The sequence below is a fragment of the Chitinophaga arvensicola genome (assembly GCF_900110835.1).
In the GTDB taxonomy this organism is placed as follows: Bacteria; Bacteroidota; Bacteroidia; order Chitinophagales; family Chitinophagaceae; genus Chitinophaga; species Chitinophaga arvensicola.
Map to the genome: position 1 here is coordinate 807403 of NZ_FOJG01000001.1, position 57671 is coordinate 865073.

Sequence of the window (57671 nt, forward strand, 5' to 3'; positions counted from 1 at the left end):
AAAAAAAATATACTCCCAGTTTATGGATCTGTATCGTAATGGACCTTTTGGGATGCGCCAGTTATGCCGTTCCGGTGTTGGGCGACGTAAGTGATCTCATCTGGGCCCCGATTTCGGCCATCATTTTCTACCGTATGTTTGGTGGCTCCATTGGTACTTTTGGTAGCGTCTTTAATTTTATGGAAGAATTATTTCCGGGAACGGATATCATCCCCACCTTTACCCTTGCGTGGATATTGAAACGGGTAATGGCGCCAAGAAGAACGATGTCTATTTAAAAGATGCACTAAAATAACAAAGGGCATTATTAATCATAACGATTAATAGTGCCCTTCTTTTTATACGTTTAAGATGGTTACAGGCCTCTCATTCTCATACCACCACCGCCTCCTCTGCCACCAGGTCCGCCGCCGGGAAATCCGCCCATACGGCCGCCTCTTTCACCTTTATTATTACCCCCGAATTTGTTCAGGAAATAAGTGAAACTCACCATAAAATATTGTTGCAATACATTGCTCTGTACATCCTGGATATAGTTGTCTGCCACGGTACGGGATACACTGATATATTGCCTTAACAGGTCGAATCCCTGTACTTTGATCATCCCTTGTTTCTTAGGAAATACATACTTGGATACGTTAGCATTCCACATGGTGGAAGTGAGGTTGTATCCCGCCTGGCGGCCACGGCTCATGGTGCAGGTAATATCGCTACCGATCATGAATCCGAGTGGCAGATTTACATTGAAATCGGTATTGAGATTATAATCGAAATACCGGGTGTTGTTAGCACCGGCGGTCGTTTGCTGGGAATAGTTGTTGGCATTGTAATTCACGCTGCCGCCCAGTGATATGTCAAATAATTCTTTGTACATGTAATTCACACTGGCGGATTGCGACAGCTGCAACGAAGTGGTATTGCTGTTTACACCATTGCTCACAATCACATCTTTGCTATAACTCACGGAGGTTCCGGTATTCAGGTTTTGGCCTGGCGTTTTAGACAACGGGATAGAATTGTGTACCGATCCGGAGATGCTGTAGTTGCCGTTTACGTTGATTGGTCTTACGGTTTGTTTACCGGTTTCAGGATCCAGCGTAGTAGCGTTAATGATTTTATTCACCGTGTAGGCGCCATTTAACCGCGCAAACATTCCCCGGAATGTGGTGTTGTTGAATGTGTTATAGTTCACGCTCATATTATTGGTGAAAGACGGCTTCAGGTCTGGATTTCCAAGTTGTATGTACAGTGGATTGCTATTATCGGGAACCGGCGCCAGCTGTTGTACAGAAGGCTGTTGGGTATTTCCGTTATAGTTGATCCGTAACCGTTTGTTTTTGGAAAATGTATAGTTAAAAGATGCCTGTGGCGAAAAGTTCATGGTGTGTTGTGTGATCAGGCTATCTCTCCCTGTGAGAAAGGAATGCGTAGTGTTATCAAGATTATTGAACAGTACATTCAATCCTATGGAGTAGTCATATTTCAGCTTGTTGGTACGTATTGCGAATCCGGCCTGCTGGTTCAGCGTGCTGTTGGTAAAAGCATTGCTCAGCGAGTCGTTCATGATATTATACTCACCTTTGGCATTATCATAATCGTACGTATACTTTGTGCTGGTGCTGTTGTATTTGGTAATACCGTAATTGGCTTCCAGGTAACGGTCTCCTCCCAAAGGCTCTGTGTACGTGAGGTTCACGCCTTCGTTGCGGCTGTCGGTGTTTACCTGGTTTTTTTGATTAAATGTAACGAGGCTATCGGCCGTAACATAATTGATGCTGGACTTTATATAATTCTGCTGGTCGTTGGTGCTGTTGTTATAGTTGAAATTCGCACTGAGTGTACGTCCTGGCTTTTTAAATCTTTTACGGAACAATAAAGATCCGCCATAGTTGGAATTGGTTCCTTGGCCATCATTATAGGTAAGCCCTCTGTTCAGCGTATCCTTGTTGGTATTCAGCGACAGGTTTTCTGTAACGCTGTAGGTATTGCCATTGGTGAGGGAATACGTGGGTGAAAAAATGAGAGAGTGAAAGGAGTCAATCGTATATTCTACGCGGGCACTAAAGCGGTTATTGCTGTTGTCTGTCTGCGAAGAAGACGTGGTATTATCGTAGTTGGTGGTAGCATTGCCTGCTTTATCCGTACTGAACGTTTGTTTCGCAGTTTTCTGCTCCATATCCGTCTTCGTATCGTTAAAGAAGTAGCTGCCGTTGAAGATCAGGTTTTTGCTGAAGTCCTGGTTAAAGTTGAAGCCGGTGTTCCAGTTGCGGGTGATACCGGTGTTATTGCCACCACCAAGACTTTGCTGCATACCACGCATGCCACCGCCGCGGCCACCACCACCTCCTCTGCCGCCGCCACCAACGGAGCTGAAGCTCATGGCATCCTGCTGGGTGTAGCCCATGTTGTTAACGTTGTTACCACCGCCGAGCAATGACATCTGCTGGTTGTCCCGGAAGCGGTTGAGGCTAAGGGAAACGCCATAGCGGTCATCGGTGCCATAGCCGGCCGTAGCGCGGCCAAACATTCCTTTTTTCTTATCTTTTTTGATGGTGATGTTGATGGTTTTTTCTGTTTGCCCGTCGTCGATTTGTGTGAACTGCGCCTGATCAGATTTTCTGTCTATCAATTGTACTTTATCAATAATATTGGCTGGAAGGTTTTTGGTGGCGAGTTTGGGATCATTACCGAAGAAAGGTTTACCATCTACCAGCACCCGGGTAACGGTTTCTCCCTGTGCAGTAATGGCGCCGTCTTTATCTACCGTAACACCTGGTAGCTTTTTTAACAGGTCTTCTACCACTGCATTTTCACGGGTTTTAAATGCATCGGCATTAAATTCAAGGGTATCTTTTTTTACAACAATGGGTGGTTTCTCATCGAGAATTTCTACTGCATTCAGGGTAACGCCTTTCTGCACCATGGCGATATTGCCGAGTGTGAGCTGCTGGTTCTCCTGGTTGATCTGCAGAGGTTTATTGACGGCTTTATAACCGAGAAAGCTGACGTAGAGGCGGTAAGCGCCGTCTGCAATACCGCTGAGTTCAAAGTTTCCTTTGTTGTCTGTCATGGTAGTACTGGCTACGGTGGAGTCTTTCGCGTGCAACAGTACCACAGTGGCAGCCGGCATGGCTTCCCGGGAGGTGGAGTCAGTTAGTTGGCCTTTAATCTTTCCTTGTTGCGCCTGGGCCTGAGCATGTATCATGCCCAAACCCAGTATCAGCAAGAGTTGTATAAGTTTCTTCATAAATGAAATTAGCAGGAAAGGGGGAAAGTTAGGTTGAAATTTACTATTGTTGTTGCCGCTTACGTAATTTCTCCATTTCATCTTTTCTGATCTCTCTCCATTTTTCCTGTGTTACCTTTTCTGCTCCGGCGGGAATACTAAGATCCGCATCTGTTACAGGTTTCAGGCTAACGCTTTTTGCAGTGAAAGCTCTTTTGCTGCCTTCGGCAGATAGGACCACGGCGTTGCTATCGGGCAATAATCCGTTTACCGGAGAGAAGCTGAAGGGCAGATCGGTGGTATACCATACCGTGTAAGTATTTTCTTTAAGCTGTATGGTGGCCTTTTTGCAGGTGTATCCGGCTATTTTCTTTGTTTTGTCGGACGACTTGTTATTAGCGGTAAAGATGAAATCTTCTTCTGTGTAATAAGTTTTCTTATCGTCGCCAAAAGTGCTGAATACCTGTTCGTACTTCTTATTGGTAAGATCTACGTATTGTGCGTTATTGCCTCTTGGTCCCATGCCCATGCCACCGGGGCCTCCGGGTCTGCGACGGTTGCTGGTATCACCGTCAGGACGTTGTCTTCCACGGCCAAAGCCGCCCCCATCCGGGCGCTCGGTGGTGATTTTGCCGATACCATCGGCAAAAGTAAATACCTGTTTGAAAGTGATGACATCCGGAATTTCGGGGGCATCATCGCCACCACGTTGAAATGCACGCATACGTTCGGGGTCTGTTTTGGCAGTCACTTCATATTCAATAACACCTGATTGCTGAGCAAATAACGGACTGGTAGCCGATAGCAGCGTGGCCGCTGCGAAAAGTAAACGGATAGTTCGGTTCATACCTGATTGATTTTGTAGTACAAATGTGAACCTTCACTTTCATTTTTTGGGTTAAAAAGCTTTATTTACTGTTATTTACTGTTAAGTACGGTAAGAAAGCGTTAATCTTCCTTATTTACTGTTAATTACTGTTAAGGGATTGCCCGCTATTCCCTAGGGAATGGATAGTTTTGTAAGGATCTTAAAAACGTTCATGCGACAAAGAATCAGAAATATCCTCATCCTCATGTCTGTCTGTATACTGGGCATATTTCTGTTCCAGGGATACTGGCTGTACAATTCCTATAAATTAAGAGAAGAACAATTCAGCAAGGAAATCAATGAATCGCTGCGCATGGCAGTGTTCAACAAACAATTTTCTGATGTGCGTCGTTATATCCGGTATTTTGGAAAGGATAAAGACTCCCTGCAAAAGCCGATGCGCGGGCTGGCGGATCAACTGGAAGAAATAGGCATGCCCAAGGGAAGACGCTTTAAATCGTATGACCGTTATCCGGGACCACCGCCGGAATCTTTTCATGGCGATTCACCCAGCAAAATATATGTGGATACCCTGGCCCGACAGATCTCTGAAATACTCATTACCAGTAACTTACATAACGATAGTACCAATCTGATAAAACTGGATTCCGTATTCCGGGTAGAACTGGCCAACCGGCAGATAGCTACCCCATATGTGATGGATACCATTCACCTCAGTTTCAGCGGCTTTGACCGGGAATCATTCAGAGACAGTATCCGCAAACGGGAGCCCCGGCAAACCGCCAAGATTCCCTTCAATCCCGGTACCAATCTCTTTGTGCAGGCTACATTCGATTCTCCCCTGCAGTTTATATTGCAGAAGATGATCTGGACCCTGCTTAGTTCCCTGGTATTACTGGTGCTTACGACCCTCAGTTTTATCTATATGCTGAGAACCATCCTTAAGCAAAAGAAGCTGTCGGAAGTAAAGAATGATTTTATCAACAATATGACGCATGAGCTGAAAACGCCTATCGCTACTGTGTCTGCAGCTGTTGAAGCGTTGCAGAATTTCAATGCGCTCAATGATCAACGCAAAACACAAACCTACCTCGATATCTCCAAGAATGAATTGCAGCGGCTATCTGACCTGGTAGAAAAAGTACTGCATATTGCTGCAGAGGAAAAGGAAGATATTGAACTGTTCCGGGAAGAAACAGATCTCAACGAAGTAGTGGATAATATTCTTTCAAATCATCAGCTGAAAGCTGGAAAGCAGTTGCAGCTGCGGTATGATAATAACCTGGCCGGCAAAACGGTATATGTTGATAAAACACACCTGGCTAATGCCATCAATAACCTGGTAGATAATGCCATCAAGTATTCGGGAGACCAGGTGCAATTATACCTGCAAACCAGCCTGGAAAATGGTATCTTAAAGATCCGCGTAAAGGATAGCGGCATCGGTATCCCGAAAGTTTACCAGGGAAGTATCTTTGATAAGTTTTTCAGGGTACCTACGGGCAACCTGCATAATGTAAAAGGATTTGGCCTGGGGCTCAGTTATGTGCAGAAAATCGTGGAAATGCATGGAGGGGCTGTTCATGTGCAGAGTGAGCCGGATAAAGGCAGTGAATTCACCATCATCATCCCTTCCGCTTAACCTTACAAAAGAGATTTATGGCAAAAGTATTACTGATAGAAGATGAAGTACAGCTTGGACAGATCGTGAAAGACAGTCTTGAAATGCGTGGCTTTGAAATGTTATATGCAGCCGATGGAAAAGAAGGGCTGCGGTTGTACCAGCAGGAGCACCCTGATGTAGTAGTGCTGGATATCATGATGCCCCATATGGACGGCTTCACGGTAACTGCAGAAATCCGCAAGCAGGATAAATTTACGCCTATCATTTTCCTGACCGCCAAATCCCAGACCGCCGATGTGGTGAAGGGGTTTGAACTGGGAGGAAACGATTACCTGAAAAAGCCGTTCAGCATGGACGAACTGATTGTCCGGATCACGGCGCTGCTGAAGCGGTTCAGCGATAATCCGGGTACCCGTGAAATAGAGGAAGGTGCGGTTACTATTGGTCAGTATGTATTTAATTATACCAAACAAACCCTGGCCCGTAACAATGCCATTGAGTTCCTCTCCCACCGGGAAGCGGCTATTTTACGGCGGCTATACGATAATAAAAATGAGGTGATGGAGCGTAAATCGGTGCTGCTGGATCTCTGGGGAGATGATAACTTTTTTAATGCCCGCAGTATGGACGTTTTTATCACAAAACTCCGCCGGTACCTGAAAGATGACTCCAGGGTACAGATTGTGAATATCCGTGGAGTGGGTTATAAACTGATCTTCTAGTGGCTGGCCATGGCCGGATCCGTCTCAAAGGTAATATACACCCGGGTTCCTTCTACGGTCTGCGTGGTTCCGGGCAGGTCTGAAATTTCAATATTAAATTGTTTGTGATACATGCTGCGGTAAAGCGCGGCTCTTTCCATGCATATTTCCATACCCCGGGAATGATGGTTATTGCTTTTCAGTCCATCATGATGATATTGCAGGGCCTGTGCCCTGCCGATGCCATTGTCGGTTACCTCGCAGGCATAAAGATTAGGGGCCAGTTGCAGCCACCGGATGTATAGCTGCCGGTTGGAGGCTTTATGCATTAATCCATGCCAGATGGCATTTTCCACAAAAGGTTGCACCAGCATACAGGGTACGTAAAGCGTCGATGCAGAGATCTGCGGATCGGTTAGCAGCGTATAATCAAATCCGTTATTGGTGCGTAATTGTTCCAGTTTAAGGTATAGCTCCAGCATGTCAGCTTCTTCCTGTAGCGGGATGAAATTCTTATCGGCCAGCATCAGTACTTTTCTTAGCAGCAGGGCAAACCGGGAAATATATTCCTGGGCCAGGGCAGTTTCTCCGGTCATCAGGGCAGTGTAGATCCCATTGAGGCAGTTGAACTGGAAATGGGGGTTCACCTGCGATTTCAGGTTCACCATTTTCAGTTCAGATAATTGTTTCCTGAGTTGTTGAAGGGAGATGTCCTGTTCATGGCTGTGGCGGAGCAATATCTCTTCCTGGCTTCTGATCAGAAGATAACGGGAACGGTAACGCATAAAAAGGAGCAAGAAAACGCCGGCACCGGCTGTAGCCAGTAACAGCGTAGTGGTGTGTATAGTGACAGGCATACCTCCTCGATTTGCTTATGAAAATATACATCATTTCCGGGAAAAAATGGGGACTGATCAAACACCATCAGTTTACGCCTAAACGCTTATCTTTGTTGTTTATGGAACAGTTAGTACAGCAAATAGCAGCCTACAAAGAAGAAATAGCGGCTTTTACGCCTGCCGGCGCAGCGGATCTGGAACAGTACCGCATAAAATTCCTGGGTACAAAAGGTATCGTGAAAGCTCTTTTCGGGGAGATGAAGCAGGTACCGAATGACCGTAAGAAAGAATTTGGGCAGATATTAAACGAATTTAAGCAACTCGCGGAATCCCGCTACGAGCAGTTCAGTGACCTGAAAGATGCTGGTGGCGCTGATGCCGGAGATATTGATTATACCTTACCGGCGGCGCCTCACCGGTTGGGCACCCGTCATCCTATCAGCCTGGTGCGGAACAAAATTATCCGCATTTTTGAGCGTCTCGGCTTTACCATTGCGGAGGGCCCGGAGATTGAAGATGACTGGCACAACTTTACCGCATTAAATCTCCCGGAAAACCATCCGGCCCGCGATATGCAGGATACCTTCTTCATCAGCAAAAATCCGGATTGGTTGCTGCGTACCCAGACTTCCTCCGCCCAGGTAAGGGTGATGGAAGAAGGGAAGCTGCCTATCCGTATTATCAGCCCGGGAAGAGTATACCGCAATGAAACCATTTCTGCCCGTGCACACTGCTTCTTCCACCAGGTAGAAGGATTGTACATAGACGAAAACGTATCATTCGCAGACCTGAAACAAACCCTGTATCACTTTGTTCAGGAGATGTTTGGTGAAAATACCGGTATCCGTTTCCGTCCGTCTTATTTCCCGTTCACGGAACCAAGCGCCGAAATGGATATTGTATGCTTCATTTGTGGTGGTACCGGCTGTAATGTATGTAAGCAAACCGGCTGGGTGGAAATACTCGGTTGTGGTATGGTGCATCCGAAAGTACTGGCCAATTGCGGCATCGATCCGGAGAAATATTCCGGTTTCGCCTTCGGTATGGGAATAGAACGTATTACCATGCTGAAATACCAGATCAAAGACCTGCGCCTGTTCTCCGAAAACGATACCCGTTTCCTGGAGCAGTTTGAAGGAGCAGTATAGATATTTTATTTATCAGGCTATTTGGTTATCACATAAATGCAGCGGAAAATCCCGCTGCATTTATGTGATAACCGGACGAAAATCCTCAAAAAGTGATGCAAACTATTGCCGTATGCGGTGCAGGTACCATGGGTGCCGGAATAGCGCAAATAGCAGCCTACAGCGGATTTACTACTTTGTTGTTTGATATACGGCAGGACGGACTGGATAGAGCAAAAGCGCAGATTGAAAAGAGCCTGACTGCCGCAGTAGAGAAAGGTAAATTAACGGCGACCGATAAAGAAAGTGTGCTGCAACGGATCCGTTTTACCGCAACTATAGAAGACTGTGTAGCAGATGTGATCATAGAAGCGATCATAGAAAAGATAGCGGCTAAAACCGATCTTTTCAACCAGCTGGCTGCCATCAATACCGCCGACACCATCTTTGCTTCCAATACTTCTTCCCTGTCTGTTTCCGAAATTGCGGCTGCTGTAACGGTTCATCCGTCGAGAGTGGTGGGGATGCACTTCTTTAACCCGGCACATCTCATGAAGCTGGTGGAAGTTGTCAGCGGAAAAGAAACGGCGCCGGAAGTGGCAGACAGCATTTATGAACTTGCCCTGAAAATGGGTAAAGTGCCGGTAAGGGTAAAAGATTCGCCAGGATTTATTGTAAACCGGGTGGCCCGGCATTATTACCTGGAAGCCATGCATATTGCCCAGCAAGGTCAGGCCGACTTCAGTACCATCGATCAGTTGCTGGAAGGCAGCGGGTTTAAAATGGGACCATTCGCCCTGATGGACCTGATCGGGAATGATATTAACCTGGCAGTTTCGCAATCCCTGTACGATGCTTTTCAGCAAGCGCCCCGCTTTAAGCCGAATGTTCTCCAGGAACAGCGGGTAAAGGACGGCAAGCTGGGACGCAAAACAGGATTGGGTTTTTACAGGTACGAACAATAACGGCTTTTAGTTATTTTTGAGCCTCTTTTTGTAAAAGAATTTTTCTCTTCATGATTTTAGTAACCGGCGGTACAGGTTTTTTGGGTAGTTATCTGATTCGGGCATTAGTGGCTGCAGGGAAACCTGTCAGGGCATTGTACCGTCAACAACCATCGCCCCGGTTGCAGGATATTTCTGATAAAATAGAATGGGTGCCAGGCGATATCCTGGATGTATGCGCCCTGGAAGACGCGATGGTGGGTGTTACGCAGGTGTATCACTGCGCTGCCGTAGTTTCTTTCCAGGAAGCGGATAAAGACCGGCTGCTGAAAATAAACGCAGAAGGCACCGCCAATGTGGTGAATATGGCGCTCGATGCCGGTGTGAACAAGCTCCTGTACGTGAGTTCCGTGGCAGCTATCGGCCGTGCAAAACCTGGTGCCGCTGTGAATGAGGAATGTGAATGGGAAGACAGCAAAAATAATTCCCGCTACAGCATCAGCAAATTCCAGGGAGAGATGGAAGTGTGGAGAGGTATCGCAGAAGGCCTGGATGCGGTGATCGTGAACCCGGCCATTATCCTGGGCGCAGGCTTCTGGAATGATGGCTCCGGAGCATTGCTCAAAAATGCCTGGAAAGAATTTCCTTACTATACCCGTGGCGTAAATGGTTTTGTAGATGTGGAAGATGTGGTGACCGTAATGATCCGGCTGATGGACAGTAACATCCAGGGAGAACGGTTTATTCTCTCTGCAGACAACTGGGAGTATCAGCGGTTATTTACCACTATGGCGCAGGCACTGGGTAAAAAGCCTCCGCATAAGGAGGCCAGACCCTGGATGGCCGAAGTGGTATGGCGACTGGAAAAGGTGAAGGGAATGGTAACGGGCAAGCATCCGCTGATCACAAGAGAAACAGCCCGCACGGCCCAGTTGAAAGTATACTACGAAAACAATAAGATATTACAGGCGTTGCCCGGCTTTCAATTCAGGCCACTGGAAGAAACGATCCGGCATATCTCTGCGGCCTATCTCAGGGAACGCGGAGTTAGTCTTACCCAGGATTAATCTGATGAACTGATTGTCCGGATTTGATTTTGGTGATGATTTTTAAAAGATTTGGGGAGATGAAAGCGGTTACTACTCGCTTTTATCTCCCCAAATTATAAAAACAAAAAGTGGGAAAATCAGTTGAATCAACAAAATCAGTTTAATCCTGCAAAAAGACAAAAAGCGCCGAAGGCGCCTCCTATCCAAACAGCAGCGCTGCAATAGCGGCCGATAATGTTTTAGAAATCTCCACCGGCACTTCCCTGCTCATCCATACCCTTGGTTTCTCACCGGGTATCACTGCCGCCACCGGTTGTCCACGGTATTGGAATTCATAGCACACATTTTCATAAGAGTTTACTTTACCGTAGCGGTTATTGGCGGTAATACGTATATCTGTATCCGTTGATCTCAGTACACCGGCCGGTTTATTTTCATTCAACTCCAGGTAATGAGGACTTTTCAGGATCATTTCCCAGCGTTTTAAGGGCTCATTTTTGGTGCCGTTGATCAGGGTGTAGCGAAGGTCTGTTGCTGGTGCCAATCCACTCAGCCAGGACGGCAGATCGCGGTTGGAGAACACAATGGCTGTTGTGTTCATGGTTTGTACCAACAGGTGTTCCTCATTGCCGTTCAGATAAAAATTAAAGGCGTTTTTAGGGTCTTTGATGAAGGTGGCTTCCGCTACCCCGTTTTTACGGGAAGTGGTGCTATAAAGGCCAAAAGAGAGGGTTTTAGCGGTAAGCCAGCCGTCCTTTACCTTCACGGTCCATTCCTGGTCGCTGGTGTATAAGGAAGATTTTGAGGCAGTGGGTTTGGTAGTGCTGCAACCCCATAGCAGCAGAAAGAGGAAAACGGCGGATAAATACTTCATGAAGCGGGTCGTTTTGAATGTACGGAGATGCCGGGAGGTGGCATAGCTACTCCCGGCATCCGGAATTATTGCCTGATGTCTTTCAGCTTTTCCCACATCTCAGGGATGCGTTTTACCCAGGCAAGTTCTTTCTTCTTCACCCGGGCATCTTCAACCGGGGTTCCAAAATATGTTTTGCCTCCTTCGAGGGATGCAGGTACGCCACTTTGTGCCAGCACAACGGCGCCTTTTCCGATGGTGAGGTCTTTGTTCACACCCACCTGTCCCCAGAGGATTACGTTGTCTTCAATTTTTGCTTTACCGGCAATACCTACCTGTGCAGCGATGAGGCAATTTCTGCCGATCACGGTACCATGACCTACATGGATCATGTTATCCAGTTTGGTACCACGGCCAATGATCGTGTCTCCGCTTACGCCTTTGTCGATGGTACAACCTGCTCCGAGTTCCACATCGCTTTCTATGATCACTCTTCCACAGCTTTCCAGCTTATCGTAATTCACTTCACGCTCAGGTCTTTTCTTGAAGTAAAAGGCATCGGCGCCAAGCACGGTACCTGCGTGGATAATCACGTTATCTCCTATCTCACAGTAGTCGTAAATGGTTACGTTAGGATGTATGAGACAGTTACGGCCAATACGCACATGATTGCCAATGAATACGTTGGGTTGGATCACAGTGCCTTCTCCTATTATTGCACTATCGCTGATGGCTTTGGTTGCCGGTTCAAACGGACGGAATCTTTTAACCAGTTTTACATAGGCACTGAATGGGTCATCCAGTACTAAAAGTGCTTTGCCTTCCGGGCAATCAACCTTTTTGTTAATGATGATGATAGTAGCTGCCGAATTCAAGCTGGCGTTATAGTATTTCTCAAAGTCAACAAAGGAAATATCTCCCGGTGTAACCTTATGTATTTCATTGATGCCAGTGGCCATCAGTTGGGTGTTGCCAACCAGCTCTGCGCCTATATATGCTGCTATTTCCGTTACTGCAACAGGTGCTTCGAACTTCATATACTCTGTATTGTTGAATAATGTTAAAGAGCAACAAAGGTAGTAAATCGACAATTGCGATGATCAATTTATGGAAGCCTGATGAAGTTGTTCAGAAAGTTTTAATCTGCTGTTATCCACAATTATTTTACTAGTGTGAATAAAATTTTTTGTAAATTTTTTCTTTTGTGATGAAATTCTTTTTAATATTGTGTAGGGAATTTTGTTTCCCTGTACTTACTAACCCATTCACATAACAAGAAAGTCTGATTGTTCCAACGGTCAGACTTTTTTTATTGCCCTTGAAACCCGCATGAATAAAGCGTTACAGCGGATCATATTTTTATAGCACCGAAATACATCTTTACATCTTCCTGTTTTACGATCCGGTTTGCCATACAACACCGCCTTTGTCTCACCCCCTCATTTTTTCATTTTTGGACGGCTGAAGCCCTGAAAAGTGAAAAAAATGTCTCGTACAGGAGTAAAAAGTTTACGCTGATGATACTGATTTCTTTTCCATCCGATCTTATTCACGTCAAAAGTAAAAATCAGCACCATCAGCGTAAGTACTCCGATCACCTGCATCACAAAAATCAACCGCCTTTATATCGCTTTGCTAAACAATTGTGAATGTGGAACTTGTCTCCATAAACGTGCATCAAAAGCCATACAGATATTGCGTATAAACGGCTTCCCTGCCGGAGTTACCACTACCTTCTGAGGCAGTACCTGCACCAACCCATCCTTCTCCGGTTCCTGTAAACGCTGCAAGCCGTCTATGATAGCATCACTCTGTGTATCCGCCTTATGCCACGTGGTTTCAAAGCGACACATCAGGTCATGAATATGCTTCCGTATCAGCAGGTCTTCTTCGTTGAGGATATGACCACGTACTACCGGAAACTCACCCTTGTTCACGAGTTCCTGGTAGGCATCCACTTTCTTCTCATTTTGAACATAAGCATACCAGTTATCGCCGATGGCAGATGCACCTAAACCAACCAGCAGGGAGGTATGTGATTCGGTATACCCCATGAAGTTGCGATGTAACCTGCCCTGCTGAAAAGCACTGTGCAAAGGTTCTCCCGGCAGCGCAAAATGATCCATCCCTATCTCAGTATAACCATTACTGTCAAACAGCAACTTGCCCAGTTCATACAATTGCCGCTTCTCTTCATCTTTCGGAAGATCCGCTTCTGTATAGCGCCGCTGACCTGTTCCCTTGATCCAGGGAACGTGTGCATAACTGTAAAAAGAGATCCTGTCGGGGCGTAACCGGACAACCTTATCGATCGTATGTTGCATACTTGTCGTTGTCTGCAATGGCAAGCCATAGATCAGGTCAAAGTTGATCGACGTAAAGCCGATCTTCCTGGCGTTCTCTACTACAGATGCTACCATTCCAAATGGTTGCAAACGGTTGATGATCTCCTGCACCCGCATATCAAAATCCTGGATGCCTAAACTGATCCTGCGGAAACCAAGTTGATACAAAGATTGCAGATGCTCCGGTGTGGTATTGCCCGGATGGCCTTCAAAACTCAGGCTGGCATCCGGCAGCAACTCTGCCGTGCGATAAATACCATGCAGTAACTCCGTTAAATGAGCTGCACTGAAGAAGGTGGGTGTACCTCCGCCGAGATGTATTTCCCGGATACGTGGACGCCCGCCAAACGCATCTACATACAGCTGCCATTCCTTGAGCAACGTTTCAATATAAGGCCCCTCTACCCCGTGGTTCACTGTGATATGCTTATTGCAACCACAATAGGTACACATGCTTTCGCAGAAAGGTAAATGAATATAAAGGCTGATACCATCTTTGCCGTTCGACTCCCGGAAAGATTTTTTTAGCAACGCTTTCCACTGATCCTGATCAAAGGAGGATTCGTCCCAGTATGGAACAGTAGGGTAACTGGTGTACCGCGGTGCGGCCACGTTATATTTACTGATGAGGCTCATGATTTTGATGGTTTATGACAACAATTTTCAACAACATGTTCACTATGTGGCGTCATGGTCGGACTGATATAAGGAATGCCCAGGTTAAGACCCCGGAGGATCAGCAATACGCCCATGATGCTGATCACCACCGGTATCAGGCTGCGCATCCGGTTGCGTACTGATAACGTAACCAGGTGACTGAACCAGGTAACACCTGCCATTGCCGGCAGCGTACCTGCCCCGAAAGCGGCCATGAACAGCATTCCCTTTACTACATCGCCGGTAGCTACTGCCCCGGCAATACCCAGGTACACTAGTCCACAGGGAAGGAGTCCGTTCAGAAACCCAATGGCGTATAACGTACGGAAGCGCTGCTGCCTTAACAGTGTACCCAGCTGTGATTTTATTTTTGAGGTAAAGGCATTTGGGAGATGACCGCCTTTTGTTAACCGGATACCGGTGTACTTAAACACAACTACCACCAATAACAGGCTACCGGTAATGATGGATAGCCATTGCTGCAAGCCTCCCAGGTACAACTGCCTGCCAAGCCACCCGAAAATCAATCCGAGTATTGCGTAGGCACTGATACGCCCTGCATTGTATAACCCTATGCCGGCCATTTTGCGGGCACCCTGCAGGTGCTGCACGGGCAGGGTCAGTGCAATAGGTCCACACATGCCTATACAGTGAAAGCTGCCCAGAAATCCAAGTATAAAGGAGGCGATCATAATGTGTATATCTTTTGTAATTTTTTAAATAACTACTGGTCAGTTGATGTTTAACAGTTGTTCCTGGTAATAGGGCTGTTCATTCATCGTCCAGGTGAGCTTCACTTTATATTGCCCTTTGATAAACAGTTGCCGGTTGATCAGCTGTTGACCAGCAGGATCGGGTTGCAATGGAAGGGCGATATCCCTGCCCGAATCCGATGGCCGGTAAAAGGTCAGTTTGCCGGTAATGTGTTTGTCGTGCAGCTCAGGAGGAAGCGTGATCAGCACACCTGCCGACTGCTGGGCAATGGCTACCGGTGCGGATAACCGGTTTACATTTTCTTTGCCATCAATTACCTGCTGGTATTTCAGTTCCTCGCCGTAGTAATCAGGCGTTACCATATCTATTTTGGTACGCATGCTCTTTGTTACCAGCGTTAAAATGCCGGCGGCAAATACTACAAATACTATAATGATCTTATGTCCCCAGTTCATGTAATTATTTTTTAGAGAGATGTAAACGCTATATCCATTCTATTGCACCGGTCCTAAAAACGTGGTGCGTAATTGGCTGATCCTTTCGTTATGTTCATAAAGCCCGATATACAAAGTTGATTTGCGCTGGTGTATGGCCGATTTGGGAAGTACAATAAAGAAAGTGCCTTCTCCCTGCCCTTCCGCCTTTACATGTACCAGGGCATTGCCGATCATGGATACTACGCCTGCTTCATCTTCCAATCGCAGTTCCAGCGGAATATCTTTAGTGGTTTTATTGACCAGCTTAATACGGTACAGGTTAGAAAGGCTATCCGTTCCTCTTTCCTGGTAAAGCATACCGGCGGTGCGCATAATGGTACCACTTACCGGCTTGCGGCTGCCGAGCATAAAGCTGATGGCGGTGAGTAATACTACCAATACTGTGGAATATACTTTCAGCCGGGGAGTGAAACGAAGTTGCTGCTGGTTGGCAATCCCGTTTTCAGAGGCATACCGGATCAAGCCCTTTGGCCGGCCGGTTTGCGCCATCATGAAGTCGCAGGCATCGATACAGGCGGTACAGTTTACGCATTCCAGCTGGGTACCGTTCCGTATGTCTATCCCCGTAGGACACACCCTCACACACTGCATACAGTCGATACAATCGCCATGTGCCCTGGATTCATCTTTACGGAACTTTCCGCGCGGTTCTCCTCTTTTATAGTCGTAGGCTACCAGTATGGAGTTTTTATCCAGCAATACCCCCTGTAAACGTCCGTAAGGACACACTATCGTGCAGATCTGCTCCCGCATAAAGGCAAATACGCCATAGAAAACCCCTGAGAAAACCAGGATAGCCATAAAGCCGCCCATATGGGCCGACAACGGCTCAGTAATAATTTTGCCCAGTGCTTTGGCCCCGATGATGTAAGCCAGGAATATGTTGGCGATCAGGAATGAAAGGGCATAGAAGGCGATATGCTTGCCCGTTTTCCGGATAATTTTATTTGTGTTCCACGGCGATTGCTGCAGTATTTTCTGTGCAGCGGCATCACCTTCTATCCAATACTCGATCCGGCGGAACAATAGTTCCATGAAAATGGTTTGTGGACACATCCAGCCGCAAAAGAGCCGCCCGAAAGCCATGGTAAATACCACGATGAAAAGAATAAACGCCAGCATGGCTAATCCGAAAATGAAGAAGTCCTGCGGCCAGAAGATCGCACCAAAAAGGATAAACTTTCCCTCCACCACATTCAGCATAAACAAGGGCCTGCCATTTATGGAAATAAACGGCAGGCTGAAAAAAACACTAAAGTATAGCAGGCTTACCCAACTGCGGATATTGTACCAGCGGCCTTTTGGCTGCTTTGCAAAAATCCAGTTGCGCTTACCTTGCCTGTCAACGGTGGCTATTGTATCTCTGAATGTGCTGTCGGTCATCATGTATAGTTTAAGCCCTATTCTTTCTCTCCCTGTGGTTCTTTGGCATTAGGCGGATTGGTTCCGTGCAGTGTTTTGATAAAACATGCTACCTGCGCCAGCTGCTTCGGTGAAAAATCTTCCTGCCATGATTTCATTCCTTTATCTGCTACGCCATACTTGATCGTTTTAAATACCTCGTTCAACTTACCACCGTGCAGCCAATAGTCGTCTGTAAGGTTAGGCCCTACTACGCCCTGTCCCTGTGGTCCGTGGCAGGGGGCACAGTTAGAGATGAACATCTTTTGTCCGGCGGCAATGTCTGCTGGGTCGGTGAGCATGGTCACATTATTTTCATCGATGTTATTGGCGGCTTTTTTCAGGTATTCCTGTTTGGCGATAGCGGCTTTCTCTTCTGCTACGGCCAGCTCTTCCAGTTGACTGGGAGCAGAGTGGGAAATTTCTGTGCGCCAGAAGTAAACGATACCAAAGCATACGGTGAATACAAATCCCCATTTCCACCAGGGTGGCGTAGGGTTATTCAGTTCGTGGATGCCGTCGTAATCGTGTCCCATGTCTTCCTCTGCCTCTGCTACAGCATCTACGGTTTTGGTATTGTTAATCTTTTCCAGCCAGGATACCTTTGGCTTGCCCGGTACCACTGCTTTTGCCGGTTTACGCTTGCGTTTAATACTTACCAGGTAGCGGAGCAGGAACAACAGGCTGATCACCACCGCCAGTTCCAGGATGATCACAGAAACCAGCAGGTAAAAAGATGTTTGTGAGAGTCGTGTGAAATAAGGACTGGCATTTGAAGTTGCCTCCTGTGCCATCGCACTGCTGCTCAGCAGTGTTAGCACGATCACACCGATGGCGAGTAATACTTTACCGGCATCTTTCTTCATCTTTTCTCTGAAAATATCCATGGCGCCGAGTACGGCGTTGCCCAGGATAGCGATAGCGAGTAACAATCCTCCTGCCACTACCAGTAATACCAGGGCAACCGGATCAGAGAGTTCTGAAGGGGCCTGCGCTCCACCATCTGCAAAGGCAGGAATACTGCATAATAAACTGCCGGCAAGTAGCTGTATAAACTGTTTATTCATTGTTTTTCTTTTATAGGGGAAGCGTATCATCATTATCTAAAGGAATACGGCTGATGTGATCCACCATTTTTTTATCGGCTTTAAATGCCCATAGCGAGGCTACCACAAAAAAAGTGAAGAGCAGCAGCAGGGAGGCCATCGGGTAAACGCTGATGCCGGCTATTGATTCCAGGTAATTAATGAACTTCATGTTGTAAGATTTAAAATTCAGCTTTATCAGCTTCCACAGCAGGTTTGGGGGCAGACTTAATATCTTTTCCCATCCTTTGCAGGTAGGCTATCAATGCAATGATTTCACGGTCAGCTTTAATAGGCAGCTTATCCTTTTGCAGTGAGGCGGTAATCTCCTGTGCCTGTTTTTCCATATCAGCAATGGCCTGCTTTTCATATCCTTCTGCATAAGGCACACCCAGCTTGCGCATCACGTTGATCATGGCAGGTGTTTTACCTTTATCTACCCTTTCCTCAAACAACCACGGATAAGCGGGCATGATAGAACCGGGCGACATAGACTGCGGATCCAGCATATGGTTAAAGTGCCAGGAATCAGGATACTTGCCACCGATACGCGCCAGATCCGGACCGGTACGTTTGGATCCCCACTGGAATGGATGGTCATATACAAACTCACCGGCTTTGGAGTACTCGCCATACCGGGCTACCTCATCGCGGAAAGGACGGATCATCTGTGAGTGGCAGGTGTAGCAACCTTCTCTCAGGTAAATATCGCGGCCATGCAGTTCAAGCGGAGTATATGGTTTCACACTGCTGATGGTAGGAATGTTACTGCGGATCAGGAACGTTGGCATCATTTCCAGCAGGCCGCCAATGGCTACCACTACCAGGCTGAATACCACCAGTTGAATAGGACGGCGTTCAATCCAGTTGTGCCAATGCGCCTTGCCATGCGTTACTATCTCTTTGGGTAATGCCGGCGCTTCTGCAGCTTCGTTGGCGATAAAGGCGCCCCTGCGGATGGTTCGGCTGAGATTCACGATCATCAGTACCAGTCCGCTGATATACAAGAGGCCTCCTACGGCACGCAGCGCATACATGGGAACGATGGTGGTCACGGTTTCAAGGAACTGGTATTTCAGTTGTCCTTCTTCGGTAAACTGTTTCCACATCATACTCTGTGTGAAAGCGGCCCAATACAGCGGGATTACATAGAAGATGATACCCAGGGTACCAATCCAGAAGTGGGTATTCGCCCATTTGCGGGAATAAAGTTGTGTACCGAAGAGGCGTGGGATCATCCAGTAAAGGATACCAAAGGTGAGGAAGCCATTCCAGCCTAATGCGCCAACGTGCACGTGTGCAATGGTCCAGTCGGTATAGTGACTGATGGCATTCACATTTTTCAGCGACAGCATAGGTCCTTCAAAGGTGGCCATACCATAGCAGGTAAGCGCTACTACGAAGAACTTCAGGATGGCGTCTTCCCTTACACGGTCCCAGGCGCCACGGAGTGTAAGCAAGCCATTCAGCATACCGCCCCAGGAAGGAGCAATCAGCATAATGCTAAAGGCGGTTCCGAGTGATTGTGCCCATTCTGGTAAAGCCGTGTACAGCAGGTGATGCGGGCCGGCCCAGATATAAATAAATATCAGTGACCAGAAGTGGATGATAGACCAACGGTAGGAATACACCGGTCTGTTGGCGGCTTTCGGTACAAAGTAGTACATCAGACCCAGGTAAGGCGTGGTGAGGAAAAATGCTACGGCATTATGTCCGTACCACCACTGCACCAGTGCATCCTGTACGCCCGCATACCAGCTGTAGCTTTTGAACAGGGATAATGGGAACTCGAAAGAATTGATGATGTGCAACATGGCTATTGCTACCCATGTGCCGATATAGAACCAGATGGCTACATATAAATGGGATTCCCTTCTGCGAAGGATGGTTCCCAGCATATTAGCGCCAAACACCACCCAGATAAGGGTAATGGCAATATCAAAAGGCCATTCCAACTCGGCATATTCTTTACCGGTAGTATAACCAAGGAATAAAGTGAGTGCGCCTCCGGCGATGATTGCCTGCCAGCCCCAGAAATGTATTTTGCTCAGCACATCGCTGAACATGCGGGCTTTACACAGCCGCTGAAGGGAGTAATAAACGCCCATAAAAATACCATTGCCCACAAATGCAAAGATGACGGCGTTGGTATGCACGGGTCTTAGTCTGCCAAAAGTGATCGGCGCAAAACCCATGTTAAGACCGGGAATCACCAGCTCCAGTGCAGCCCAGAGACCGGCCAGCATGCCTATCAGCCCCCAGAACATACAAGCGTAGGCAAACCATTTTACCGTGCGGTTGTCGTAATAAAATTTTTCGAGTGACATAGTGGTATTTAAAGGTGTTGATAAATGCGTTTATTCGTTAACGTTATCTTTCTTTTCTTCAAAGAGAATCCGGTGTGCAGGAGAAAAATCATCTTCAAACTGCCCTGTCTTTACCGACCATATAAAGGCCGCCAGAAAGCCCATGGCAACCAGTAAACTCACGCCCAATAAGATGATGATAACGCTCATGGCTGTATTATTTAATGAGAATAAATCTTGCGGTTTCCAATGCCTGTAACGCGTGTATTTCGTTGGCGCCAAAAGAAAAAACATCCCCGGTTTCCAGGATGGTGACTTCTTCATTCAACATGAATGCAATCCTGCCTTCCAGTATCAATATCATCGCATTAGCCGACGACGTATGCGGTGGAATCTGATGGCCCTGCTGCATAATGAGCAGTGTGGCATCAAAGCGTTTCGTTTTCAGTATAGGACAACTCTTCACTTTTTCATTCCCTGCTATCTGCATTACGTTCGTTCCTTTCATTCGTTGTTTGTTATGATGTAATACAATGCTTTCGTTCCGGCATGCCTCACCCGTTACGTGTAAACAGTCTCTTTTTTTGACTGTTTACACGCCCATTTCGTCCGGGTTTATTTGAGGTGCAGCTTAGATTTACAAAGGTGTGTATCGTATGTTAGCAAAGGTAACAGCAGTGCACCGTCGCTACAATGACTTTACTCAATCAGGAATATGACTTTTATCATTCATTTGCCGTAATGCTTTGTGGTAAAGTCTTTTACCCATCCATTCACTACAGCTGTAAGTGATCAGGATAATACTGATAGAACTGGCGGGCATTAATATGGCGGCTACCAACGGAGACAGTATCCCCTGCACCGCGAAGTAAAGCCCGGTAATATTATATAGCAGCGATAACACAAAGCTGATGAGGATGATCTGTTTATTTGATTTACATAACTGTATGAAGGAGAGCAGCAATGGCAACTGTTTTGCCTCCATGATACCGTCGCTGGCGGGGGTAAAATTGTTGCTGTCTTCCGTGAGTGAAATACCGATATCGCTTTGTTTCAACGCGCCGGCATCATTTAGTCCGTCCCCTATCATCATTACCCTTTCTCCTTTTTTTTGAAGGGAGATGATATAAGCGAGTTTATCGGCTGGTTGCTGTTCGAACAGCAGTGTGGCGTTGTTGCCCATCAGCTGACGCAATGGCCTGATAGTATGATTGTTATCGCCTGAAAGTACGGACAGTGGATAATGTTCCTGCAGCTGTTGCATCAGTAAACGTAAGCCGCTCCGGTAGCTGTTGCGGATGGTAAATAACCCGGTCAGCTTTTCGTTGATTGATACATATACCACGCTTCCTTCCGGTTCATTTTTGCGGTGTGCGCCGGTAAATTCAGCACTACCCAGCCGGATAAAAAAGCCCTCTACCCATCCGCATACGCCCTTGCCGGGAAATTGCTGGAAGTCGTGCACATGGCGGGATGCAGGCGTGCCGCAATATTGCACAATCGCGTTGCTTAGAGGATGCGTGGATTGCGCCGCCAGTGTTGCGATTAATACCTCTTGACCGGGTGTCAGCGAAGTACCGTAGTAAATAACGGAACTACCTGTTTTCCCTGTGAGGGTACCGGTTTTGTCAAATACTATGTGCGTGGTATTGGCCATATTTTCTATCGCCTGTGCATTCCGCAGATACAGCTGATGCCGGCTGAGAATTCTCAGGATATGTCCGTTGGTAAAAGACGACGCCAGTAATAAAGCGCAAGGACAGGCGATAATCAGGATGGCGGTGACGGCCGGGAAGATGCGCGCCGGTTCATGTGTCCACCAGTAAATGGTGGTGAGTGCGGCAATGAGTAATACTGCCCAGGTAAAATAACGACTCAGCAGGTGAACAAAAGACACCGATTTTTCTTCCCGGTTTTTCAGTTCATCCCGGTTCCATAAACTGGTCAGATAACTTTGCGCTACTTCCTTGATGGTCAATATTTCAAGATTGCCGTCCAGTTGCCGTCCACCGGCATAAATCAATTCTCCGATCGCTTTGCTCACCGGTGCGGATTCCCCGGTCACGAAGCTATAATCTATCAGTGCTTTTCCCCGTACAATAATACCATCTGCCGGGATGAGTTCACTGTTATGGATGCGGATGGTGTCGCCGGTTTTTATGTCCGGCAGCATAGTTGGTATTTCTTTCTCCTCTTTTATAACGCTCACGGCTATAGGAAAATAAGCCGTATAATCCCTGTCAAAGGAAAGCCCCTGGTAGGTTTTATCCTGTAATACCCTTCCGATCAGCATAAAGAATACGATGCCGGTCATGGAATCGAAGTATCCTGGTTGTCCGTTTACAACTTCCACCATGCTGCGGGCAAAAGTGACGAGAATGGCCAGTACAATGGGTACGTCGATATTGAGGAAGCCGTGTTTTAAACCGCTCCAGGCCGACTTATAAAACGCCTGTGCGCTGTAGAAAAGCACGGGCAGCGCCAGTACGAGGTTCATATACCGGAACAGGCGATTAAAAGTGTCGTCCAGTCCACCTGCGCTGTCGAAATAATCCGGGAAACTCAGCAGCATGATATTGCCAAAGCAAAAGCCGGCTACGCCAAGTTGGTAGATCAGCTGCCGGTTAACAACCGGCTTTTTATGTTGCAGGTCCTGCAGGCTGATATACGGCTCATAGCCAATAGCTGTGAGCACTTCCGCGATCTTCCTCAGGGATGTTTCCTGGTGCGAGTAAATGATAAGAACTTCTTTTTTGCTGAAATTAACGGTCACGCGTTGTACGCCTTTTTCCAGCTTATGAAGATTTTCCAGCAGCCACAAGCAGGAGCTGCAATGGATCTGCGGAATATAGAAAGTTACATGGGTTTGTACATCATCCCGGAAGAGATAGAGTTGCTGTGCAATTTTCTCCTCTTCCAGGAAAGCAAATTTATCGCTCCGTACTGCTACACGCTGATTGATGCCGGGTTTACTGTTAAGGTCATAATATTCGCAGAGGTCGTACTGGTTCAGTATTTCATACACCATCTTACAACCTTGGCAACAGAATATTTTATCCTGGAGGGTAATGTCTTTATCAGTACAGTTTTCACCGCAGTGAAAGCAGGTGGTTTGGGTATCAGTATGCGAAGAAACAGCCATCAGTCTATAATTACGTTATTAATTTCATGTTCCGTGACAACGATCGTATGGCCGGGAATGGCCGCAGGATAAAGGATATTCTGTTCTACGTATATCCATTGCTGTAAAAGCTGTTCGGTTACGAATATATCGCTGACACATAGTTTATAGGCGGCGCTCCAATGCTCCTGCAGCTGGTAGTTGCCGGAAATCTGGCGGATTTTCTGCAATAGCAGCAATACTTTCTCAAAGGATTGCTGGATGCTCTGGTAAACGGTGCTGGGTATACTTTTTTGTTCTTTGTTCAGCGCACATGCATTGCGTATTACGGGGAATAACACGGAGGTCTCCTTACGGATCAGTTGCGCTGTTTCGGCTTGTAATCTGCCAAACAGCAGTTGCTGCAGATCCGCAGCAGATGGTGCACTGCGATCTTCCTGTCTTTCCAGGTTAAAGTAAGTCATTACTTGTTCCGTCTGATGGTTAATAGGAAGGTGGAATTTATTTGCAATGACATTGCACAGGTTACCGGGTGTTAATTCATGGAAATTGATGATGGAGTAAGACAGCATGAGCGCGTATTTTGAACTATTGCAAAAGTACCGGTAGCGCTACAGGGGGGCAATGATATGCGTCAAGGCAGAATATGATATTTGTCAGGAATACGGCAGGAGGCCTTTTCACTGGCATGAGGTAAGCAACAAACAGCAATAAAGTCAGAAAATCCCGGGAGGTGTTCTCTTAGTCCTGCAGATTTGCAGTCCTGATAATTTCCGTCATATCGAGCAAGCGGATTTTTTTGCCTTCCAGTTCTATCATTCCATCTTTCTTAAATTCAGAAAGCAGTCTGATGGCGGATTCTGTGGCAGTACCTACCAGGTTGGCTATTTCTTCGCGGGAGAGGCGAACGCTGAGGGTATGGCCGTCTTCTTCCAGGCCATAGGTTTCTTTGATAAAGAGCAGGGTTTCTGCGAGTCTTTCCCTTACCGGCTTTTGTGCCAGATGGGTAATTTTGAGTTCGGCTTTACGCAGTTCACTTGATAAGATGCGCATCATTTCAAAAGAAAGGGAGGCATCTTTCTGTAGAATACTGAGGAACAAGTCTTTAGGTATAAAACAGATCGAGGAATCTTCGAGGGCCATGGCGGTGGCGGTATATCTTTCGTTGCTCAGCAGTGCTTTGTAACCCATGATATCGCCGGCTTTGATGAGGCGTACAATCTGTTCTCTTCCGTCGTCGCCGCTGTGCGACAGCTTTATTTTGCCATCGTTTACGCAGTATACGCCGAACGGATAAGCGCCTTCATGGAAGATCACCTGTCCTTTCCTGTACACAGAGCATACTTTGGCCTCTGCAATCTGTTCAAGATTACATTGTTCTGCCTTGCAGAATACAGATGAGAAGCGATCCTTGCAATGTTGACATGAAGGATTGTGGAACGGTGTAGCCATAATCAATTTGCAAAAGTACTAATTTACGGCTCCTTAACCAAAGCAAAAGCAAGAGTGGCACTTAAATATTATATTATTTATAAACCATATGAGGTATTAACAAGGTTTACTCCGGAAGGTAACAAGGCCTGCCTCGCAGATTATTTTAAAGTGCCATCGGATGTATACCCGGTAGGGCGGCTCGATTATGATAGTGAAGGCTTGCTGATCCTTACCAACGACAAAGCGCTGAATCAACAGCTGTTGTTACCAAAAAATGCGCATGAGCGGGAATACTGGGTGCAGGTAGATGGGGCGGTAACAGCTGAGGCGGTGGAGCAATTGCAGGCAGGTGTGCAGATCAATGTAGACGGCCAGCTATATCGTACAAAACGTTGCAGGGCCACCATCTTTACAGAAGAGCCGGTGCTACCTCCGCGAAATCCGCCTATCCGTTTCCGCAAAAGCATCCCGGCTCCGTGGATCAGCATGGTATTGCAGGAAGGCAAAAACAGGCAGGTAAGAAGAATGACTGCTGCGGTTGGCTTCCCTACGTTGAGGCTTGTCCGTTATCGTATGGAAGAGATCACGATAGCCGGTATGCAACCCGGTGAAATGCAGGAACTAAGCAGGGAAGAGATTTACAGCAGGTTAAAACTCAGGAAGTAAAGGGGCGTTATTTTTCCGGAAGATGAATACTGTCTGGCACACACGAATTGCGGCAATCTCCGGATCATGGCTTGATGATGCCAGGCGGCTGTTTTCAGGATCAGCAGTATGAAAAGATACGGCTATGGAGATGGTGTACAGCCGTGTAAGCCGCTGGCAGCAAGCGGCTCCCGTTTCCGGCCATCCGTTTTTGCTTTAAGCTTTATGCTTTCAGCTTTTTTAACTAGGTTTGTCACCTACAAATTTCTATTATGCTGAAATCAATGACCGGCTTCGGAAGGGCAGAAAGCGCAAGAGGCGAGACTAGTATCGTAGTGGAGATCAAATCGCTGAATGGAAAGCAGTTTGAAGTGAATCTGAAGTTTTCTCCTTTGTTAAGACCCTATGAATTCGACATCCGTGCGCTTATGCAGCAAACGTTGCAACGCGGTACCCTGGATGCGACCATCAATATCCGTCAGAACGGCGCCACCCGCCCGGTCGTGATCAATACAGACCTTGCAAAATATTATTACCAGTCTATCACCATGCTGGCTAACCAGCTGGAACTGCCTCAGGGCGATATGCTCAACGTGCTGATGAAATTACCGGAAGTGGTAAGTCCGGCTACAGAGCAAATGACAGAAGAAGAATGGAAAGATGTGGAAGATACCCTGCGTCAGGCACTGACCGACCTGGATACCCATCGCCAGGATGAAGGACTGATGCTGGAAGCAGATCTGCAAACCCGCATAGATAACATCGACGCCTATATGCAAAAGGTACGCGAACTGGATCCGCTCCGTAAAGACCGTATCCGTCAGCGTCTGGAAGGCTTACTGGCAGAACATGTTGGAAAAGAAAACGTAGATAGCAACCGCCTGGAACAGGAGTTGATCTTCTATCTGGAAAAACTGGATATCTCTGAAGAACTCTCCCGTCTCGAAAACCACCTGCGCTATTTCAAGGAAATCCTGAAGGATGCAGATTCCGCTAAAGGAAAGAAACTGGGATTTGTATTACAGGAAATTGGTCGCGAAATCAATACCACCGGCTCCAAAGCCAACGACGCCGGTATACAGCAGTGGGTAGTGCTGATGAAAGATGAACTGGAAAAAGCCAAAGAACAAGTATTAAACGTTTTATAGTAAGGCGAATACCGTATGAACAGACTTTTCCTGGCTACAGCAGGTTTATTATTACTGGCTGCTGCCTGCAAGCCACCTAAAATGGACACTTACGAGAAAAACCTGGAAGTTCCCGGGCATGAGTGGACATATGACTATAAACCATCTTTTGAAGTAAAAATACAACCGGAAGATACTGCGTACCTTTACAATATCTGTGTAAATATCAGGCATACCGATGCTTATCCTTACAGTAACATCTGGGTATTGGTAGGTACACAGTATCCCGGCGACAGCATACCGAAGGAACAACGTGTAGAGCTACCCCTGGCTGATGTAACCGGTAAATGGAACGGTTCCGGCCTGGATGATATCTATGAACACCGGATCTTCATCCAGCAAAATGCGATCTTTAATAAACCAGGTACCTACAAGTTTACCTTCGAACAAAATATGCGGCAAAATCCGCTTCCCCATGTAATGAATGTTGGCTTGCGGATTGAGAAAGCCGGCACAAGGCCATGATGAAAAGAATTTTCAATAAAATGCAGGAAGGAAAATCCGTTTCCTTCGTCTATTTTTTAGTAATGGCATATACGATTGCCGCACTGGTTTGGTGGGGCATTCTACTGTTCAGACAAAGTGAGCAGATCCGGAGATTTGAACAACAAAACCTTTCCCTGCGGGTAGATAGTCTCGCACAACCGGTAGAACATCAGTTGCAACTGCAACGGATCAATAAAGAAGAGCACATGCGCTCCTTCAAATACCTGGGCGAAGGCATTATCTTCCTGGGAATTATTCTACTCGGCGCACTCTTTGTATATAGAGCCGTATGGAAGTATATGAAACTCAGCAGGCAGCAACAAAATTTTATGATGGCCGTCACACATGAACTGAAATCACCCATCGCTGCCGCCAAGCTAAACCTTGAAACCATCCGAAAACACCGGCTGGATGAGGAAAAGCAACTGAAACTCATTAATAATACCATCCGTGAAACCAATCGCCTCGATCAGCTATGTAACAATATCCTGCTCGCCGCGCAACTGGAAACACATAAATACCAGGTGTTTAAAGAGCCCCTGGACTTTTCAGCGCTGGTGGAAAACAGTATCAAAGACCTCGATGGCCGCATTGGTACCCACCAGATCATACCGGATATTTTACCCCATGTGTGGATGGAGGGCGATAAACTAACCCTGCAGATTGTACTGAGCAACCTCGTAGAGAATGCCGCCAAATACGCACCCAAGAACACCACCATTTACGTAAATCTGTTTGAGAAAAACAAACAGCTCATATTACAGGTGATCGACGAAGGTCCGGGGATTCCGGAAGAAGAGAAAAGCAGGATCTTCCTGAAATTTTATCGCGTGGGTAACGAAAACACCCGTAAAGCAAAAGGCTCCGGCCTGGGCCTGTTCCTCACAGCAAAGATCGTGGAACAACACGAAGGTAGCATCGAAGTAAAGGACAACGAACCCGCCGGCAGCTGTTTTGAAATATCCTGGCTGCAATATTCCGTGCAAACAGCGTAAATTAGATGACGGATTGATGAATACCGGAAATCCGGATTCGATGTAAAATCAAACAATAACACATGAAGGAAGCGACAAAGGCATCAATACTGCTGGTGGAGGACGAAGAAAATCTCCAGGAAGCGCTGAAGCTGAACCTGGAGCTGGAGGGTTACGAAGTTACTGCAGTGGACAACGGCACTGCTGCGCTGAAAGCAGTCAAAAACGAATATTTCGATCTCATTATACTGGACATCATGCTGCCTGAAATGGATGGTATCGCCGTTTGCGAAAACATCCGTATTCAGAATAATGAAATCCCCATCCTTTTCCTGAGCGCCAAAAATAGCAGCGCCGACCGCGTACTGGGACTCAAAAAAGGAGGCGATGACTACATGACCAAGCCCTTCAACCTGGAAGAACTCCTGCTGAGGGTAGAAAAACTCATTGTCAAAAACAAGAAAATCCAGGATAAAGACAGCGTTCCAAACGTATACCGTTTTGGCGACAACGTCATCGATTTCGCCGCACAGGAATGCGTAGGCAAAGACGGTAAACACTATGAACTCAGCAAGAAAGAAGCAATGCTGCTGAAACTCCTCATCGAAAACAAAGGAGAAGTAGTAACCCGTGAAAAAATATTGCAGGTGGTATGGGGCTACAACGTATATCCCACTACGAGAACCATCGATAACTTTATCCTCAATTTCCGCAAGTACTTCGAAGAAGATAGCCGGAATTCCCGCTATTTCCACTCTGTAAGAGGCGTGGGATATAAATTTACCGAGGCATAACCCCCGGCAACTCATTTCTTTAGTAAATATGGCAGTATACTTATCTACTGCTATATTTACTGAGGTTAAATGCTAATAGCACTCAGCCACTTTTCACCTCATTCTCCCCAGTTTCCCCCAAAATCCGACCTCATAGTAAATCCCACTTTATATTGGGCATTAATTAGCCGATATTTATTTTGCTTATAAAGAGAAGAGAAGAAGTATACTTCCTATAAACCTAATTAGTGGCACATTATACTGATATTGTCTTTGCTGCGGATTGGCCCTTCTGGCTGTTTTTTTTGTTAAGTCTCGTTACCCTAATAGTATTTTTTACCCTGCGGGAAAGAAAAATCAGGAGAGCCTCAGCGAAAGAGATAACCAAGAACCATGCGTTGATTAACCTGGAACTCCATGCTTTCCAGGCGCAGATGGACCCGCATTTCATTTTTAATAGCCTCAATGCTATTCACCATTATATCCTTACTACCAGTACGGACATGGCATCCCTTTACCTTACCCGCTTCTCCCGCCTCATGCGCCTCATGATCGGCAACTTCAACAAAGAATGGATATCCCTCCAGGATGAACTGGATGCCCTAGAACTCTATATTCAACTCGAACAACTCCGCTTCGATGAACAATTCAGCTATAAACTGAACGTATTACCGGATGTAAACAAACAATTCACCCTCATTCCTCCCCTGATTATCCAGCCCTATGTGCAATATGCCATATGGCACCGCCTTTTGCTAAGGCCCGAAAAATCAGGAGGAGAACTCCAGATCACCATCTGCAGGGAAAAAGATCGTCTTTGTATTCAGCTGGAAGACAACGGTATCCTGATCACCGAAATGCTCGACAGTACCGGCGAAAGACAAGCCTCCGGGATAGATATCGCCTCGGAAAGGCTTTATATGATGAGTGAAAAATACCATATGCATGCCAGCATAAAAGCGTTGCAAATGTATAACGAGCAACGGGCGCCAACCGGCAACCGCCTCATTATCAGTATGCAACATATCGCTGCCCGCCAGTCCCTGGCCGGATAGCCTTTAATTGGAAATATGCCGTAAAATGCTTAATTTCTACATGGCTAAGTTGACGCAAAGAACCATATTTATCTTCCCATAAATCTGACGAGACCTACATAATCTGACCAAATGCGTACCATTATCGTGGACGACGAGAAACACAGTCGGGATGCACTGCTCATGATGCTCGGGCGGTACTGTCCCCATGTTGTCGTGGAAGCTGTTTGTGGCAGCGGCGAAGATGCCATCACTGCTATTCACACCCTTCATCCCGAACTGATTTTCCTGGACATTGAAATGCCGGGAATGGATGGGTTCCAGGTACTCGAAGCCTGTCAGGATTGCTCATTTGCCGTTATTTTCATTACCGCTTACGATCAGTACGCCCTCCAGGCTATCCACCATAGCGCACTGGATTACCTGCTCAAACCCATTGATATCCAGGAACTGAAAGGCGCCGTAGAAAAAGCCGGCTCTCAGTCAACAACCATCACCGCCAAAAAAGTGGATAACCTGCTGCTATTCCTGCAGCAACACCTGAACCAGGATGAAAGACTTGCATTGCCCACTGCCGATGGCCTCCGGATGGTGACGGCTAAAAATATTATCTATTGCAAATGCGTAGGAAGCCAGACAAGGCTGCATTTACAGGAGCCGGAGAAACCGGTAATGGTGTGCAGAACTCTCCTCGAAATGGAGCTATGGCTCGCCGATAAAGGTTTTTTCCGGGTGCATAACAGCTTCCTGATCAACCTGTCGTTTATGGAGAAATACATTAAGGGAGACGGTGGCGAAATAATTATGTGCGATGGCTACAGCGTGCCGGTGGCAAGAGATAAAAAACACGATTTCCTGCTGCGTATCGAAAGATTATAACCGTTTGATATAATTACAACTGATCCAGCCGTTCTTACCATCCGCCAGTTCAATCTTGCAGAAGTCGTGCGTAGCATCCGTAATATGTACTTTCATGCCCTCTCCTACTTCAAACGCATCCCGGCTGTTTTCGTCCGGAGAAGTCTTGGCCTTGATGTTACTGTTCATCACAATGCCCGCTTCATGGTTATTCGCCCCCAGGTAAGTATCTACAGACATCAGCAGGTATAAAGCGCATAACACCCCAATCACATAATTACCCCAGCGTAAAAATTTATTCTTCCACCCCGGGAGATAAGTGTTGAGCATAATGCCGGTAATCAGCAGCCAGAAAAGTACGACAGTACCTATTGCCCAGCCGTTGGCTTTATGAAGATGTTGTAATTGCAGCCACCACTGCTGAAAAAATACCATCGGCAATTCTTCTACAAAACCATTTACTTTCTGATTGGCAATCGCCAGGTTATGTTTCACTGCACCATCGTTGGGTGATAGTTGCAGTGCTTTCTCATAGCAGTAGATCGCTTGCCCGGTTTTGCCTGCCTTGTACCAGGCGTTGCCGGCGTTAAAGTAAAGTGCTTTCTGAGTGTGGCCTTCGTCCAGCAGTTGCTGGTAAACCCGGGCCGCTTCTGTATACTTGCTCTGGTTAAACAGTTTGTTTGCTTCTTCAAACCGCTGCTGCTGATTGGTGGCAGCCTGACTTACCGTAAAGGAAAGCAGGCATATCAGCGTCAATAAAACCGTTTTAATATTTTTATACTGCATCCGTTATGTAGTTAATTCTTCAACGCATCTTCCAGGTTAGTGATAATGCCAACCGCCTGTTCATAAGTACCCTGCATTTTCCGGTTATCCTGACCGGGTGCATATAAGGCTACTTCGCAGTGATCGATCAGGTTAAACAGTTCATGCGTATTGCTGCCGTTGATATGACGGGCACTCAGCTTATCCTGGATCAGTTGCTTACTCAGATCAGCCATCGGTATTTTCAGCTTGGAGCTGAGATAGCCCCATACCGCGCGGGATGTTTCCTCATAAAATGCTTTGTCCTTGCCTTCTTTCAGATAGCGCGCTGCCAGTTCCAGTCTTTTCAACGCTACTTTGTTGGCGTAGCGGTGTTTCAACATGGCTGCGTTGGTGGTATTGTAGTCTCTTCTGCGTTTGTAGAAGATCAACCCTGCGGCTATGAGCAGTGGTAACAACAGCAGGATGTAGAACCACGGGCTGAGAATAAACCAGCTGTGATTCCGTGTCCAGTCGAGGATACCAGTATCATTTTTCACCAGGTCGTTTTTACCGGTGCCATAATCCTGTTTATCCTGTTTGATATGTTTCCCCTGATCAATATGAATGGTGAAAGGCTGCGAACGCAAGGTTTTATAGCTGTTGGCGGCCGGATCAAAGTAAGAAAATTCAACCGCCGGAATAGTATGCTCACCGGCTTCCTGCGGCATCAGTACATATTCAAATGTGCGGCTGCCAGACAGCGGGTTGCTGTTTTTTTCTATGTCGTCGGTTACCTTTGGATCGTACTTTTCAAAGCCGGTAGGCGTTTCAATCTTAGGAGAATTCAGCAGGTTTACATTTCCCTGTCCGCTGATGGAAACCTTGAGGGTGAGTGCATCATCGGTAGTGAGTTTATTTTTATCCACTACTGCGGTCATATTGAAGCGGCCTACTGCTCCGTTATAGCTCAGCGGGCGGCCCTCTACCGGTACCGGTTTTACATTGATCTTAATCGGGTTGCTCTGGATTTTATAAGGTACATCCTGGTATTCCACTTCCGGACGGTTAAAGAAGTCGTCGAAGAAAGGGTCCCGGAATGCCGGATCATTGAAGAAATCTTCAAACGGATCTCTTCCTCTGCCACCGCCTTTTTTACTCACCATTTTCACCAGGCGTACCTGGTTATCCACTTCTACGGGGTCCAGTTCCAGGGACCCGGATTGGAGTGGGAACAGCAAGGTTTTGCGGATGGTAAATACTTTATACGGGATGCCGTTTACCCTTTCCTCGGTGGCCTGTGGCGGGTTAGGCAATTCTATATCTTTGGCGGAAAATCCTTTGAATGCAGGCACTTTCGTGACACTGGAATTTGTCGGCAGACGGGTATATAGTTTATACGTGGCCGTTAGTTGTTCGCCTTCGTATAAATTAGTTTTATCCACATCTACCTTCAGGAAAATATTCTTTTTCAGCTTTTCATTGATGTCTTCACCTTTTCTCAGGATACCCTCCTGGATATCTTCATTACCCTGCTGGCCGCGATGGGGCGGGTAACCGGAAGATGGTTGCGGTGCCTGCTGCTGTTGTTGCTGCTGCTGGGCATTGCCTTTTCTGACTTCAATCAAAACCGGGTTTGATTTAACGATATTGCCATTTACGCGGGCCTGGGCGCCGGCAATGGTAAAACTGCCCACATGCTTAGGTTGCAGCAGATAGCTCAGCGCAATGTATTCTGACCGCTTTCCATTAAAAATGGATTGCCCCTGCATTTGAGAGGGGCCCTGCAATATTTCAAAATCTTTGAAGCTGGGTGGTGTAAAGCTGGCAATGTTCACTCCGTTTTCCAGCATAAACTGGATCTGGAAAGGTTCATCCTGCGTCACGGTATTATTGCTCACAGTAGTCGTAAAGCGGAACTCCTGTGCATGTGCACAGGCAACCAGGCCTAAACAAATCAAAATGGCGTAAATACACTTCCTTATGCAAAATCTGTACATCATAATTATGTCAACAAATTTAACCAAACCCGCGCCGGAAGCGCTGTAAGGCCCCGTTAAAAGTTAGTTAAAACATTTTAATATGTTCTTATTTAGTTATCTGGAGAAAGCGTAATATCCCCGGACTAAAAAGCCAATATAGTAAGATGTTTAAATATCTCCCAACATGGGTCTCAGCGTAATTTCCTCTACAACGGTTTGTTTGGCGAGGGTCCAGGCGGCCCAGATAACGTTGGCAATATCTTCAGGCGGCATCAGGCGGTCGGGTGGAGCTTCGAATCCTTCCCAGGAGGCTGTTAAGGTAGGGCCCGGACTTACGGCCGTAACCCGTATATCGTGTGTGAGCAACTCTTTCCGCAGGTTCTTCGTAAAGCCGAGCAGGGCGTATTTGGTGATGCTATAAGAGCCGCCATTGGGGTAAGCTCCATAACTGGCGGTAGAACACATGTTAAAAATATGTCCTTTCCGGTGGGTAATCATAGCGGGTAATAAGGCTCTTGTGAGATGATAGGCGCTGTAAACATTCACTGCCATCAACTTCTCCAGTAACCCTTCTTCTTCCTCATGAAGGGCACCCGGAATAAAAATGCCGGCATTATTGACCAATATATCCACCTGTGGAAAGGTGGCATTGATTTTTGCAGCAAAGGCCATTACCTGTGCTTTATCTCCCATATCCACTACCTCCGCCAATACGGTCACTGCCGGATTTTGCTGCTCAATATCTTTTTTGGCCGCAGCCAGGGTATCTGCATTCCTTGCACAAATGGCGATGTTAAATCCTTCCAGCGCCAGCTTTTCCGCTATAGCCTTCCCAATGCCCTTGCTGGCGCCCGTTATTACTGCATTCATAGTTTCATTGATTGTATAATGCAGTAAAATAAGGAATTTACTTTGAATGCCCCTGGCGCTCCCCCATCTCTGCCGTATTTCGTACCTTTGCGCCGTCATGAAATACAAACATCTTTTCTTTGACCTGGACCACACCCTCTGGGACTTTGAAACAAATGAACAGGAAACCTTGCTGGAGCTGTATAACAGCCATGCTTTGGAGAGTAGAGGAATACCATCTTTTGAAGCGTTTTCCGTTTCTTATGTGGATCATAACGAACGGCTATGGGACCGCTTCCGTAAAGGATTTATTACCCGCCGCGAATTGCGCGACAAGCGCTTCCGCCTCACACTGGTGGATTTCAAGATCGGCGACGAAAAACTGACCCAGAAAATCAGTGAAGAGTTCCTGCAAATACTGCCTTACAAGAAAGCATTATTCCCGGAAGCAAAGGAAACGCTGGAATACCTGGCTGCAAAGGAATATCCCATGCACATGATCACCAACGGTTTTGAGGAAACGCAGTTACTGAAGATGAGAAACGCAGGGATTGACCATTATTTCACGCACATCGTCACATCTGAAGTGGCCGGCAGCCTGAAGCCTTACCGCGAAATTTTCGATTATGCTATCGGGAAAGCCAATACCAGTGCAAATGAGAGCATTATGATCGGGGATGCGATGGAGCTGGATATCAAAGGCGCTCATGGCGTTGGGATGGACCAGGTGTATTTTAACCCGGCAAAGCCTCCAGTCGATTTTCAACCCACTTATGTAATCGGGCACCTCCGGGAGCTGAGAAATATTCTGTAAAAAAGAAGGAGATGTGATTCACATCTCCTTCTTTTTTATTGTGCTTTCGCTTTTGTCTTGTTCGCGGCGGCCATTCTCAGGCTGGCAGTTTTCGACGGTTGCTGACAACAGCTTTTACCTTTTGCAGTTGTTTTACAGGCGGCGTCCTCCTTTTTGGATTTTGCGGCTGTTTTTGTTTTCTCCTGGGCCATAGCTACTCCTGCGATGAGCAGGCATACAGCCAGACCGGTAAAAGCTTTCCTGATCATACCATTGCCGTTTAGCTATTAAAGATACTAGATTTTAGCTATAACTGTGATACCACCCTGTACCACCTGCTCCAGCTGAACCGCTACTTCTGTACCGATAGGCAGGTAGAGGTCTACACGGGAACCAAACTTAATAAAGCCCATTTCTTCGTTCTGACTTACGTCCATACCCGGTTTCAGGTAATTCACTATTCTGCGGGCCAGTGCGCCTGCAATCTGTCTTACCAGGATATCTGTTTTACCGTTACCGATTACTACGGAGTGTCTTTCATTTTCGGTGGAAGACTTTGGATGCCAGGCTACCAGGTATTTACCGGCATGGTACTGCGACAGCTTCACCTTACCGCTGATAGGGTTACGGTTTACGTGTACGTTGGCAGGACTCATGAAAATAGACACCTGCAGGCGTTTATCCTTAAAATACTCTGGCTCATATACTTCTTCAATAACAACCACTTTACCATCGCAGGGAGAAATCACCAGCGAATCGCCTGTAGTATATTGCCGGGAAGGAATACGAAAGAAGGAAACGATGAACAGGAAGAACACAAGGGAAATAATAGATACCGTCCAGCACAGCGCCGGCGCGTTACCGAACCAATAAAATACTGCTCCGTTTATTAACGCCAGTACCAGGAATACAAGGGAAATGGTAGCAAATCCTTCACGATGGATCTTCATTGTTTTTTTATTAGATGATTGATGTAAGTGTTTAATCTTTGGTGCGAAGTTACACTCAATTCAGTTTTTTTTGAAATACGAATGTTGGGCTATGCTATCATAAACGTCTGAACGTAGATCCAGGCGAAGGGAGCGGCCAGTAAAAGGGAGTCGAAACGGTCCAGGAAACCGCCATGACCGGGCATAATCTTGCCGGAATCCTTCACGCCCGCCATTCTTTTCAGTTTGGATTCTATCAGATCGCCGATGGTGCCGAACACCGCTGCGATGAGCGCCAGGGCAATCCAGTGTTGTAGGGCCAGGTACTGGTAGCCCCAGAAATGGCCGTAAACGCCGGCAGTGGCCACTGCGAGGATCATACCTCCTACAGTTCCCTCGATGGTCTTTTTAGGGGAAATAGCCGGCGCAAAGGGCGTGCGGCCTATCAGGGAGCCTACAATATAGGCCATGGTATCGTTGATCCAGATGAAAATGATGAGTAGTAAAGGAATAAGCCAGCCGGGGGCCGTGCCCACATTTTCATGGGTATAGTGAATATTGATAGCGTTCATCCGGATATGGATCAGCAAACCGAACGGAACAGTCACATACAGCAGGCCGATGGCTGAGTAGCCGATATTTTTTAAAGAGAAGTCCTTACTCATCAACACTTCTCCCAATGGCATTACCAGCAGGAAAAGCACGGCTATCCACCAGCCGATAAAGCCTGTGGGAATACCGCCTATGCTGAAGCTGTCGCCCGTAAAAGTGAGCAGGATGGCCGCTCCGGCAATGGTGGCGCCCCATTTATGCCAGGGAGATACCCCTGCATAATCCACATCTATCTCACGTAATAATTTGAAATATTCCTGCAGGGCAAAGCAGCCTATCAGGAAAAAAAGAAGGAAAAAGGTATAGTCGGCCCATAGGATACCTCCCAGCATGACTGCCACAAACACAAGCGCAGAGGCAGTGCGGGTGAAAAATGTCTTCATTATGCTTATATCTGTTGATTAATTTCTACCCGCAAAAGTGGATAAAAATACCCTACGGAGCAAATCCCGCTTGGGGAGCCTTCCGGAGGGTATTTATCCGGCGGAACTATCGTTATTCAGAATCGTCTAACTGACTGGGATCGCCGGTAGGAAGGTTATTATGGTTATGTACCAGGCTCTTGGCGGTTTCTTCCTGTGATTCGTGTACATATAACTCCACCTGGCCAGGCAATGAAATGTTATAGGAAGAGGATTGCCGGTTCAGCAAAATAGCTTCTACCCCATTGTCCAGCAACATGCCTTTTACTATTTCGGCTTCAAATGGCCGGTCGCTCGAAAAGATTTTAACCCAGTCTTTTTCCATAATGATTGCTTTAAAGTCTTGTTAAGATTACAAATTCTCGTCTGATCCTATTTTGTCAATCCCGTCCCGGTCGTCTTTTTTCACCGGGTCTGTCATGGTCATGGGCGTTGATTTTTTACTTAACGCCCAAAACAGCCCAATGGTTACAGGAATGCTTAAAGCTACATAATACCATGCCAGTGATGTTTCTTTCATCGGGTCGTCTTTCACGATCCCGTGCTGGAAAAGGTACAGAAAAACTACCTGCATTCCATTGTTCAGGATATGTGCGAGGATGGCCAGCCACAGGTTGCCACTGATCACATAAATGGCGCCCAGTGCAAATCCCAGCACAACGCGGGGCAAAAAGCCCATCCATTCGTTGTGTATGGCGCTGAACAGGATAGCGGTGATAAATACGCTGATCCATACCCTGCCGGTGGCTTTGATCACAAGGCGTTGTAAAACGCCCCGGAAGAAAAGTTCTTCGGCAATAGCCGGTACAATGGCTACCAATACCAGGTTCACCAGGAGGTCCCCGATGGTAGGCATTTTCAGCATGGCGCCCAGTAAGCGCTCGGCCAGGGCCTGTTGGTCGCGCAGGCTTTGTGAGAAGGGAAAGCTTTGGTTCCAGTCTCCCAGCAGACCGGCCAGGGGTAAGCAACCATACATGGCTACTAAAGTCAGTATCACCTGGATACCGGAGGGCGACTTAAACCCCAGATATTGCATGGGCTTTGGTTGCCACAGATAGCAGAATAACGCCGCCGGCACAAAGAATGCTACCACGGAATAGAGGAATTGTGTTATTTTCAGATAGCCGAGCGAGTTAGGGTCTGTTAAGTTCGCCGTCATCAGTTCTTCCATGCTTTTGCCCATGATGCTCGGTGTGATCATCATCAGCCCTGTCACATAAATCATCAGGAAGCCAAAGAAAAAGCCGAAGAAAGTTACAAATAGCATCGAAATGGGAGACTGCTTCAGATAACCGGTCATAAGAAAATACTGTGTTATTTTTGCGTAAATTTACAGCGCGAAATTCACTTTTGCAGATACGCATCGCTGATCACAGCGGCTGAAAAAAGACGGTTACTGCAAAGAAATCCTGCTTGTAAAAGAAATAGTATATAAAATATTAAAATAATAACTCCGGCAAAACCTGCGCTGGTTATATAAATTATGGTGAAGATAGGAAATATTGAACTGGGAGAATTCCCTTTATTACTGGCGCCCATGGAAGATGTGAGCGATCCGCCTTTTCGCGCGGTATGCAAGGATAATGGGGCCGATCTCATGTATACAGAGTTCATATCTTCGGAAGGACTGATACGTGATGCCATCAAAAGCCGCAAAAAGCTGGACATTTTCGACTATGAACGCCCGGTAGGCATCCAGATTTTCGGAGGAGATGAGGAGTCTTTATCCCTCGCCGCCCAGATCGTAGAAACCACTAATCCCGACCTGCTGGATATCAATTTCGGCTGCCCGGTAAAGAAAGTAGCCTGCAAAGGCGCTGGCGCCGGTATCCTGAAAGATATTCCTAAAATGGTAAAACTCACCGCCGCCGTAGTTAAGGCCACTAAGCTGCCGGTGACGATTAAAACCCGCCTCGGCTGGGATGATAACACCAAGAACATCGAAGATGTAGCGGAAAGATTACAGGATGTTGGTATCAAAGCCCTCACCATCCACGGCCGCACCCGTACCCAGATGTACAAAGGAAGCGCCGACTGGACCCTCATCGGAAAAGTAAAAAACAATCCCCGCATACAAATTCCTATCTTTGGTAACGGTGACATATGTACGCCGGAGCAGGCAATAGCCGCCAGGCAGAAGTATGGTGTAGATGGCGTGATGATCGGCAGAGCCGCCATCGGGTATCCCTGGATTTTCAGAGAGATCAAGCATTTTATGAAGACAGGCGAACATTTACCCCTGCCAACTGTTTTGGAGAGAGTAGAAGTTTGTAAAAAGCACCTCCGCCAATCAGTTTCCTGGAAAGGAGAAGTGGTAGGCATACTGGAAATGCGCCGGCATTATACAAATTACCTCAAAGGTTTACCGCATATAAAGGAATTCAGACAACAATTAGTAACTTACAATACATTAGCTGAGATAGAGGAAGTACTAGACGCGGTGGTGTTACAATATAAGGATCATATATTCGAAAGGGCGGCTCCCCAATTAGCTGCACACGATTTTCTGCCGGCAGATAATGAAATGGCCGGTTGTAACGTTTACGGATAAACGGATAAACCCCGGGATATAATAAAATATAAATTACTTTCACATGACCACAATTAAAAATCTGAAAAATGAAGTCTGGAAAGACTTACAGATTAAAAACAAATCTGCCCTGCGTAAAAAATACGCTGTTTCAAACATGGGGAGAGTGATCAGTTATCATGAAAGTACCGAAGATGGTAAGCTGCTCACGGGGTCTACCGTAGAAGGCTATACGGTCTTAAACGTTAAACCCGCAGATAGCTACCAGTCACTCTACCTGCACAGGGAAGTGGCGAAACTTTTCAGCAAAAAAGGAGGCCGGGCTCATAAGTATGTGATCCACCTGGACTACGATAAAAAGAATAATAAAGCCTCCAACCTCCAATGGGCTACCAAAGAGGAAATGGAAGAACACCAGCAGAAAAGTCCTGCCAAGCTGGCCTATAAAGAAAAGCAACGCAACCGCGTAAAAGGACTGAAACTCAATGTCACCAAAGTGAAGAGCATCAAACGCCTGCTGAATAAACCCGGCAAGAAAACGATGAAACAGATCGCTGAACAGTTTGATATCAGCGAAATGCAGCTCTACCGCATCAAAAGCGGCGAAAACTGGGGACATGTAACACTGGATTAAAGCCTGGTTTTCCAGGAGTGATCATATATGATGTTGTCTGACAATGGCCATACTAACCGTATGGCCATTGTTACCTGCACCCGTCCGGGCTACAAAACACCCCTGCTCATCTCTCCCAACACTTTCCTGTAATGCGCACTGTCCTGCAATACCGGCTCATGTCCCAGCAGGATCACCTGTTTTCGTGCACGCGATAACGTTACCAACAGCTTACGGTCTACCTCGATCTCCGATTCATCCCAGTTAAACTGCCCCAGGCATTGTAAGGTCTGCACCTGTGCCGCATGATACACCGCCAGCGATACGATGATAATGTCGTTTTCAGAACCCTGAAACCGCTCTACGGTGTCTATGTTGATATCCTGTAACGCCTCGTCTTCGGCAATCAGCTCGCGGATCAGGCTGATCTGTGTTCTCCAGGGAGTTACCACCCCTACCGTATCTTTACTGAAACCCTTACCATGGCTGGCTTTGAGATGCTGTAATAACGATACCACCCACTTCGCTTCTGTTTTATTCATCTTGGAAGTGGCTTCGTAAGGACTGTTAATAAACACCTTTCTGCCTAAAGACAATACCCGTTCCCAGCCCTGTTGCTGCTGATCCGGATACAGATCAAACCCGGCCCGCTGCTCAGCTCTTCCGGACGATAATTGCCCTGCATAGTAATGATTCACCAGGGCCGCAATACTGTCGTGCATCCGGAAATGCGTATTCAGCATACCCCAGGCATGGCGCCAGTGGCTCGTTTTGCAACGTTGAATAAGCCGTTCAAAAATAGAGGTCCGCAGATCCAGGATGCCCAGCTCCCGTAAGCACGGCGCTTTCACCTGGCAGAAGTATTCCTCCTGTGCTACTACTGGCGGTAACTGGTTCTGGTCGCCTATCAGGATAAATTTCCGGAACGGCATCAGTAGGCCAAGCAGCTGTGGCTCTGTTAGTTGTGAGGCTTCATCTACTATCAGCGTATCGGTAGGAATCCCCATCATAGTGAGTTGCTCCAGCCGCGTAGCCATGGTGGCTACAGTAGCCACAAATACGCGGTGGCCGGTAATATATTGCCTTGCCTCATCCAGAGAGCCTTCCAGGCAGTATTTCCGGAGGGTTAGTGAGGCATCCGAATTACGGCCGCCCATCCGCAGGTGCGGAATCTCTTTGGCCGTGAGTTTAAGGCATATTTCCTCTACCGCTTTATTGGTAAAGGCGACAATGATCACATACTGTTCCTGTTTCACCATCTCCCCTACGATAGTGGTGAGCAGGGACGAGGTTTTCCCCGTGCCTGGCGGGCCTTGCAGGAGATAATAATCCTGCGCTTCCAGGGCCTGTTTCACGATCTGTTCCTGGTTGGCATTAAACATCGCCGGGGTAGTGCGTTGCAAAGGATACCAGCGGGGCGTTTTAAGTCCCAGCAGCATTTCAGTGCGCTCCCGGTAACGTGGCGATAGTACATGGAAAAGAGACGCTGCGGCTGTCCAGTAATTGGATTCGTAAATGTCATGCTCTATTATCCACTCATCGAAATGAAGGAAGAAGTCGAGCGTCATCTGGTGGTTATTCAGCGAGAAGCTCAGCTGATCTTTTCCAAGATCCTCGATCCTGCCCTTCAGCAGCTGTTGCTGCAGGGGCTGCAACTCCGTACTGGTGCGCGGGTAGATGATGGCCGTGTCGCCCTTCCGGAAGTTGTGGCTAACGGGAACGACTATGTCAAATAAAACAGAGTTATTGAGAGCATCAAATTCCCGGAAGCGAAGCCCGGGGATAATATTGAAGCGGGAAAGCTTGTCTTTTTCAGCCTGCAACCATAAAGCAGCGAAGCCGTCGGCATCTTCCTCCCGGTTCATCTCGGAAAACATGCCGCATTTTGCCTGGAGATACTCCCGTAGCATAAAGGCGAGGAACTCGTGGTAGTAAGCCTTTGCTACCGGCGGAGCTGTTTGCCACGCCTGCTCAAACGTGGTGAAGTGGGCGGCGCTGAAAGAGGGTAATCCCATGGCCGCTGCGGTAGTGATGGTAGAGAGTACTTCAAACTCGCATCCAGCCAGCCGCAGCAGCATACCAACTACTTCGTTGCGAAGCAGCAGCAGGTCGTTTTCCGTGTGATGGGTACTGCTTACGTTTCGCAGTGGTGTAGTAGTAGCGGCGGAGTACAGGATAGCGGAGCTACCTTTGCGGTGCCGGCCGAAGGCAGAGCGTAGCAGCAGGTTATACCCTACTACCTGCATTTCGTGGTTTTTCCAGGTATTATAGTCAGGGCATTTACCGCTTTTTAACTCGAATATTTCTTTCCGGTATTCATCAGTATCATCTTCGGCCATGAGATCGAGCCGCCCTTGCAGGCCGTATTGCGCGGAGAAAAAGGTAGGCTCTATTCTTACAGGTTTATCCTTTAGTTCCTTTACGGTATTGTGGAGATTTCCCCAGTGTTGCTGTTTGATGTCGCGGAACATTTCGTTGATCTTCTCGCGACCATAGGCGGCCGCCTGTAGCACGTTTTCAGCGACAGCTTCTACAAACGAGGTCTTGAAATCTATTTCGCGGTTACGCAGCATTTCATCCAGCAGGGCGTTTACCAGGTTTCCCTTGAAGGCGGCCGGGCTGGATTGCTGGGGAGTAAGTTTTTTAACGAGATATAATAACCGGTTGGGTCCTTTATGGGTAAAGCATTCCGCCAGGTCGCTGATATCTATCAGCAGGTCTGGCTCCAGCACCACCTGGCTTTCGGCGGTGGTACTGTATTCGTGGCCTTGTGCGCCCTGGCGGCAATGAAGCACGTGAATGGTGTCGTATGGGCGCAGCAACCCATGCAAAGAAAGTACTGCTACGGGATCCATATGTTCCAGTTGCAACTGGAAATCGCCTTGTTCATCATTTTTTACGTCCAGCAGCAGGGTGTATTTTCCCAGGGTATTGGTTTGAAGTGCGCCTACCATGGTCACCATACATTTCAGCAGGGCCAGGCTGCCGGGGCGATGTTGCCAGGCGAGCGACAGCTTATGCGATCCTGTGGCGGTGTAAAGGCTGCTGAGCGTGGCTGGTGGCGTCACCTGGTAGCACCAGGCTACAGATTCGGTGAGCGCTTTTATGCAGAGCAGGTGTTCTGCGTCCTGCAAAGGAAACATTCCACGTGTAGCCTTATTGGTTAGTATGCGAAGGGCTGTCAGCTGCTGATGTATATCCGGCGGTACGGTTTGCCGGTCGAAATAAAACTGCATGCGTGCAAACAGGTTACCGAACGAGCGGGTTTCTTTCCGGGTGAGTTCCCGGAACAGCATCTCCAGTATTTGTTTGTAGTGACGGGTTTTATCTTCCGTATCCGGAATACTGTGGGCTTCTTTTATCCTGGCGTAAAACGCAGTTGCTGTGTGTAATGCCTGCATATCTGCAAGGTAATGAATCGTTGCCGTTTGCATGGATGCGGCATTTGTTATACCTTTCTTAGGATTTATAATGTAATCTTCATTTTTTATGTCAGCCAAAAAAATAGCCATTATAGGTGGAGGAAATCTGGGATCGGCCATCGCCCAGGGATTGCTGAAGAGCGGTTTTTCTAAGGCCGGTGACATCACAGTTACCAAGCGCAACACCAGTACCCTTAAGGAACTGCGTGAGGCCGGGGTGCGGATTGAAACAGATAATGATATCGCCATCCGCGAAGCGGAAATAATTGTGGTGGCCTTGAAACCGTATAACGTACGGGAAGTATTGCAGGAATTCAGAGGTTCCTTTGACCCGGCAAAACATATATTGATCAGCGTAGTAACGGGTGTGAGTATCGACGACCTGGAACATGTGGTACCTGGTATGCCAGTAGTACGTGCCATGCCTAATACGGCCATTGCCATCCAGGAGTCTATTACCTGCATTGCGCACAAACATGCTACAGAAGAACAGATCCGGTATATAAAAACCATGTTCGACCAGCTGGGTGCGACGGTGAGCATCGACGAAAAACTGATGGATGCCGCTACTGTGCTGGGTGCCTGTGGTATTGCCTATGCCCTGCGTTACATCCGGGCAAATATCCAGGGAGGAATTGAAATTGGCTTCGATGTGCGTACGGCCAGTCTGATTGCAGCCCAAACTGTGAAAGGGGCAGCGGAATTGCTGATCCGGGAAAACCGTCATCCGGAAGAGGAAATCGACAAGGTAACTACACCCAAAGGCTGTACGATTGCGGGATTAAATGAAATGGAACACCAGGGCTTCAGTTCTTCCCTGATCAAAGGGATCACGGCTTCCTATAATAAAATTGTGAAAGACTAGTCCTTACGGGGATACTCGAAGAAGAGAAATTTTTTCTTTGCCAGGTCAAAATCCTTCCAGCTATCGGTGTCTGCCTGGATACCAAAGATACCGGTAGTAGGAACATTGTCTATCCGGATTTCCTCAGTGAGGTAATTGGCAAAGTCGGTGATGCCGGGGTTATGTGCAAAGATGGCCACTGCGCCAAAGTCGTCATCAATTTTCGTGATCACCTTGAGAAAAGTGGCTGCATAACAGAGATAAAGCTCCTCTTCCAGCAGGATGGCCTGTTTGGGATAGCTCCATTCATTCGCCATTATTTTAGCGGTGGTTCTGGCTCTTTTGGCCGGACTGGAAATGATTAACTCGGGTACCATGCCACGCGTAATGAGGCGCTGAGCCATTTCCGGCGCATTGGTTTTCCCGCGTTTATTCAGCGGCCTGTCAAAATCATCCATGTCCGGATCAGTCCAGCTGGATTTAGCATGACGTATAAGTAGTAATGTTTTCATGGGCTGAAAACCGATAGTTAACTATAACGAAAATACAGATTTTACAGGAAGTTAACTTGTTAGACTTATACTGTTCGCCGTTCCGGGGTTATTTAAGATAAAATTAACATGGAAACATTTATTCATTTGAGAATAAAATAAAAACAAAAAGGGCTGATCAGCATATGTGATCAGCCCTTTTTAATTCACTTTTATTGATTAATATCCTCTTTCGTTTTTTCCTTCCATATAGTTCATGAAGGCTTTATTTACCACGCGGTTGCCGCCCGGAGTAGGGTAATTACCGGTGAAGTACCAGTCGCCCAGGTTATTCGGACAAGCAGCATGCAGGCTTTCGATAGATTGGTAGATCACTTCTATCTCCGCTTTGATACCGCCCGGGTTCAGTATTTCCGCGATTTTCGCAGAGATCTGTTCCGGTGTAAATGGTTTGTATACGTTCTTCACCACGTTTTGAGCGTGGAGGGTGTTGGTGCGTTGCAGTTCCTTGCAGAGGCCATAAGCTTCGTTGAGGATATGTTCCTTGCCATGATCTTTCAGGAGGGCAATGGCAGCCTGGAAGGCAACGAAATCGCCCATCTTGCTCATATCGATACCGTAGCAGTCCGGATAGCGGATCTGTGGGGCAGAAGATACGATGATGATCTTTTTGGGTCCTAAACGATCCAGCATTTTTACGATACTTTCTTTCAGTGTAGTACCGCGTACAATGGAATCATCTATTACCACGAGGGAGTCAATACCGGGTCTTACTTTACCGTAGGTGATATCGTACACGTGTTGTACCATTTCGTTACGGCTGGAATCTTCGGTAATGAACGTGCGCATTTTAACGTCCTTGGTAGCGATTTTATCGATGCGGATACGGCGGTTCACCATTTCGGAGAGCTTTTCCTCATCAAAGTCGTTACCCCAGGAGAGAATACGTTCTACTTTTATTTTGTTGAGATATGCTTCCAGTCCTTTTAACAGGCCATAGAAGGCAACTTCAGCGGTATTTGGAATAAAAGAGAAGATGGTATTTTTCAGGTCGTTATCGATGGCCTTCAGTACGGTGCCGGATAAATGACGGCCGAGGTCCGTACGTTCCTTGTATATTTTTTCGTCGTTACCACGGGAGAAGTAAATCCTTTCAAAGCTGCAGGCTTTACGTTCTTTGGGTTCGAGGATTTGTTCGATGCTGTATTCACCATTGTTTTTAACAATCAGTGCGCTGCCAGGCATCAGTTCCAGTACTTCGTTTTCGCCTACGTTGAAGGTGGTGCGGATGGCTGCTCTTTCAGAAGCGGCTACAATCACGTCTTCATTAATGTAGTAGTAAGAAGGGCGGATACCGTGTGCATCGCGGATCACGAAAGCATCGCCGGAGCCAATGAGTCCGCAGGTATGATAACCACCGTCGAACATGGAGAAAGCCTGCTGGAGGATCTTTTTGATATCCAGTTCTTTGCTGCCTTCATTGTCTTCTTTTGCGAGGAAGTGGTGTACTACTTCCAGCATGGCGGCCAGATCGCTGTTTTTGTGTACTTCACCTGGTTCCGCTTTAGAGAACTCAAACAGTTCGTCTGTGTTGATCAGGTTAAAGTTTCCTGCCATAGTCAGGTTACGCGCAGGAATGGTATTGTAGCGTACAAACGGGTGGCAGAGTTCCACGTTGTTTTTACCCTGGGTGGCATAACGGATATGACCCATCATGAGTTCACCGAGGAAACGTACATGGCCTTTCATCAGACCGGGATATTTGGTAATTTCCGGTTGATATTTTTCTATCTCCTGTATCTCGTCACGTACTTTTGCGAAAATATCTCCGATAGCTTGTGGAGCTGCACTGCGGATGCGGTGCATAAAGGGAACGCCGGGTTCGGTGTTCAGTTTCACGGTAGCCAAACCAGCGCCATCCTGGCCTCTGTTGTGCTGTTTTTCCATGAGCAGGTACAGTTTGTTCAGCCCATAGAAAACACTCCCATATTTTTGTTGGTAGTAGGAAAACGGCTTTCTTAATCTTATAAATGCCAGACCGCATTCATGTTTGATCGCATCACTCATGGCAGAAAATTGAAGTCGCAAAGGTACGCCAAAAAAGGAGAAAACCAGAAAGCGTGGTAAAGCTATCAGCATTTAAGGGTTAAATACCAGTTAAAGGTGGGCATAAAAAAAGCGGAGATAAAAGCTATGTGCTCTTATCTCCGCTTTTATAGCAGCAGGGCTGCCTATTGTTTGGCCAGGGATGCCATCCACTGGCTGATGTGATTACATTGTTTGTATTCGTCATCTACATGTACGTAGAAGGTCGGGATCTTTTCGATGAGCCATTTGTTGATGGCTTCCGCGCGTTTAATATCCAAAGTTCTTTGCTGGATGCGGGAGTAGTCATCGGTCAGGTTTTCCCGGTGTGGCTGGGTACGTGTTTTCAGGTAAACGATACGTACAGCGGTACGGCCGTTTTCATCTGTAAACTGTACCGGAGCGGAGATCTGGCCTGGCTTCAGGGTATCGAGCATCATTACGATTTCTCTTTCTCCCGGATCATCTAGCTGATCGATGGTGATGAGGGTGCTACCGTCGCCGGTTTTTGACTGGAGCATACCGCCGTCAAATTTGGCGCTTTGTGCATCGCTGTATTTCGCAACGGCTTCTGAGAAGGTGATTCTGCCTTTCAGGATGCTGGTACGGATAGAATCCAGTTTGGCAGTGTTGCTGGCCAGGTCGGATTTGGTAACAGCGGCTCTTACGAGGATATGTTGAACCGTAACGTTATCGCCGTTACGTTTCAACATCATAATCAGGTGATAACCGTGTTGTGATTTCACTGGTGATGAGATCTCTCCTTCTTTCAGACGGAATGCTGCTGCCAGGAAGTCAGGATCCCAGGTATTTTTATCGTTACGGTTCAGGGTATAAACGCCTTTGTTGTCCTTTACACCGGGATCCTCGGAGTAGAGGATGGCGAGAGAACCGAATTCAGATTCTTTATTTTGAACACGTTTCTTAAAATCCAGGAGACGGTCAATAGCGTACTGGTCCATTTCGCGGGTAGCTTTTGGCTGTAGCACAAGGGTACCAATTTCCAGTTCAGATTCGTAGAAGTGAAGGCTATCTTTAGGGATAGCGTCAAAGAAGCGTTTTACTTCTGAGGGGGTCACTTTCACGGGTTCGATGACTTTATTGCGCATAGCCTGTGCCAGCAAGCCTTCTTTGATGGGCTGGCGGAAGCGTTCGCGGAGCTGATAGATGGAGTAGCCGGTGATTTCTTTCATCTTCTCCTTACTACCATACATGGATTCGAAGTAGCGGATACGATTTTCCATCTGCGCTTCCACATCGCCGTCACTTACGGGTAAGCTGTCTCTTTCCGCCTGTAACACCATTACTTTCTGGGAAATCAGCATTTCCAGTGTTTTGCAGGCAGCATCAGGGGCCAGCGTACCGTCGACCGAGTTGTGCTGCTGATCGCTGAGTGCTCCGTCCATATCGGATTTGAGGATAATTTTATCCCCAACCACGCCGATAATCTTGTCTGCCACCAGTTTCTGCTGCTGGGCCGTAGAAGCTTGCCATAGCAGCAAAGCGCCTGCGGATAATGCTAAAAGTTTCTTCATACAAAAGCGGTAAAAACCAAAAATAACCATTTAAAAGTCAGTAGCATAGGGAAAGTCGATGGATTTAACAAAAGTTTAGATAAGCTGCCGGCTTTTAGCGATCGGCATCTTACTAAAAAAAACAGCGAAGAAAACAACGGGAATAAAGGGTCCGTTTTTTTCTTCGCTGCTGGTATGGTAAAGCGGGTAGCTGTTGGGCTACCTGCTTTGTTATAAAGTTCTCTTCACTTCTACTTCTTCAAACCCTTCGATGTTATCATTAGGTCTGAGGTCGCTGAATCCACGGATACTCAATCCGCACTCCATATTGGCGGCTACTTCCTTCACGTCATCTTTATAACGTTTCAGGGATCCGAGTTCGCCGGTGTGTACTACGATACCATCGCGTACTACGTTGATACGGGTGTTTCTTGTCAGCTTGCCATCTGTAACGAAGCAACCTGCCACTGTAACCTTTTCGAATTTGTAAGTTTCGCGCACCTGAACGTTGCACACCACTTTCTTCTCGATTTTTGGTTCCAACATACCTTCCATGGCGCTCTTGATTTCGTCGATCGCGTCGTAGATGATAGAGTAGTTGCGGATTTCGATATTTTCTTTCTCCGCAAGCTTCGCAGCCTGGGAAGAAGGACGTACCTGGAATCCGAGGATGATGGCGTCAGAAGCGGTAGCCAGCAATACATCAGATTCGGTGATCTGACCTACAGCCTTGTGAACGATACTGATCACGATTTCTTCGGTAGACAGTTTCTGCAGGGAATCGCTCAATGCTTCTACGGAACCATCAAAGTCTGCTTTGATGATCAGGTTCAGCTGTTTGAAGTTACCCAGTGCCAGACGGCGACCGATTTCATCCAGGGTGATGTGTTTCTTGGTACGGATACCTTGTTCACGAACGATCTGGGCTCTGCGGTTGGCCACTTCTTTGGCTTCAGATTCGTCTGCGAACATTTTGAATTTCTCACCGGCCTGTGGTGCACCGTTTAAGCCGAGCACCTGAACTGGCATGGATGGACCTGCTTCTTCCATTTTCTGACCACGTTCGTTGAACATGGCTTTGATTTTACCGAAGAAGGAGCCGGATACGATGGTATCGCCCTGACGGAGGGTACCATTTTGTACCAGCAGGGAGGCTACGTAACCACGGCCTTTGTCCAGTGTTGCTTCCACTATACTTCCGGAGGATTCGCGGTCAGGATTTGCTTTCAGTTCCAGCAATTCCGCTTCCAGCAGGATTTTCTCCAGGAGCACATCTATATTCAGTCCGTTTTTGGCAGATATTTCCTGACTTTGATATTTACCGCCCCAGTCTTCTACCAGGAGGTTCATGCCGGCCAGTTGTTCTTTAATTTTTTCAGGGTTGGCGCCTTCTTTATCCACCTTGTTGATGGCGAATACCATTGGCAGACCAGCGGCCTGAGAGTGGGAGATCGCTTCCCTTGTTTGTGGCATGATGGCGTCATCAGCAGCAACCACGATCACAGCGATATCCGCTGCTTTGGCACCACGGGCACGCATCGCGGTAAACGCTTCGTGACCTGGAGTATCGAGGAAGGTGATTTTCTTACCGCTGGCAGTAGTTACCTGGTAAGCACCGATATGCTGGGTGATACCACCGGCTTCACCGGCTACCACGTTTGCACTGCGGATATAATCGAGCAGGGAGGTTTTACCGTGATCGACGTGACCCATGATGGTAACGATCGGAGCACGTGGAACCAGATCTGCAGGATCGTCTACTTCGTCTTCATCATCGGTTTCTTCTGCATCTTCCAGACCGATGAATTCCACTTCGTATCCAAATTCGCCGGCCACGAGTTCTATTACTTCCGCATCGAGGCGTTGGTTGATAGATACCATGATACCGAGGCCCATACATTTAGAGATTACTTCTGCGAAGCTTACATCCATCAGGTTAGCCAGTTCGGATACAGAAACGAATTCCGTTACCTGGAGTTTGTTGTCTCCATCTCCTTCTTTAGCTTTCTGGTGGGCTCTTTCCTCACGTTTTTCTCTACGGTGTTTAGCTTTCACGTTTTTACCGCGACCGCCACCGAGTTTGGCCATTGTTTCCTTGATCTTATTCTGGATCTCGTTCTTATCGATTTCTTTTTCTTCGGTAGTACGTTTATCCTCACCACGGTGCTGACCTGGTCTGTTGTAACCGCCGCCGCCCTGGCCTGGCCTGTTATAGCCACCGCCTTGTCCGGGTCTGTTACCACCACCACCAGTGCCTTGTCCGCCTGGACGGTTGTAGCCGCCGCCTTGTCCGGCAGGTCTGTTACCACCGCCGCCTTGACCGCCTTGTCCGGCGGGCCTGTTATAGCCTCCGCCCTGACCCTGGCCTTGTCCGGCAGGTCTGTTGTAGTTACCACCGCCGCCGGTGCCAGTGTTGGCGCCGCCTGGACGGTTATGTGGGCGGTTATCTCCTTGCGGACGATTGCCACCACCCTGGTGTCCACCACCGCGATTATCGTTATGGTGAGGGCGATTGCCGCCTTGTCCGCCATGTTGATGCGGGCGATGTTCGCCTGGAGTGCCGCCTGCTGGGCGGTCACCTTCTTTAAAGTCTTTAGGCTGAACGGGTTCCGGTTTCTTTTCCACGATAATACGCTTGCGTTTGCGTTTCTCGTCCCTGCTAAAGTTGCTGTTCTTATTATTATCGCGTCTGTCCGATTGAACAGGCAGCTCAATTTTGCCGATTACTTTAGGGCCGGTTAATTTTTCGGCCTGGATATTTTCAATCACAGCAGCACCAGATGCTTCGTCCTGCGCTTGTGGTGCGGCCGGAGGAGGTGTTGGAGGAGTGTTTTCGGCAGTAGAGGGTTTGCGATTTTCCGTCTTTACGACTTTAACAGGAATGTGCGCCGGTTCTTTGACTGCAGCCGGTTTTGCCTCTTGTAATACTTCTTCCACTTTTTTAACTACAGGTTTATCTTCAACCGGTGCGGCTTTTTCCGTTTTATCTGTCGTATCGGTCTTATCTGTTTTCGCTACTTTCTCAGCCGGAGGGGTGGTTTCAGCTTTAGGGGCTTGTTCCACTTTTTCGGCTTTATCAGCTTTCTCAACTGGTTTTTCGGCAGTTGGCGCTGGAGTTGCTTCCTGTACGGGAGGGGCAGGTACGGGCTTAGGTTCCGGCTGTTTTTCCGCAACGGGGGGAGCAGGAGTAACCGGGGCAGGTTTTTCTTCCTTCACCGGTGGTTTTACTGCTTCTGGTTGCGGAGCGGGAGTTTCTTCCTGTTCTGCTTTTTTAGCAACTGGTTTTTTATTGCGGTTTAATGCGTCCAGATCGATGGTGGTGATAACTTTAGGGCCGTTGATTTTCGGCGCTTCGGTTTTCACTACTTCAGGATCTGCCGGAGGAGGCGTGGCCGGTGCTTTTGGAACTTCCGCAACAGGGGGAGCTGTAACAACGGGTGGTTCAGGCTTCGGTTCAGCTTTTTCCTTTGCGGGAGGCGGTGGAGTTGCCGGGGCAACAGTCGCCTGTGGTTGTGGTTGTGGTTCCGGTTTAGGAGTTTCCTTAACAGGTTCCGGTTTAGGTTCAGGCTTTGCTTCCTGTTTAGGAGCAGGAGCTGCCTCATCTTTTTCTTTGTTGGTATTCTTTTTAGCCGCCGCTTCCGCTTCCTCCTTTTCTTTCTTCTTCATCGTTTCTAACACGCTTCCTTTAGGCAGGGCTATCTGGTCGCTTTTGCGCTTGTTAGCCTTGTCCTGCTGGAACTCCGACTGCAGTGCTGTGTACATAACAGCCGTCAGACGGGCATTGGGAGAACCAAAACCGTCCATATCAAAGCCTTTATTGCCAAGGAAATCGATGAGCGTCTCCTTGCCAATATTAAACTCTTTGGCTGCAGCCAGCAATCGTGGTGTGTTGTTTGTTGTTTCAGGCATATCGTATTTCGGGCCTCCCCTGTTTCCCGTTTCTTCAAAACGGGATGTTTTTTTACGTTTAAACAATAACTCGAAAAAATCAATTCCCTTTCTAATAAGGCCTTTACCTGGGAAGGGTTGTGGCTCGGCTTTATTCTTTGTCAAACTCTTCCTGTAATATTCTTCTTACATCCTGCACTGTCTCTTCTTCCAGATCAGAACGGCGAACCAGTTCTTCAACGGTCAGCTCCAATACGCTGCGGGCAGTGTCACAACCTATTCGTTTAAGCTCATCTATTATCCATTCTTCGATTTCATCCGAGAATTCTTCCAGATCGATATCAAATTCAGACTGTTCCTGTGCTTCATCACGGAATACATCTATCTCAAAACCAGTCAGTTCGCAAGCCAGCTTGATGTTTACGCCTTTTTTACCGATAGCCAGTGATACCTGGTCAGGGTTGAGGTAAACAGAAGCGTATTTGTTTTCGTTATCCACTTCCATGCGGCTGATTCTGGCGGGTGTTAAGGAACGCTGAATCAACAATTGAATGTTGGTGGTAAAGTTAATGATATCTATATTTTCATTTCTCAGTTCGCGAACGATGCCATGTATACGGCTACCTTTCATACCCACACAGGCTCCAACCGGATCGATACGGTCATCGTAGGATTCAACAGCCACTTTGGCTCTTTCACCTGGTTCACGAACAATTTTCTTGATCACAATAAGCCCGTCAAAGATCTCAGGCACCTCAATTTCCAGCAATTTAGCAAGGAAGGATGGATGTGTGCGGGAGAGAATGATGAGTGGTGCGTTGTTTTTCATTTCCACTTTCTTCACCACCGCTCTTACGTTCTCCCCTTTTTTGAAATAATCTGTGGGGATTTGTTCAGATTTAGGCAAAATTAACTCATTCCCTTCATCATCAAGCAATAAAACTTCTTTTTTCCAAACCTGGTATACTTCACCATTTACAATTTCACCTGCTTTATCCGCATATTTCTTAACCAGGATGTTCTTTTTCAGGTCGCCGATACGGGCAGATAAGGTTTGCTTAGCTGCCAGGATGGCCCTGCGACCGAAATCCATGATTTCTACTTCTTCGTATAAATCTTCACCTACCTGATAATCCGGTTCTACCTTAATTGCTTCAGAATAGGCAATCTGTGCATTATCATCTTCTACTTCCCCATCAGTTACAATGGTTCGACGGCGTAATATTTCAAGGTCACCTTTTTCGGTATTTACAATCACGTCAAAATTCTCATCTGAGCCATACTTTTTCCGCAGAAGCGTTTTGAACACATCTTCCAGCACCTTCATCAATGTAGGACGGTCAATGTTTTCCGCCTCCTTGAACTCGGTAAATGACTCAATCAAGTTAATACTAGCCATGTTTAGTTGTTATATTTTAAAACACGATGCACACCTTCGTGTGCTTTATTTCATTAAGTTTTAAATCAGTTGATTTCTTTTCTTTTTTCTTACCCACCAGTTCCTCAATGTTAATTGCCTCTTCGGTAACGGTCTGCAGGGTGCCTTCCTTTACGGAACCATCCAGCAGTGTCACTTCCACTTTGCGGCCAATATTTTTAAGGTATTGTCTGTGCAGTTTGAGCGGTTCATCCAGTCCGGCGGACGAAACTTCCAGGGAGAAATCGTTATTTGGGAACAGTTCAGCCGCTTCCAGCAAAGGATATAACTGACGGTTGAATGACACCAGCGTAGCCACCGGTACCCCTTTATCTCCGTCCAGAAAGAGCTTGATATTGTTAGTGGGCTTTATTCTGATGTCTACCAAAAAATTGTCGGGATCGTTAGCCAGCAGTCCTTCTGCCATTTCCCGGATAGTTTTTATCACGTGTTCGTTTGCCATACAAAAAGCGCGAAGGGGACAATATCTCGTCCCCTTCGTTTGAATCATTTTTCCTCCTACAAAATTAGGATTTTATTTTGATTGAAAAACTATTTCTTTAACTTGTATATAAATATTTGTGTAAGATGGGCCGCCATCATTCATATGTGTTTTTAAAATATCTAACGTGATCACCGCTTTCTGGCGAAAAATAAATCTCGAACTGTTGGCATGGCCCCTGGGGCTCACTCTCTTATATATAATGAATCCCAATGAGCGCGCCACCAGCCTGTGTTTCTTTAAAAACCTTGGCATTCCCCTTTGTCCCGGCTGCGGATTAGGTCACGGTATCCACTATTTTTTACACGGTCAATGGTCCGCCTCCATCCATCACCACTGGCTGGCTCCAGTGGTTGTCGCTGTACTGCTTTACAGAACCATACAACTGGCCCTTATTCAACTTGCTGATTTCAAACAATCATAAACCCAACACTATGAACGATTTTTCATTTGCGATGCTCCCCGGTATTGAAGCCGAAGAAATGCTTTGGCTACAGGAACTAACTAAAAGTTACACACCCGAAAACAAACAACGGTTCCTCGCCGTATACCAGGGCCGCCGCAAAGACCCACAAACTATCCTGATCGTGAGCCTCCTCGGATTTCTCGGCGTTGCAGGCGTACAACGCTTCCTGGTAAACCAGATTGCCATGGGCATCATATACTTTATTACCCTCGGTTTCTGTGGCATTGGCACCATCATAGACGCCATCAACTCCCGCAAAATGGCCTGGCAGTTCAATAAAAAAGAAGCGATGGCCTCCGCCGCTTTACTGGGACTTTAATCTCCCTGGGAAAGTTAAAAAAACCTTAAAATGAGGTGATTTTCAGGCAGTCGGAAAGGATATTCCGCTACCTTCGTGTCACTATGATAAAATTTTTCATTTCTATATTTCTGGCCTGGCTGCTTTACAAACTGGTGTTCGATCTCATCATACCCGGATATAAAGTAACCAAACAAGTGCGTAGACAAATGAACGATATGCAGAATCATATGCGTCAGCAATATGAACAGCAAGCTGGTGGCCAGCCTGGGCAACAACAACCTCCTCACCCTCCGCAACCAAAAAAAGTGGATAAGGGAGATTACCTCGATTTTGAAGAAATTAAATAGAGAAAAGGCCGGTGTATCACCGGCCTTTTCTTATTATATCCCCGCAGGACGGAAAATATCCATAATCGTTCTGGGAGCCTGCAAATGGATAGTCTGCAACCCCACCGCTTTAGCCCCCTCTATATTAGGCAGCGTATCATCTATAAACAACGTTTCTTCCGCCAGCAACCCGTTTTCATCCAATACCATCTGGTAACACTCTGCATCCGGCTTCCGGCATCCCATCAGGTGAGAATAATAGGCTTTATCGAAAAATTCACCCAGAGAAGGAATTCCCCTGCTCTCCTGTAATAACCGGTTAAACTCCGCCAGATGAATCGCATTGGTATTGCTTAACAGATACAGGTTGTAATGCTGCCGCAACTGCTGTAACAACTGTAGCCGCTGCAAAGGAAAGTCTAGCAGCATAGCATTCCAGGCACCGGTTATCTGTTCGCCCGTTACCCCCTCCGGCACATGCCGCTGCATCTCTGCCAGGAACTCCTCTGTGCTCACATGCCCCGTTTCCAGCCCATTGAATAAGCTGGAACCATGAAATTGTGTATATAACTCGTTAAAGTGCTTCACCCCTAATCCCACAAACGCCTCACTGGTTAATTGGTAATTAATATTCAGAATAACACCCCCCAGATCAAATATTATATTTTTAATCCCTTGCATATGTAATAGTTGAATGCAAATTTATTAAGTATAGCCGTAAGCGTTGGCACTAAAAATATTTTTAGGATAATTCAATAAAATAATTAATTTTGCCGTCCCTTGAAAAAGGGAAATTCGTTCTTCGGAACAGGTCCTATAGCTCAGTTGGTTAGAGCACCTGACTCATAATCAGGGGGTCCCAGGATCATGCCCTGGTGGGACCACTTACAAAAAAGGCTTTCAGCGGTAACGCAGGAGGCCTTTTTTCATTTACCCCTTTTAGCACCCAATAATTTGTTTGTTATTTTTTGAGCAAGCAGTTACCCGCGCCCCTGTATTATATGTTATTGTCTGAAAGAGTAACATCTTAAAAAGATTATTCCTGACCCGAACGGAACATCCAATAATGGATTGGTTGTTTTAAAAGATTTTCCGGTGAATAGTAGTCTCCCAACCCATTTTGTTCATTGCATAAACATTTATTAATCAAATAACATATCCCAATGGCCCGCCTAGAAATAGAAGATCAAATAATTACGCCATTTTCGGAGTTATACCTATGTCCGCATTGTGATAACCTTGACATGGGCATTTTCTGTAGCTCCTGCGGAAAAACACTAAAGATTGAATTTCCCAATATAGAAAATGAGTTGATCAGGAGGTATATGAAATTTGGCTTTATAAGACTGGAAGAATGGATAGATCAGCATCTGTCAGTAGCAGGTAATTACCATTTAAATATTTTAAATATCGATAAGGGAACTGTTTTGGTTAAGGAACATCCGCCTAACAACGGTTTATCCCTGGAACTAATCATTTTATTCTACAAGGATAGAACCGATCAAAATTATTTAAGGAACATTTATAACAATTTTATATTAAAGGCCAATGAATTTATTCTGCGTAACAATCGTCTGAAGAGAAAACAGCGCTCTGGCAAATCACAGTTTTATATTGAAAAACTTGACATAAGGGCTTTCTTAATTAAGGAACCGCTGACTGACGAACGGGATACAGATAAATACTTTTTAAAAAGAGTAATACCTACTAAGACAGCCAGTGGAGCGGGAGAGATAATTAAATTTTTATTTGCGCCAAATCTAATTAAATCTACTTTTAATTTACGGGTGACTTTAGACATATCGGTTATTAGCTTAGCATCCGCCAAACTTAATGCGAATTCCACAAAGCCATTCGATATAGTCAGGCATCAGGCTGAAATTATTGCAAAGCAAACACTGACTCAAACAATTACCAGAGGTCCATCTCCCAATAGGTCTCTTGCAATAATAATTTCAATTGTGGAGGGCTTTAGAGATTATTTCAAAATCCTGATTCAGTACATCAAAAATCCATATTATTTCGCAGAGCTAGTCTCCACTGCAAAGATCATTACGCCAAGTAAAGTCATAGGATTATATTTTATTGGCTTAACCTGTAGCATAACTATACCATGGATTATTTCAGGCGGATATCTTACACCCAGTAATCTTTCCATATTCAGCAATTTGCCGCCATTCTTAAGTGATGTAGCAGAGCTGGGACTTGAATTATTAAGGATATCCATCATCT

General features: G+C 46.8%; 54 protein-coding genes and 1 tRNA gene (2 of these 55 only partly in view). 22 read left to right on the top strand and 33 right to left on the bottom strand.

Annotated features, from left to right (window positions below; genetic code table 11):
* Window positions 1–278, top strand: partial view of a hypothetical protein gene (locus tag BMW79_RS03490; protein ID WP_089890620.1) — the 3' portion only. It extends 4 nt beyond the left edge of the window; the window shows 278 of its 282 coding nt (coding positions 5–282); the start codon falls outside the window, past its left edge; the stop codon is at window positions 276–278.
* A gap of 77 nt (window positions 279–355) precedes the next feature.
* Here the strand turns inward: BMW79_RS03490 and BMW79_RS03495 are convergent, their stop codons facing one another.
* The gene (locus BMW79_RS03495) at window positions 356–3247 is read right to left on the bottom strand and encodes an outer membrane beta-barrel family protein (protein WP_177192024.1); all 2892 of its coding nucleotides are present in this window, start codon (window positions 3245–3247) and stop codon (window positions 356–358) included.
* Window positions 3248–3290: 43 nt separating this feature from the next.
* On the bottom strand, window positions 3291–4073 hold the full coding sequence (locus BMW79_RS03500) for a GLPGLI family protein (protein WP_089890627.1): 783 nt from the start codon (window positions 4071–4073) through the stop codon (window positions 3291–3293).
* A 193-nt stretch (window positions 4074–4266) separates the two neighbouring features.
* Here BMW79_RS03500 and BMW79_RS03505 point away from each other — a divergent pair, with 193 nt between their 5' ends.
* Window positions 4267–5697 (top strand): sensor histidine kinase, encoded by a 1431-nt coding sequence (locus tag BMW79_RS03505; protein WP_177192025.1) that lies wholly within the window; start codon window positions 4267–4269, stop codon window positions 5695–5697.
* A gap of 17 nt (window positions 5698–5714) precedes the next feature.
* On the top strand, window positions 5715–6401 hold the full coding sequence (locus tag BMW79_RS03510) for a response regulator transcription factor (protein ID WP_089890633.1): 687 nt from the start codon (window positions 5715–5717) through the stop codon (window positions 6399–6401).
* Here BMW79_RS03510 and BMW79_RS03515 read toward each other — a convergent pair.
* Window positions 6398–7237 carry a sensor histidine kinase gene (locus BMW79_RS03515; protein ID WP_089890636.1) on the bottom strand — a complete coding sequence of 280 codons (840 nt, stop codon included), beginning with the start codon at window positions 7235–7237 and terminating at the stop codon, window positions 6398–6400. The genes BMW79_RS03510 and BMW79_RS03515 overlap by 4 nt on opposite strands.
* 17 nt (window positions 7238–7254) lie before the next feature.
* Here BMW79_RS03515 and pheS point away from each other — a divergent pair, with 17 nt between their 5' ends.
* From pheS to BMW79_RS03530, 3 genes are all read left to right on the top strand, one after another.
* Window positions 7255–8367 carry a phenylalanine--tRNA ligase subunit alpha gene (gene pheS / locus BMW79_RS03520; RefSeq protein ID WP_317042867.1) on the top strand — a complete coding sequence of 371 codons (1113 nt, stop codon included), beginning with the start codon at window positions 7255–7257 and terminating at the stop codon, window positions 8365–8367.
* A 95-nt stretch (window positions 8368–8462) separates the two neighbouring features.
* Window positions 8463–9311: a 3-hydroxyacyl-CoA dehydrogenase NAD-binding domain-containing protein gene (locus BMW79_RS03525; protein WP_089890640.1), complete on the top strand. Its 849-nt coding sequence runs from the start codon at window positions 8463–8465 to the stop codon at window positions 9309–9311.
* A gap of 50 nt (window positions 9312–9361) precedes the next feature.
* Window positions 9362–10357, top strand: a complete 996-nt coding sequence (locus BMW79_RS03530; RefSeq protein WP_089890643.1) for an NAD-dependent epimerase/dehydratase family protein — start codon at window positions 9362–9364, stop codon at window positions 10355–10357.
* Window positions 10358–10538: 181 nt separating this feature from the next.
* Here BMW79_RS03530 and BMW79_RS03535 read toward each other — a convergent pair whose 3' ends face one another.
* From BMW79_RS03535 to BMW79_RS03600, 14 genes are all read right to left on the bottom strand, one after another.
* Window positions 10539–11213: a hypothetical protein gene (locus BMW79_RS03535; RefSeq protein WP_143059060.1), complete on the bottom strand. Its 675-nt coding sequence runs from the start codon at window positions 11211–11213 to the stop codon at window positions 10539–10541.
* Between the two features lie 65 nt (window positions 11214–11278).
* Entirely contained in the window at window positions 11279–12229 is a 951-nt protein-coding gene (locus BMW79_RS03540) for a UDP-3-O-(3-hydroxymyristoyl)glucosamine N-acyltransferase (protein ID WP_089890648.1), read from the bottom strand.
* A 585-nt stretch (window positions 12230–12814) separates the two neighbouring features.
* Window positions 12815–14173 carry an oxygen-independent coproporphyrinogen III oxidase gene (gene hemN / locus BMW79_RS03545; RefSeq protein ID WP_177192026.1) on the bottom strand — a complete coding sequence of 453 codons (1359 nt, stop codon included), beginning with the start codon at window positions 14171–14173 and terminating at the stop codon, window positions 12815–12817.
* Window positions 14170–14886, bottom strand: coding sequence for a sulfite exporter TauE/SafE family protein (locus BMW79_RS03550; protein WP_089890651.1), 717 nt, complete (start codon window positions 14884–14886; stop codon window positions 14170–14172). The genes hemN and BMW79_RS03550 overlap by 4 nt, the downstream gene beginning before the upstream one ends.
* 39 nt (window positions 14887–14925) lie before the next feature.
* A complete protein-coding gene (locus BMW79_RS03555) occupies window positions 14926–15363 on the bottom strand; it encodes a FixH family protein (RefSeq protein WP_089890653.1) in 438 nt (145 codons plus the stop codon).
* Between the two features lie 39 nt (window positions 15364–15402).
* Window positions 15403–16788, bottom strand: coding sequence for a cytochrome c oxidase accessory protein CcoG (gene ccoG, locus BMW79_RS03560; protein WP_245752367.1), 1386 nt, complete (start codon window positions 16786–16788; stop codon window positions 15403–15405).
* 17 nt (window positions 16789–16805) lie between these two features.
* The gene (locus BMW79_RS03565; RefSeq protein ID WP_177192027.1) at window positions 16806–17873 is read right to left on the bottom strand and encodes a cbb3-type cytochrome c oxidase N-terminal domain-containing protein; all 1068 of its coding nucleotides are present in this window, start codon (window positions 17871–17873) and stop codon (window positions 16806–16808) included.
* Window positions 17874–17883: 10 nt separating this feature from the next.
* Window positions 17884–18063 carry a CcoQ/FixQ family Cbb3-type cytochrome c oxidase assembly chaperone gene (locus BMW79_RS03570; RefSeq protein ID WP_089890660.1) on the bottom strand — a complete coding sequence of 60 codons (180 nt, stop codon included), beginning with the start codon at window positions 18061–18063 and terminating at the stop codon, window positions 17884–17886.
* A 10-nt stretch (window positions 18064–18073) separates the two neighbouring features.
* Window positions 18074–20218, bottom strand: coding sequence for a cytochrome-c oxidase, cbb3-type subunit I (gene ccoN, locus BMW79_RS03575; RefSeq protein ID WP_089890662.1), 2145 nt, complete (start codon window positions 20216–20218; stop codon window positions 18074–18076).
* 30 nt (window positions 20219–20248) lie between these two features.
* A complete protein-coding gene (ccoS, locus tag BMW79_RS03580; protein WP_089890666.1) occupies window positions 20249–20407 on the bottom strand; it encodes a cbb3-type cytochrome oxidase assembly protein CcoS in 159 nt (52 codons plus the stop codon).
* Between the two features lie 7 nt (window positions 20408–20414).
* Window positions 20415–20705: a cupin domain-containing protein gene (locus BMW79_RS03585; RefSeq protein WP_089890670.1), complete on the bottom strand. Its 291-nt coding sequence runs from the start codon at window positions 20703–20705 to the stop codon at window positions 20415–20417.
* A 195-nt stretch (window positions 20706–20900) separates the two neighbouring features.
* Window positions 20901–23339 carry a heavy metal translocating P-type ATPase gene (locus BMW79_RS03590; RefSeq protein ID WP_089890672.1) on the bottom strand — a complete coding sequence of 813 codons (2439 nt, stop codon included), beginning with the start codon at window positions 23337–23339 and terminating at the stop codon, window positions 20901–20903.
* Window positions 23339–23890: a hypothetical protein gene (locus BMW79_RS03595; RefSeq protein WP_089890674.1), complete on the bottom strand. Its 552-nt coding sequence runs from the start codon at window positions 23888–23890 to the stop codon at window positions 23339–23341. The genes BMW79_RS03590 and BMW79_RS03595 overlap by 1 nt, the downstream gene beginning before the upstream one ends.
* 169 nt (window positions 23891–24059) lie before the next feature.
* Window positions 24060–24653, bottom strand: a complete 594-nt coding sequence (locus BMW79_RS03600) for a Crp/Fnr family transcriptional regulator (protein ID WP_245752368.1) — start codon at window positions 24651–24653, stop codon at window positions 24060–24062.
* A 171-nt stretch (window positions 24654–24824) separates the two neighbouring features.
* On the opposite strand from BMW79_RS03600, the gene BMW79_RS03605 reads away from it, so the two are divergent.
* From BMW79_RS03605 to BMW79_RS03635, 7 genes are all read left to right on the top strand, one after another.
* Window positions 24825–25418 carry a pseudouridine synthase gene (locus tag BMW79_RS03605; RefSeq protein WP_089890684.1) on the top strand — a complete coding sequence of 198 codons (594 nt, stop codon included), beginning with the start codon at window positions 24825–24827 and terminating at the stop codon, window positions 25416–25418.
* A 251-nt stretch (window positions 25419–25669) separates the two neighbouring features.
* Window positions 25670–26545, top strand: coding sequence for a YicC/YloC family endoribonuclease (locus tag BMW79_RS03610; RefSeq protein ID WP_089890690.1), 876 nt, complete (start codon window positions 25670–25672; stop codon window positions 26543–26545).
* 15 nt (window positions 26546–26560) lie between these two features.
* Window positions 26561–27049 carry a gliding motility lipoprotein GldH gene (locus BMW79_RS03615; RefSeq protein ID WP_089890692.1) on the top strand — a complete coding sequence of 163 codons (489 nt, stop codon included), beginning with the start codon at window positions 26561–26563 and terminating at the stop codon, window positions 27047–27049.
* On the top strand, window positions 27046–28065 hold the full coding sequence (locus BMW79_RS03620; protein ID WP_089890694.1) for a sensor histidine kinase: 1020 nt from the start codon (window positions 27046–27048) through the stop codon (window positions 28063–28065). Before BMW79_RS03615 ends, BMW79_RS03620 begins: the two co-directional genes overlap by 4 nt.
* 62 nt (window positions 28066–28127) lie before the next feature.
* Window positions 28128–28838, top strand: coding sequence for a response regulator transcription factor (locus BMW79_RS03625; RefSeq protein WP_079471554.1), 711 nt, complete (start codon window positions 28128–28130; stop codon window positions 28836–28838).
* Between the two features lie 227 nt (window positions 28839–29065).
* The gene (locus tag BMW79_RS03630) at window positions 29066–29872 is read left to right on the top strand and encodes a sensor histidine kinase (RefSeq protein WP_089890697.1); all 807 of its coding nucleotides are present in this window, start codon (window positions 29066–29068) and stop codon (window positions 29870–29872) included.
* A 111-nt stretch (window positions 29873–29983) separates the two neighbouring features.
* Window positions 29984–30730: a LytR/AlgR family response regulator transcription factor gene (locus tag BMW79_RS03635; RefSeq protein WP_089890701.1), complete on the top strand. Its 747-nt coding sequence runs from the start codon at window positions 29984–29986 to the stop codon at window positions 30728–30730.
* Here BMW79_RS03635 and BMW79_RS03640 read toward each other — a convergent pair.
* The 3 genes from BMW79_RS03640 to BMW79_RS03650 all read right to left on the bottom strand — a co-directional run bounded on the left by BMW79_RS03640 (window position 30725) and on the right by BMW79_RS03650 (window position 34305).
* Complete coding sequence (locus BMW79_RS03640) at window positions 30725–31465, bottom strand: tetratricopeptide repeat protein (protein WP_177192028.1); 741 nt, start codon at window positions 31463–31465, stop codon at window positions 30725–30727. The genes BMW79_RS03635 and BMW79_RS03640 overlap by 6 nt on opposite strands.
* Window positions 31466–31506: 41 nt before the next feature.
* The gene (locus BMW79_RS03645; RefSeq protein WP_177192029.1) at window positions 31507–33414 is read right to left on the bottom strand and encodes a BatD family protein; all 1908 of its coding nucleotides are present in this window, start codon (window positions 33412–33414) and stop codon (window positions 31507–31509) included.
* 189 nt (window positions 33415–33603) lie between these two features.
* A complete protein-coding gene (locus BMW79_RS03650; RefSeq protein ID WP_089896763.1) occupies window positions 33604–34305 on the bottom strand; it encodes an SDR family oxidoreductase in 702 nt (233 codons plus the stop codon).
* Between the two features lie 97 nt (window positions 34306–34402).
* Between BMW79_RS03650 and BMW79_RS03655 the strand changes: the two genes are divergently transcribed.
* Window positions 34403–35098 carry a YjjG family noncanonical pyrimidine nucleotidase gene (locus tag BMW79_RS03655; protein ID WP_089890714.1) on the top strand — a complete coding sequence of 232 codons (696 nt, stop codon included), beginning with the start codon at window positions 34403–34405 and terminating at the stop codon, window positions 35096–35098.
* A 35-nt stretch (window positions 35099–35133) separates the two neighbouring features.
* On the opposite strand, the gene BMW79_RS03660 is transcribed toward BMW79_RS03655, so the two are convergent.
* From BMW79_RS03660 to BMW79_RS03680, 5 genes are all read right to left on the bottom strand, one after another.
* On the bottom strand, window positions 35134–35346 hold the full coding sequence (locus tag BMW79_RS03660; RefSeq protein WP_089890718.1) for a hypothetical protein: 213 nt from the start codon (window positions 35344–35346) through the stop codon (window positions 35134–35136).
* A gap of 27 nt (window positions 35347–35373) precedes the next feature.
* Window positions 35374–36027: a phosphatidylserine decarboxylase family protein gene (locus tag BMW79_RS03665; RefSeq protein ID WP_089890723.1), complete on the bottom strand. Its 654-nt coding sequence runs from the start codon at window positions 36025–36027 to the stop codon at window positions 35374–35376.
* Window positions 36028–36116: 89 nt separating this feature from the next.
* Window positions 36117–37001, bottom strand: coding sequence for a phosphatidate cytidylyltransferase (locus BMW79_RS03670; protein ID WP_245752369.1), 885 nt, complete (start codon window positions 36999–37001; stop codon window positions 36117–36119).
* Between the two features lie 112 nt (window positions 37002–37113).
* Window positions 37114–37365 (bottom strand): putative signal transducing protein, encoded by a 252-nt coding sequence (locus tag BMW79_RS03675; protein WP_089890729.1) that lies wholly within the window; start codon window positions 37363–37365, stop codon window positions 37114–37116.
* Between the two features lie 27 nt (window positions 37366–37392).
* Window positions 37393–38340 (bottom strand): CPBP family intramembrane glutamic endopeptidase, encoded by a 948-nt coding sequence (locus BMW79_RS03680; protein ID WP_089890734.1) that lies wholly within the window; start codon window positions 38338–38340, stop codon window positions 37393–37395.
* 183 nt (window positions 38341–38523) lie between these two features.
* Between BMW79_RS03680 and dusB the strand changes: the two genes are divergently transcribed.
* Entirely contained in the window at window positions 38524–39591 is a 1068-nt protein-coding gene (gene dusB / locus BMW79_RS03685; RefSeq protein ID WP_089890737.1) for a tRNA dihydrouridine synthase DusB, read from the top strand.
* Window positions 39592–39634: 43 nt separating this feature from the next.
* Window positions 39635–40204, top strand: coding sequence for an NUMOD4 domain-containing protein (locus tag BMW79_RS03690; protein WP_079471790.1), 570 nt, complete (start codon window positions 39635–39637; stop codon window positions 40202–40204).
* Between the two features lie 89 nt (window positions 40205–40293).
* Here BMW79_RS03690 and BMW79_RS03695 read toward each other — a convergent pair whose 3' ends face one another.
* Window positions 40294–43617 carry an AAA domain-containing protein gene (locus BMW79_RS03695; RefSeq protein ID WP_177192030.1) on the bottom strand — a complete coding sequence of 1108 codons (3324 nt, stop codon included), beginning with the start codon at window positions 43615–43617 and terminating at the stop codon, window positions 40294–40296.
* Window positions 43618–43672: 55 nt separating this feature from the next.
* Between BMW79_RS03695 and proC the strand changes: the two genes are divergently transcribed.
* Window positions 43673–44470: a pyrroline-5-carboxylate reductase gene (proC, locus tag BMW79_RS03700; RefSeq protein ID WP_089896764.1), complete on the top strand. Its 798-nt coding sequence runs from the start codon at window positions 43673–43675 to the stop codon at window positions 44468–44470.
* Here proC and BMW79_RS03705 read toward each other — a convergent pair.
* The 6 genes from BMW79_RS03705 to BMW79_RS03730 all read right to left on the bottom strand — a co-directional run bounded on the left by BMW79_RS03705 (window position 44467) and on the right by BMW79_RS03730 (window position 54307).
* Complete coding sequence (locus BMW79_RS03705) at window positions 44467–44961, bottom strand: SixA phosphatase family protein (protein WP_089890743.1); 495 nt, start codon at window positions 44959–44961, stop codon at window positions 44467–44469. The genes proC and BMW79_RS03705 overlap by 4 nt on opposite strands.
* Window positions 44962–45159: 198 nt before the next feature.
* A complete protein-coding gene (locus tag BMW79_RS03710) occupies window positions 45160–47007 on the bottom strand; it encodes an amidophosphoribosyltransferase (RefSeq protein WP_089890749.1) in 1848 nt (615 codons plus the stop codon).
* 164 nt (window positions 47008–47171) lie between these two features.
* Entirely contained in the window at window positions 47172–48560 is a 1389-nt protein-coding gene (locus tag BMW79_RS03715; RefSeq protein WP_177192031.1) for a peptidylprolyl isomerase, read from the bottom strand.
* Window positions 48561–48770: 210 nt separating this feature from the next.
* Entirely contained in the window at window positions 48771–52448 is a 3678-nt protein-coding gene (gene infB / locus BMW79_RS03720; RefSeq protein WP_089896765.1) for a translation initiation factor IF-2, read from the bottom strand.
* Window positions 52449–52578: 130 nt separating this feature from the next.
* The gene (nusA, locus tag BMW79_RS03725; RefSeq protein ID WP_079471571.1) at window positions 52579–53826 is read right to left on the bottom strand and encodes a transcription termination factor NusA; all 1248 of its coding nucleotides are present in this window, start codon (window positions 53824–53826) and stop codon (window positions 52579–52581) included.
* A 16-nt stretch (window positions 53827–53842) separates the two neighbouring features.
* Window positions 53843–54307 (bottom strand): ribosome maturation factor RimP, encoded by a 465-nt coding sequence (locus BMW79_RS03730; protein WP_245752370.1) that lies wholly within the window; start codon window positions 54305–54307, stop codon window positions 53843–53845.
* A gap of 241 nt (window positions 54308–54548) precedes the next feature.
* Between BMW79_RS03730 and BMW79_RS34370 the strand changes: the two genes are divergently transcribed.
* The 3 genes from BMW79_RS34370 to BMW79_RS03745 all read left to right on the top strand — a co-directional run bounded on the left by BMW79_RS34370 (window position 54549) and on the right by BMW79_RS03745 (window position 55460).
* Window positions 54549–54770, top strand: a complete 222-nt coding sequence (locus BMW79_RS34370) for a DUF2752 domain-containing protein (RefSeq protein WP_089896766.1) — start codon at window positions 54549–54551, stop codon at window positions 54768–54770.
* A gap of 10 nt (window positions 54771–54780) precedes the next feature.
* The gene (locus BMW79_RS03740; protein ID WP_089890758.1) at window positions 54781–55131 is read left to right on the top strand and encodes a TM2 domain-containing protein; all 351 of its coding nucleotides are present in this window, start codon (window positions 54781–54783) and stop codon (window positions 55129–55131) included.
* 83 nt (window positions 55132–55214) lie between these two features.
* On the top strand, window positions 55215–55460 hold the full coding sequence (locus BMW79_RS03745) for a DUF4834 family protein (RefSeq protein ID WP_143059062.1): 246 nt from the start codon (window positions 55215–55217) through the stop codon (window positions 55458–55460).
* Between the two features lie 33 nt (window positions 55461–55493).
* On the opposite strand, the gene BMW79_RS03750 is transcribed toward BMW79_RS03745, so the two are convergent.
* Window positions 55494–56120: an HAD family hydrolase gene (locus BMW79_RS03750; RefSeq protein ID WP_089890763.1), complete on the bottom strand. Its 627-nt coding sequence runs from the start codon at window positions 56118–56120 to the stop codon at window positions 55494–55496.
* 129 nt (window positions 56121–56249) lie between these two features.
* Here BMW79_RS03750 and BMW79_RS03755 point away from each other — a divergent pair.
* Window positions 56250–56323 (top strand) — tRNA-Ile (locus BMW79_RS03755).
* Between the two features lie 279 nt (window positions 56324–56602).
* Window positions 56603–57671: the 5' portion of a hypothetical protein gene (locus tag BMW79_RS03760; RefSeq protein ID WP_089890766.1), read on the top strand. The gene runs 695 nt beyond the window's last position; 1069 of the gene's 1764 nt are visible here — the first part of the coding sequence; the start codon lies at window positions 56603–56605; its stop codon lies off the right edge, out of view.

Bases quoted from the DNA above. Each gene is read 5' to 3' on its own strand.
- BMW79_RS03495 (WP_177192024.1), bottom strand. From the start codon at position 3,247: ATGAAGAAACTTATACAACTCTTGCTGATACTGGGTTTGGGCATGATA.
- BMW79_RS03500 (WP_089890627.1), bottom strand. From the start codon at position 4,073: ATGAACCGAACTATCCGTTTACTTTTCGCAGCGGCCACGCTGCTATCG.
- BMW79_RS03505 (WP_177192025.1), top strand. From the start codon at position 4,267: ATGCGACAAAGAATCAGAAATATCCTCATCCTCATGTCTGTCTGTATA.
- BMW79_RS03510 (WP_089890633.1), top strand. From the start codon at position 5,715: ATGGCAAAAGTATTACTGATAGAAGATGAAGTACAGCTTGGACAGATC.
- BMW79_RS03515 (WP_089890636.1), bottom strand. From the start codon at position 7,237: ATGCCTGTCACTATACACACCACTACGCTGTTACTGGCTACAGCCGGT.
- pheS (WP_317042867.1), top strand. From the start codon at position 7,255: ATGAAAATATACATCATTTCCGGGAAAAAATGGGGACTGATCAAACAC.
- BMW79_RS03525 (WP_089890640.1), top strand. From the start codon at position 8,463: ATGCAAACTATTGCCGTATGCGGTGCAGGTACCATGGGTGCCGGAATA.
- BMW79_RS03530 (WP_089890643.1), top strand. From the start codon at position 9,362: ATGATTTTAGTAACCGGCGGTACAGGTTTTTTGGGTAGTTATCTGATT.
- BMW79_RS03535 (WP_143059060.1), bottom strand. From the start codon at position 11,213: ATGAAGTATTTATCCGCCGTTTTCCTCTTTCTGCTGCTATGGGGTTGC.
- BMW79_RS03540 (WP_089890648.1), bottom strand. From the start codon at position 12,229: ATGAAGTTCGAAGCACCTGTTGCAGTAACGGAAATAGCAGCATATATA.
- hemN (WP_177192026.1), bottom strand. From the start codon at position 14,173: ATGAGCCTCATCAGTAAATATAACGTGGCCGCACCGCGGTACACCAGT.
- BMW79_RS03550 (WP_089890651.1), bottom strand. From the start codon at position 14,886: ATGATCGCCTCCTTTATACTTGGATTTCTGGGCAGCTTTCACTGTATA.
- BMW79_RS03555 (WP_089890653.1), bottom strand. From the start codon at position 15,363: ATGAACTGGGGACATAAGATCATTATAGTATTTGTAGTATTTGCCGCC.
- ccoG (WP_245752367.1), bottom strand. From the start codon at position 16,788: ATGACCGACAGCACATTCAGAGATACAATAGCCACCGTTGACAGGCAA.
- BMW79_RS03565 (WP_177192027.1), bottom strand. From the start codon at position 17,873: ATGAATAAACAGTTTATACAGCTACTTGCCGGCAGTTTATTATGCAGT.
- BMW79_RS03570 (WP_089890660.1), bottom strand. From the start codon at position 18,063: ATGAAGTTCATTAATTACCTGGAATCAATAGCCGGCATCAGCGTTTAC.
- ccoN (WP_089890662.1), bottom strand. From the start codon at position 20,218: ATGTCACTCGAAAAATTTTATTACGACAACCGCACGGTAAAATGGTTT.
- ccoS (WP_089890666.1), bottom strand. From the start codon at position 20,407: ATGAGCGTTATCATCATCTTATTGGGCGTGAGTTTACTGGTTGCCATG.
- BMW79_RS03585 (WP_089890670.1), bottom strand. From the start codon at position 20,705: ATGAAAGGAACGAACGTAATGCAGATAGCAGGGAATGAAAAAGTGAAG.
- BMW79_RS03590 (WP_089890672.1), bottom strand. From the start codon at position 23,339: ATGGCTGTTTCTTCGCATACTGATACCCAAACCACCTGCTTTCACTGC.
- BMW79_RS03595 (WP_089890674.1), bottom strand. From the start codon at position 23,890: ATGCTGTCTTACTCCATCATCAATTTCCATGAATTAACACCCGGTAAC.
- BMW79_RS03610 (WP_089890690.1), top strand. From the start codon at position 25,670: ATGCTGAAATCAATGACCGGCTTCGGAAGGGCAGAAAGCGCAAGAGGC.
- BMW79_RS03615 (WP_089890692.1), top strand. From the start codon at position 26,561: ATGAACAGACTTTTCCTGGCTACAGCAGGTTTATTATTACTGGCTGCT.
- BMW79_RS03620 (WP_089890694.1), top strand. From the start codon at position 27,046: ATGATGAAAAGAATTTTCAATAAAATGCAGGAAGGAAAATCCGTTTCC.
- BMW79_RS03625 (WP_079471554.1), top strand. From the start codon at position 28,128: ATGAAGGAAGCGACAAAGGCATCAATACTGCTGGTGGAGGACGAAGAA.
- BMW79_RS03635 (WP_089890701.1), top strand. From the start codon at position 29,984: ATGCGTACCATTATCGTGGACGACGAGAAACACAGTCGGGATGCACTG.
- BMW79_RS03650 (WP_089896763.1), bottom strand. From the start codon at position 34,305: ATGAATGCAGTAATAACGGGCGCCAGCAAGGGCATTGGGAAGGCTATA.
- BMW79_RS03655 (WP_089890714.1), top strand. From the start codon at position 34,403: ATGAAATACAAACATCTTTTCTTTGACCTGGACCACACCCTCTGGGAC.
- BMW79_RS03660 (WP_089890718.1), bottom strand. From the start codon at position 35,346: ATGATCAGGAAAGCTTTTACCGGTCTGGCTGTATGCCTGCTCATCGCA.
- BMW79_RS03665 (WP_089890723.1), bottom strand. From the start codon at position 36,027: ATGAAGATCCATCGTGAAGGATTTGCTACCATTTCCCTTGTATTCCTG.
- BMW79_RS03670 (WP_245752369.1), bottom strand. From the start codon at position 37,001: ATGAAGACATTTTTCACCCGCACTGCCTCTGCGCTTGTGTTTGTGGCA.
- BMW79_RS03675 (WP_089890729.1), bottom strand. From the start codon at position 37,365: ATGGAAAAAGACTGGGTTAAAATCTTTTCGAGCGACCGGCCATTTGAA.
- BMW79_RS03680 (WP_089890734.1), bottom strand. From the start codon at position 38,340: ATGACCGGTTATCTGAAGCAGTCTCCCATTTCGATGCTATTTGTAACT.
- dusB (WP_089890737.1), top strand. From the start codon at position 38,524: ATGGTGAAGATAGGAAATATTGAACTGGGAGAATTCCCTTTATTACTG.
- BMW79_RS03690 (WP_079471790.1), top strand. From the start codon at position 39,635: ATGACCACAATTAAAAATCTGAAAAATGAAGTCTGGAAAGACTTACAG.
- BMW79_RS03695 (WP_177192030.1), bottom strand. From the start codon at position 43,617: ATGCAAACGGCAACGATTCATTACCTTGCAGATATGCAGGCATTACAC.
- proC (WP_089896764.1), top strand. From the start codon at position 43,673: ATGTCAGCCAAAAAAATAGCCATTATAGGTGGAGGAAATCTGGGATCG.
- BMW79_RS03705 (WP_089890743.1), bottom strand. From the start codon at position 44,961: ATGAAAACATTACTACTTATACGTCATGCTAAATCCAGCTGGACTGAT.
- BMW79_RS03710 (WP_089890749.1), bottom strand. From the start codon at position 47,007: ATGAGTGATGCGATCAAACATGAATGCGGTCTGGCATTTATAAGATTA.
- BMW79_RS03715 (WP_177192031.1), bottom strand. From the start codon at position 48,560: ATGAAGAAACTTTTAGCATTATCCGCAGGCGCTTTGCTGCTATGGCAA.
- infB (WP_089896765.1), bottom strand. From the start codon at position 52,448: ATGCCTGAAACAACAAACAACACACCACGATTGCTGGCTGCAGCCAAA.
- nusA (WP_079471571.1), bottom strand. From the start codon at position 53,826: ATGGCTAGTATTAACTTGATTGAGTCATTTACCGAGTTCAAGGAGGCG.
- BMW79_RS03730 (WP_245752370.1), bottom strand. From the start codon at position 54,307: ATGGCAAACGAACACGTGATAAAAACTATCCGGGAAATGGCAGAAGGA.
- BMW79_RS34370 (WP_089896766.1), top strand. From the start codon at position 54,549: ATGAATCCCAATGAGCGCGCCACCAGCCTGTGTTTCTTTAAAAACCTT.
- BMW79_RS03740 (WP_089890758.1), top strand. From the start codon at position 54,781: ATGAACGATTTTTCATTTGCGATGCTCCCCGGTATTGAAGCCGAAGAA.
- BMW79_RS03745 (WP_143059062.1), top strand. From the start codon at position 55,215: ATGATAAAATTTTTCATTTCTATATTTCTGGCCTGGCTGCTTTACAAA.
- BMW79_RS03750 (WP_089890763.1), bottom strand. From the start codon at position 56,120: ATGCAAGGGATTAAAAATATAATATTTGATCTGGGGGGTGTTATTCTG.